The organism is Amycolatopsis sp. NPDC049688, from assembly GCF_040674975.1.
Taxonomy (GTDB): Bacteria; Actinomycetota; Actinomycetes; order Mycobacteriales; family Pseudonocardiaceae; genus Amycolatopsis.
In genome coordinates this window covers 57,672-115,342 of the sequence record NZ_JBFANY010000022.1, presented here as the reverse complement: position 1 = coordinate 115,342, position 57,671 = coordinate 57,672, and the positions used below count along the sequence as shown (strand labels likewise).

Below are 57,671 nucleotides of genomic sequence, written 5' to 3'. Positions count from 1 at the left end.
CCACGGACGTCCAGGACATCGCCGTCGAGGAACTGGACGACCACGAAGGCAAGGCCAGCTTCCTCGCCGCCATCGCCACGACCGTCACCCAGGGCGACAAGAGCAGCGCGAAGCCGCTGCGCCTCGAGGTGTCGATGACCCGGGTGGGCGATGATTGGAAGCTGTCCGGTATCGACAGCGTCCCGCTCGTCGCGGCCGGCCAGTAGTACAGAAGGAGCCTGAAGTGCCCCCCTCCCGCCGCCAGCCGCCGCGCAGCACCCCGACGCCGTCGCGGCGTCCCCGCGTGGCCGGGCTGCGCAAGCCCTCGACGGACGAGACCGCCGCCGAGCGGACCGGCCAGCTGCCCGCCGTCCCGGCCAAGCCGCGGCCGCGCCCGCGGCCGGTGCCGCGCCCGGAGCCCCGGCCGGTCGACGAGCCCGCGTCGGGGGAGCTCGACACCGCGGGGGCCGAGGACACGCAGGTGTTCGCGGCGGTCGAGACCGAGGAGCCGCAGGTCGACGCGCTCACCGGGGAGCCTGCGGCGGACGAGGAGGCGGCTCCCGCGCGGCCGGCGCCGCGGCGGAAGCAGCGGGACACCGGGATCGCGAAGCCGACGGAGGAATCCGAGGTCCCGGTCACCGAGGCGAGTTCTTCGGAGGAGCCCGCGAAGCCGAAGGCGGACCGGACGTACGTGGTCGCGGGCGCGCTGGTGCTCGTGGCCCTGATCCTGGGCGGCCTGGCGTTCTGGTTCCACAGCGAGGAATCCGAGATCTCGTCGGCGACGAGCAACACGGCCCTGCTGGACGTGGCGAAGACCGCGCAGGTCAAGGACGCGGTGTCGAAGGCGGCCGAAGCGCTGTTCTCCTACGACTTCAACAACATCAAGAAGACCGAGGACGCGGCGAACGACCTGCTCGCCAACGACGACGTCAAGAACAAGTACAACTCGCTGATGGGCGAGGTGAAGCGGCTGGCCCCGCAGCAGAAGATGATCGTGACGTGCAAGGTGACGCGCGCGGCGGTGATCATGCTGAACGGCGACCTGGCGAAGGTGATGGTCTTCGTCGACCAGACGTCCACCCGCACGGACACGAAGAAGACGACCGCGGGCACCGCCCAGCTCCACCTGAACGCCCAGCTGCAGGGCGACAAGTGGAAGATCACGGACATGGACACGTACAACGCGCCGAAGGTTCCCGCGGCTTCGCAGGCACCCTCGTCGGCGCCGGCTTCCCCGTCGCCGTCCAAGTAGGTTTGCCGAACTACCCACGTTGGTAATGGCTCCTGCCCGCGGTGTGGGCGAGTCTCGGTACGTGAAGACGTTGCGGCAGCTCGAGGTGGCTCTGATCGGTGCGGGACTCATCGCCCGGCTGCACTTGGAAGCGTGGCTCGGCGCCGGGGCCGCCGTGCGGGTCTACGCCGACGACGGCCGCAGTGCCGAGCTCGCGGAGGAGTTCGGGGCCACCGCCGCGGGGTCGCTGGCCGAGGCGCTCGACGGCGCCGATGCCGTCGACATCTGCACTCCGACCGGCACGCACCACGAGATCGCCATGACCGCCATCGCCGCCGGCGTCGGCGTCGTGTGCGAGAAACCGCTGACCGCGGACGCCGACGAGGCCGCCGAGATCGTCGCCGCGGCCGAGCAGGCCGGCGTCCGGCTCTACCCCGCGCACGACGTGCGGTTCGCCGCGCCCTACGCGCGGCTGCACGAGCTCGTCGCGAGCGGGCGGCTCGGGGACGTCGCCATCGGGCGGTTCTCCTTCTCCGCCTACCACCCGCGGCCCTGGACCGGGACGGCCTCCGCGCGGTCGGGCGGCATCCTGACCGACCAGCTGCTGCACGGCGCCGACCTCGCCCACTGGGTCTTCGGGGACGTCGTCCGGGTGCACGCCTGCTACCAGGGCGACATCGCCACGCCCGCGCCGGAAGGCGCCGTCGCCGCCGGGACCGTCGTGCTCACCCACACGAGCGGGGCCATCAGCCAGGTCGTCAGCCGGTGGACCGCGACGCCGAAGCCGCCCGTGCGGGTCACCTACCACGTCACCGGAACCGCCGGGACCGTCGGCTACGACTCCGAGTGGCCCCAGGAGGTCCGGGTCGTCGACGGCGAAACCACGGACTTCGGCTACTACGGGCCGTCGGTGTTCGCCACGGAGATGCGGGAGTTCGCCACCGCCTTCGCGGGCGGGCCGGAGCCGCGGATCGGGGCCAAAGACGCGCTGGCCGCCGTCCGGATCACCCAGGCCGCCGCCGAGTCCGCGTGGACCGGGCGGGCCGTCGAACTTCCGGTGGAGGGAGCAGCGTGAAGGTCGCCATCCTGTCGTCCGCGCCGGAGGTCTACGCCGAGGGCCTGCGGAACGTCGAAGTCGTGGCCACGGCGGGCTGGGACGAGTTCGAGCCGGTTCTGCGGGCGGCCGAGGCGGGCGCCCGGGTGCTGTGCGAATACCCGTCGGCGGCCAAGGAAGCCGACCTGAAAGCCGTGGTCGACGCGAGCGGCGACCGGCTCACCTTCGCGTCCCCGGCCTGTCACGGCGAGGCGTTCGCCCTGGTGCGCAAGGGAATCGCGGACGGCGGCATCGGTGCGCTGACGACGGTTACCGGCTCGCTCGCCACGAGTGCGGACGGCGGCGTGCTGGGTGCGGCCGCACCGTACCTGCTCGACCTGGCGGACGCCGTCCTCGGTGGCGAGCCCGCGCAGCAGGTGTACGCCCAGACCAACACCGTCCTCAATGGACATGGCGCGGAAAGCGCGGCGGTGCTCACCGTCCGGTACCGGAGCGGGCAGGTGGCCTCGTTCGACCTCCGCCGGGACCCGGCTGGGACAGGTCGGCCGGCCGTCACCTTCATCGGGGACAAGGCAAGCGTGCAGTACGACGCCGGCCCGAAGCTGCTCGACGGCGTCGGCGCCCTCGGTGGGGAGGATCTGGTTTTCCTGCTGCTGAAGGACTTCCTGAACGAAGGGGACACCCCGGGGCCGGACGGCGAGGCTGCGCTGCGGACGTTCCGGATCGTCCAGGCGGCCTACGAATCGGCGCAGACCGGGCAGCCCGTCACCCTGGCCTGACGACGGCTCCACGGGGGCTTCTTTCCTTTGCGGGGAAGGAAGTCCCCGTTTTCGTGCGCCCGCGAAGTGGTCCGGACCGCTCTACCAGAGTGAGGGATGCCGCCTGGTGGTGGCTCGCCTAGCCTGAATCGAGAATGCAGAGACCGGTCTGTGCTGGGAGAACCGGCGAAACAAAGTGGAGGCCGCGATGAGTGTCACGCAGGTGAAAATCGCGTTGAGCGGTGGACCGGCCGAACTGGCGGCGACGGAACGCAGTGTCCTGGCGTCCGCGCTGGACCGCACGCTCAAGATCCGCCACGGTGCCGGCTACGAACACTTCGTGCACGGCGGGGAATTCCAGGCCGGCGACATCGCGGTCTTCCGGTGGTCGCACCGCACGAAGATCGCCGAATAAAAGGCCCGATCTCTCCCTTCGAAAGGTTTCCATGACCGAGGCAATTTCCTTCGAGGAGCCGTGGGCGCGAATCGACAAGTTCGACCCACCCGCGATATTCGACACCCTCCGCGAAGAACGGCCGCTGGCGAAGATGGTTTATCCGGACGGGCACGTCGGGTGGATCGTTTCCAGTTACGAACTGGTGCGCGAGGTGCTCAGCGACCCGCGGTTCAGCCACAGCTGCGAGGTCGGCCACTTCCCGGTGACGCACCAGGGTCAGGTGATCCCGACCCACCCGCTGATCCCCGGGATGTTCATCCACATGGACCCGCCGGAGCACACCCGCTACCGCAAGCTGCTGACCGGTGAGTTCACCGTCCGCCGCACGAGCCGGCTCATCCCGCGCGTGGAGGCCGTGGCCGCCGAGCAGATCGAGGTCATGCGCGCGAAGGGCGCGCCGGCGGACCTGGTGCACGACTTCGCCAAGCCGCTCGTCCTGCGGATGCTGGGCGAGCTCGTCGGCCTGCCCTACGAGGAACGCGACCGGTACGTGCCCGCGGTGACCCTGCTGCACGACGCGGAAGCCGACCCGGCAGAGGCGGCGGAAGCCTACGGGCAGGCGCAGGCGTTCTTCGACGAGGTCATCGAGCGGCGGCGCAAGGAACCCCAGGACGACCTCATCAGCTCGCTGGTGAACGAGGACCTGACCCTGGAGGAACTGCGCAACATCGTCACCCTGCTGCTGTTCGCGGGGTACGAGACCACCGAGGGCGCGTTGTGCGTCGGTACCTTCGCGCTGCTGCACCACGCCGACCAGCTGGCGAAGCTGCGCGCGGAGCCCGCGAAGCTCGACGCCGCGATCGAGGAACTCCTGCGCTACATCACCGTCAACCAGTACCACACCTACCGCACCGCGCTGGAGGACCTGAAACTCGACGGCGAGCTGATCAAGAAGGGTGACACGGTGACCGTGTCGCTGCCCGCCGCCAACCGCGACCCGGCCAAGTTCGGCTGCCCAGCGGAGCTGGACATCGAGCGTGACACCTCCGGGCACGTCGCCTTCGGGTTCGGCATCCACCAGTGCCTCGGCCAGAACCTCGCGCGCATCGAGCTGCGAGCGGGCTTCACCGCGCTGCTGCAGGCGTTCCCCGGCCTGCGGCTGGCCGTCCCGGCCGACGAGGTTCCGCTGCGGCTGAAGGGTTCCGTCTTCTCGGTGGAGAAGCTCCCGCTCGCCTGGTGAGCGTTCCTCCCCTCCGAACATGTCCGAAAGGATCTGCGGCACGGTGCGCACCGATCTCATCAAGCCACTTCACGTCGCACTCCTGGAGAACGCGACCCGTTTCGCCGACAAGGTCGCCTTCGCCGACGACCACCGGGCGGTCACCTACGGCGAGCTCGAGGCGCGCACGCGCCGGCTCGCCGGGCACCTGGCCGCCCTCGGTGTCCGGGACGGCGACCGGGTCGCGTTCTGCCTCGGCAACCGCGTGTCCACTGTGGAGAGTTACTACGCGGTGCTGCGCGCGGGGGCGATCGGCGTCCCGCTCAACCCCGGCGCGGCCACGGCCGAGCTGCAGCACCCCCTGGAAGACAGCGGTGCGGTGGCCGTCATCACCGACGCCACCCAGGCGGCGCGGCTGGAGTTCGCGCCGGAGGTCGAGCTGCTGGTGACGGGCGACGACGTCCCGGCCGGCGCGCACGCCTACGACGAACTCGCGACCAGCGAACCGGACCAGCCGGCACCGGACGACCTCGAGCTCGACGAACCGGCGTGGATGTTCTACACGTCGGGGACGACCGGGCGGCCCAAGGGCGTCCTGTCGACGCAGCGCAACTGCCTCTGGTCCGTCGCCTCCTGCTACGTGCCGTTCCCCGGACTGTCCGATCAGGACCGCGTGCTCTGGCCGCTGCCGTTGTTCCACAGCCTTTCGCACATCGCCTGCGTGCTGTCGGCCACCGTCGTCGGGGCGACCGTCCGGATCACCGACGGCAGTTCCGCCGACGACGTCATCCGGCTGCTCCGCGCGGAGGACACGACGTTCCTGGCCGGCGTGCCCACCACCTACCACCACCTGGTGCGGGCCGCGCGGCAGCGCGGGTTCACCGCGCCGAGCCTGCGGATCGGCCTCGCCGGGGGCGCGGTCCTCGGCGCCGGGCTGCGGAGCGAGTTCGAGGAGACCTTCGGCGTTCCGCTGATCGACGCCTACGGCAGCACCGAGACCTGCGGTGCCATCACGATGAACCCGCCGGACGGCGCCCGCGTCGCGGGGTCCTGCGGCCGGCCCGTGCCGGGCGTCGGGGTGCGGGTCGTCGACCCCGACACCGGGCTGGACGTCCCCGCCGGCCAGGAGGGCGAGGTCTGGGTCAAGGGACCGAACGTCATGGTCGGCTACCACAACAGCCCGGAGACGACCGCCGCCGCGATGCGCGACGGCTGGTTCCGCACCGGCGACCTGGCCCGCCGCGACGACGCCGGCTACTTCACCATCTGCGGCCGGATCAAGGAGCTCGTCATCCGGGGCGGGGCGAACATCCACCCCGGCGAGATCGAGGCGGTCCTGCGGACGGCCGACGGCGTCGCCGACGTGGCGGTCGCCGGTGCGCCGCACGACACGCTCGGGGAAGTCCCGGTCGCGTACGTGATCCCCGGCCCGTCCGGGTTCGACGCCGGCGCGCTGATCGAGAAGTGCCGCGAGGAGCTGTCCGCGTACAAGGTGCCGGAGCGGATCCTCGAAGTCGCCCACATCCCGCGGACAGCGTCGGGCAAGATCCGGCGGGGTCTGCTGGCCGACGAGCCGGGGGAGCTGCGGTACGCCGCCGCCGAACACGAGGAAGACGCCCGGCAGGCCGACGATGGCGTGGCCGAGGCGCTGCGGGCGCGACTGTCCGGTTTGGACGAACGGGCGCAGCGGGAACTCCTGGAAGAACTGGTCCGCGGCGAGGCCGCCGGCGTGCTGGGGGCGGAAGTCCCGGCCGGCCGCGCGTTCCGCGACCTCGGCTTCACCTCGCTGGCCATCGTCGAACTGCGGAACCGGCTGACCGGCCGCACCGGGTTGTGGCTGCCCGCGAGTGCCGTCTTCGACCACCCGACGCCGTCGGCGCTGGCCGGCCGCGTCCGGGCCGAGCTGCTCGGGCTCACCCGGGACGTCGCCGAGCCGGTGGTGGCGGCCGACCCGGACGAGCCGATCGCGATCGTCGGGATGGCGTGCCGCCTGCCCGGCGGGGTGACGTCCCCCGAGGACCTGTGGCGGCTGGTCGCCGACCGCGTCGACGCCGTCTCGGACTTCCCCGGCGACCGCGGGTGGGACCTGGAGGACCTCGTCGACCCGGGCCGGGAACGCCCTGGGACGTCGTACGTCGGCCACGGCGGGTTCCTCCACGACGCCGGGCTCTTCGACGCGGGCTTCTTCGGCATCTCGCCGCGGGAGGCCCTGGCCATGGACCCGCAGCAGCGGCTGCTGCTGGAGACGTCGTGGGAAGCCCTCGAGCACGCCGGCGTCGACCCGATCGCGCTGAAGGGCACCGACACCGGGGTGTTCTCCGGCCTGATGAACCAGGGCTACGGCTCCGGCGCGGTCGCCCCAGAGCTCGAGGGGTTCGTCACGACCGGGGTCGCGTCGAGCGTGGCGTCCGGCCGCGTCTCCTACGTGCTCGGGCTGGAAGGCCCGGCCGTCACCGTCGACACGGCGTGTTCGTCGTCGCTGGTCGCCATGCACCTGGCCGCGCAGGCCCTGCGGCAGGGTGAGTGCTCGATGGCGCTGGCCGGCGGCGTCACGGTGATGGCGACGCCGGGTTCGTTCGTCGAGTTCTCCCGCCAGCGGGCCCTGGCGCCCGACGGCCGGTGCAAGGCGTTCGCGGCCGCGGCCGACGGGACCGGCTGGTCCGAAGGCGTCGGCGTGGTCGTGCTGGAACGGCTGTCGGTGGCGCGGGAGCGGGGTCACCGGGTGCTGGCCGTGCTGCGGGGCAGCGCGGTCAACCAGGACGGGGCGTCCAACGGGCTCACCGCGCCGAACGGCCTCTCGCAGCAGCGGGTGATCCGCCGCGCGCTGGCCGCGGCCGGGCTGGCCCCGTCCGATGTGGACGCCGTCGAGGCGCACGGGACCGGGACGACCCTCGGCGACCCGATCGAGGCGCAGGCGCTGCTGGCGACCTACGGCCAGGAGCGGGAGACGCCGCTGTGGCTCGGGTCGCTGAAGTCGAACATCGGCCACGCGCAGGCGGCCGCCGGGGTCGCCGGGGTCATCAAGATGGTGCAGGCGCTGCGGCACGAGGTGCTGCCGGCGACGCTGCATGTCGACAAACCGACTTCCGAGGTGGACTGGTCCGCCGGTGCGGTCTCGCTGCTGACGGAGGCCCGGGAGTGGCCGCGTGCCGACCGTCCGCGCCGAGCCGGGATCTCCTCCTTCGGAGTCAGCGGCACGAACGCCCACCTGATCCTGGAGGAAGCCCCGCCCCAGGACCTCGTGAGTGAGAAACAGTGTTCTAACCCTGTTTCTCACTCACGACCGGCCGTGGTGCCGCTCGTGGTGTCGGCGCGCAGCAAGGAGGCGCTGGCCGGGCAGGCCGAGCGGCTGGCGTCGTTCCTGGAAGGTGACGTCTCGCTGACCGAGGTGGCTGCCGCGCTGGTGTCGCGTCGGGCGGTGCTGGACGAACGCGCGGTCGTCGTTGCCGGTTCGCGTGCGGAAGCCGTGACCGGCCTGCGCGCGCTGAACGCGGCCGGTTCGGCGACGCCGGGCAAGGTCGTGTGGGTGTTCCCCGGGCAGGGCACGCAGTGGCCGGGGATGGGCCGGGAGCTCCTGGATGCGTCGCCGGTGTTCGCTGCGCGGATCGCCGAGTGCGCGGCGGCGTTGGAGCCGTGGATCGATTGGTCGCTGGTCGGCGTCCTCCGTGGTGAGGGTGATCTGGATCGGGTCGACGTGCTGCAGCCCGCCTGTTTCGCCGTGATGGTGGGGCTGGCGGCGGTGTGGGAGTCCGTCGGCGTGCGGCCGGACGCTGTCGTCGGCCACTCGCAAGGTGAGATCGCCGCCGCCTGTGTGTCGGGAGCGCTGTCGCTGGAAGACGCGGCGAAGGTGGTCGCGCTGCGCAGCCAGGCCATCGCGGCGCAGCTGTCCGGACGCGGCGGGATGGCGTCGGTCGCCCTCGGCGAGGACGACGTGCTCCCGTGGCTGGCGGACGGGGTCGAGGTGGCCGCCGTCAACGGGCCGGCCTCGGTCGTGATCGCCGGCGACGCCCGAGCTCTCGACGAGACCCTGGAAACCCTGGCCGGGCAGGAAATCCGCGTGCGGCGGGTGGCGGTGGACTACGCGTCCCACACCCGGCACGTCGAAGACATCGAGGACACCCTCGCCGAGGCCCTGTCCGGGATCACTGCGCAGGCCCCGGTCGTGCCGTTCCACTCCACCGTCACGAGCGGGTGGATCCGCGACGCGGGCGTCCTGGACGGCAGCTACTGGTACCGCAACCTGCGCAACCAGGTCCGGTTCGGGGCGGCCGCGGCGGCCCTGGTCGAGCAGGGCCACACGGTGTTCGTGGAGGTCAGCGCCCACCCGGTGACGGTCCAGCCGCTGAGCGAGCTCACCGGCGCGGTCGTCACCGGGACGCTGCGGCGCGACGACGGCGGCCTGCGCCGCCTGCTGACCTCGATGGGCGAGGTGTTCACCGGCGGCGTCGACGTGGACTGGAGCGCGGTCGTGCCGGCGGCCGGCTGGGCCGACCTGCCGACCTACGCCTTCGACCACCGGCACTACTGGCTCGAGCCGGCCGGACCGGCGCCGGACGGCGACCCGCTCCTGGGCACGGTCGTCAGCACGCCCGGTTCCGGCCGCCTGACCGCCGTGGCCCGGTGGAACCGCCGGGCCCATCCCTGGGCGGTGGACGGCCTGGTGCCGAACGCGGCGCTGGTCGAGGCGGCCATCCGGCTCGGCGACCTGGCCGCCACGCCTTTCCTCGCCGAACTGACCGTCGACACGCCCGTGGTGCTGCCGCAGCGCGGCGGCCGGGACGTCCAGCTGATCGTCGGCGAACCCGGCGAGCACGGGCGCCCGATCGAGGTCTTTTCGCGCGAGGCCGACGAACCGTGGACGCGGCACGCCCACGGCACGCTTGCTCCCGCCGCCGCTGCGGTGCCTGACCGGGGGACCCCAGCGGGAGACGCCATCGACGTCACCGTCGACGGCCTGCGCGACGCGGACCGGTACGGGATCCACCCCGCGCTGCTGGACGCCGCCGTCCGCACGGTCGTCGGCGACGACCTGCTCCCGTCCGTCTGGACCGGCGTGTCCCTCCACGCCGCCGGGGCCACCACCGTGACCGCGACGCCGACGGCGACCGGCCTGCGGCTGACCGACCCGGCCGGGCAGCCCGTCCTGACCGTCGAAGCGGTACGCGGCACGCCGTTCGCCGCCGGACGACCGGCCACCGACTCGCTCTTCCGCGTCGAATGGACGGAGATCCCGCTGCCCGACGCGGCCGAAGCCGACTTCGTGACTTACGAAGCCACCTCGGTCGAGGACACCCTGGCTGCGCTCCAGACGTGGCTGGCGGAGCCCGCCGGCACCCGGCTGGCCGTCCTCACTGGCGACTGCACCGAGCCCGAAGCGGCCGCGGTGTGGGGCTTGGTGCGCTCGGCGCAGTCCGAGCACCCGGGCCGGATCGTCCTGGCCGACCTCGACGACAACTCCGTGCTGCCCGTCGTGGTGGCGACCGGCGAACCCCAGGTCAGGGTGCGGGACGGCGTCGCGTCGGTGCCCCGGCTGACCCGGCTGGCGCCGCAGCGGGATGCGCGGCCGCTCGACCCCGAGGGCACTGTCCTGATCACCGGCGGCACCGGCACGCTCGGCGCGCTGACCGCCCGGCACCTCGTCACCGCGCACGGCGTCCGGCACCTGGTGCTGGTCAGCCGCCGTGGCGAGGCCCCTGAGCTGCAGGACGAGCTGACCGCGCTGGGCGCGTCCGTCACCGTCGCCGCCTGCGATGTGGCGGACCGGGCGCAGCTCGAAGCCGTCCTGCGAGCCATCCCGGCCGAGCACCCGCTCACCGCCGTGATCCACACCGCCGGTGTCCTCGCCGACGGCGTCCTCACCGAGCTGACCCCGGACCGGATCGCCACCGTGCGGCGGCCGAAGACCGAAGCCGCTCTGCTGCTGGACGAGCTCACCCGGGACGCCGACCTCGCCGCGTTCGTGCTGTTCTCCTCGGCGGCGGGCGTGCTGGGCAACCCCGGCCAGGGCGGGTACGCGGCCGCCAACGCCGAGCTGGATGCCCTGGCGGCAAAGCGAAACCGCCTCGGCCGGCCCGCGGTGTCCATCGCCTGGGGCTACTGGTCGGCGGTCAGCGGGATGACCGAACACCTGGGTGCCGCCGACCTGCGGCGCAACCAGCGGATCGGCATGTCCGGCCTCGACGCCGGCGAAGGCATGGTGCTGCTGGACGCCGCCATCGGCACCGGCGGCGCCCTGGTCGCGGCCAAGTTCGACGTCGCCGCGCTGCGGGCGACGGCGAAATCCGGCGGCCCTGTTCCGCCGCTGCTGCGCGGCCTGGCCCCGCTGCCGCGGCGGACCGCGGCCAAGACGGCGTCGCTCACCGAGCGTCTCGCCGGGCTGGGTGAGCCCGAGCAGACCGAGGCTTTGCTGGACTTGGTGCGTCGGCACGCGGCCGAAGTGCTCGGCCACAGCGGCGTCGAGTCCGTCCACACGGGACGGACGTTCAAGGACGCCGGCTTCGACTCCCTGACTGCGGTCGAGCTCCGGAACCGCCTCGCGGCCGCGACCGGGCTGACTCTGTCCCCGGCGATGATCTTCGACTACCCGAAGCCGCCGGCGCTCGCGGAACACCTGCGCACCAAGCTGTTCGGCAGTGCTTCGAAGCCGGCCGAGATCGGGACCGCCGCGGCGGCCGACGAGCCGATCGCGATCGTGGCGATGGCGTGCCGCTTCCCCGGCGGCGTGCACAGCCCGGAAGACCTGTGGCGGCTGGTCGCCGACGGCGTCGACGCCGTCACCGAGTTCCCGGATGACCGCGGCTGGGACACCGACCGCGTCTACCACGAAGACCCCGACCACGAAGGCACCACGTACGTCCGGCACGGCGCCTTCCTCGACGACGCCGCCGGGTTCGACGCCGCCTTCTTCGGCATCTCGCCCAACGAGGCCCTCGCCATGGACCCGCAGCAGCGGCTGCTGCTGGAGACGTCCTGGGAGCTGTTCGAACGGGCCGCGATCGACCCCGCCACCCTGGCCGGGCAGGACGTCGGCGTCTTCGCCGGCGTCAACAGCCACGACTACAGCGTGCGGCTGCACCGGGCCGCCGGCGTCGAGGGCTTCCGGCTCACCGGCAGTTCCGCGAGCGTCCTCTCCGGCCGCGTCGCCTACCACTACGGCCTCGAGGGGCCCGCCGTCACCGTCGACACGGCGTGCTCGTCTTCGCTGGTCGCGCTGCACCTGGCGGTGCAGGCCCTGCAGCGCGGCGAGTGCTCGATGGCCCTCGCGGGCGGCGTGATGGTGATGGGCACGGTCGAGACGTTCGTCGAGTTCTCACGGCAGCGCGGGCTGGCCCCCGACGGCCGCTGCAAGGCGTTCGCCGACGCCGCGGACGGCACCGGCTGGTCCGAGGGCGCCGGGCTGCTCCTGGTGGAGCGGCTGTCCGAGGCGCGGCGGCGCGGGCACCAGGTCTTGGCCGTGGTCCGCGGGTCCGCGGTCAACTCCGACGGTGCGTCCAACGGCCTGACCGCCCCGAACGGGCCGTCCCAGCAGCGCGTGATCCGCAAGGCGCTGGCCGCCGCCGGACTGTCCACATCGGACGTAGACGCGGTCGAGGCGCACGGGACCGGCACCACCCTCGGCGACCCGATCGAGGCGGAGGCACTGCTCGCCACCTACGGCCAGGACCGCGAGCAGCCGCTGTGGCTCGGGTCGGTGAAGTCGAACCTCGGGCACACACAGGCCGCGGCGGGGGTCGCGGGCGTGATCAAGATGGTCATGGCCATGCGCCACGGCGTCCTGCCCAAGACGCTGCACGTCGACCGGCCGTCGTCCCATGTGGACTGGTCGGCGGGCGCGGTGGAGCTGCTGACCGAGGCCCGCGAGTGGCCGGTGCACGGCCACCCGCGGCGGGCGGGCGTGTCGTCGTTCGGCATCGGCGGCACCAACGCGCACGTCGTCCTCGAAGAGGTTCCCCAGCCGGTGGTGACGCCGGAGCCGGAGCCCGCCGAGTTCCTGGTGCCGGTGCTCCTGTCGGCCAAGACGGCAGCCGGACTGCGGAGGCAGGCCGCGCGGCTCGCCGGCTTCCTCGACACTGATGTGCGCGTCCCCGATGTCGCCCACGCCCTGGCCACGACCCGGGCCCAGCTCGACCACCGGGCCGTCGTCCTGGCTTCCGACCGGGAACAGCTCCGCAGCGACCTGGACACCTTCGGCCCCGGTGTCGTGACCGGGACGCCGTTCGACGGCAAGCTGGCCGTCCTCTTCACCGGCCAGGGCAGCCAGTGGGCCGGCATGGGCCGCGAGCTCGCCGGGACGTTCCCGGTGTTCCGCGACGCCTTCACCGCAGCCTGCGACGCCGTGGACGCGCACTCGGGCGCCCGTCCGTTGCGCGAGGTCGTCTTCGACGACAGCACGCTGCTCGACCAGACCAGGTACACCCAGGGCGCGCTGTTCGCCGTGGAGACCGCGTTGTTCCGGCTCTTCGAGTCCTGGGGCGTGCGGCCGGATCTGCTCGCCGGCCACTCGATCGGCGAACTCGCCGCCGCGCACGTGTCCGGGGTCCTGGACCTGGCCGACGCGGGCCGGCTGGCCGCCGCGCGCGGCCGGCTGATGCAGGCCCTGCCCGCGGGCGGCGCGATGGTCGCCGTCCAGGCGACCGAAGACGAGGTCGCGCCCCTGCTCGACGGCGTCGTGTGCGTCGCCGCGATCAACGGCCCGGACTCCGTGGTGCTCTCCGGCGCCGAGGACGCCGTGCTCGCCGTCGCGGCCGAGCTGGCGGACCGCGGCCGCAAGACGAAGCGGCTGGCGGTCAGCCACGCCTTCCACTCGCCGCTGATGGAACCGATGCTCGACGAGTTCCGCGCGGTCGCGGAAAGCCTGACGTACCGGGCCGGTTCGCTGCCCGTGGTCTCGACGCTGACCGGGAAGATCGCGGCCCTCGACACCGCCGGTTACTGGGTGGACCAGGTGCGCAGCGCCGTGCGGTTCAGCGACGCCGTCACCGAGCTGAACGCCCAGGGCGCGACGACGTTCGCCGAGTTCGGCCCGGGCGGCGCCCTCGCGGCGATGGCGCTCGGCACGCTCGGCGGCCCGGAGCGCAGCTGCGTCGCCACCCTGCGCAAGAACGGCGCCGAGGTCCCCGACGTCCTGACCGCGCTGGCGGAACTGCACGTCCGGGGTGTGGCCGTGGACTGGACGGCGGTGCTCGGCGAGCCGGGTGCGGCGGTCGGGACCCTCCTGCCCACCTACGCGTTCCAGCACGAGCGGTTCTGGGTCGGCACCGACGACCTGCCGGAAGCCGCCCCGCCGGCCGAGCCGATCGCCGCCCGGCCGGTCGAGGACGTCCTGGAGCTGGTCCGGGAGAGCGCCGCGGTGGTGCTCGGGCACCGGGACGCGAACGCGTTCGACCTCGACCGGTCCTTCAAGGACCACGGGTTCGACTCCCTCAGCGCGATCAAGCTGCGCAACCGCCTGCGCGACTTCACCGGCGTCGAGCTGCCCAGCACGCTGATCTTCGACTACCCGAACCCGGCCGTCCTCGCCGGCCACCTGCGGGCCGAACTCTCCGGCGAGCGCCCGGCGGCGCCGGTGACGGTGCCGCGGGAGGCCTCCGACGAGCCGATCGCGATCGTCGGCATGAGCACCCGGCTGCCGGGCGGCGCCGACAGCCCCGAAGAGCTGTGGAACCTCGTCGCGGAAGGCCGGGACGCCATCACCGGCTTCCCCGTCGACCGCGGCTGGGACCTGGACGGCCTGTACCACCCGGACCCCGCCCACGCCGGGACGAGCTACACGCGCTCGGGCGGCTTCCTGCACGACGCGGCCCAGTTCGACGCCGGGCTCTTCGGCATCTCGCCCCGCGAAGCCCTGGCCATGGATCCGCAGCAGCGGCTGCTGCTGGAGACTTCGTGGGAGGCTCTCGAACGCGCGGGCGTCGACCCGCTGTCGGCCCGCGGGAGCGACGTCGGCGTCTTCACCGGGATCGTGCACCACGACTACGTGACGCGGCTGCGCGAAGTGCCCGAAGACGTCCAGGGCTACACGATGACCGGCACGGCTTCGAGCGTCGCGTCCGGCCGGGTGGCCTACGTGTTCGGCTTCGAGGGGCCCGCGGTCACCGTGGACACGGCGTGTTCGTCGTCGCTGGTCGCGATCCACCTCGCGGCGCAGGCGCTGCGCCAGGGCGAGTGCTCGATGGCGCTGGCCGGCGGGGCCACCGTGATGGCCAGCCCGGACGCCTTCCTGGAGTTCTCCCGCCAGCGCGGGCTCTCCGCCGACGGCCGGTGCAAGGCCTACGCGGAAGGCGCGGACGGCACGGGCTGGGCCGAAGGCGTCGGCGTGGTCGTCCTCGAACGGCTTTCCGTGGCCCGCGAGCGCGGCCACCGGGTGCTGGCGGTGTTGCGCGGCAGCGCGGTGAACCAGGACGGTGCGTCGAACGGCCTGACCGCGCCGAACGGGCCGTCGCAGCAGCGGGTGATCCGCGGTGCGCTGGCTTCGGCCGGGCTGGCACCGTCCGATGTGGACGTCGTGGAAGGGCACGGCACCGGGACCGCGCTGGGCGACCCGATCGAGGTCCAGGCGCTGCTCGCCACCTACGGGCAGGAGCGGGACCAGCCGCTGTGGCTCGGCTCGCTGAAGTCGAACATCGGGCACACGCAGGCCGCCGCGGGTGTGGTCGGCGTGATCAAGATGGTCATGGCCATGCGCCACGGCGTCATGCCGGCCACGCTGCACGCCGAAGAGCGCACGAGCCAGGTCGACTGGTCCGCGGGCGCGATCGAGGTGCTCACCGAGGCCCGCGAGTGGCCGCGCACCGGCCGTCCGCGCCGGGCGGGCGTGTCCTCCTTCGGCGCCAGCGGCACCAACGCCCACCTGATCATCGAGGAAGCCCCGCCCCAGGATGTCGTGAGTGGGAAACAGGGTTCTAACACTGTTTCCCACTCACGACCGGCTGTGGTGCCGCTCGTGGTGTCCGCGCGCAGCACCGGTTCGCTGGCCGGGCAGGCTGGGCGGCTGGCCGCGGTCCTCGAGCACGAGCCGCTGGCGGGGGTGGCCCGGTCGCTGGTGACGGGGCGCGCCACGCTGAACGAGCGGGCGGTCGTCATCGCGGGCTCGGCCGGTGAGGCTCAGGCCGGGTTGCAGGCGCTGGCCCGCGGCGAGAACGCGCCCGGCGTCGTGACCGGGACCGCCGGCCGGCCGGGCAAGGTCGTCTGGGTCTTCCCGGGTCAGGGCTCGCAGTGGGCCGGGATGGGCCGGGAACTCCTGGATTCGTCGCCGGTGTTCGCCGAGCGGATCAAGGAGTGCGCCTCCGCGCTGGAGCCGTGGACCGACTGGTCGCTGCTCGACGTGCTGCGCGGCGACGCCGACCTGCTCGACCGGGTCGACGTGGTGCAGCCCGCCAGCTTCGCGATGATGGTCGGCCTCGCCGCGGTGTGGACCTCCCTGGGCGTGGTGCCGGACGCGGTTCTCGGGCACTCCCAGGGCGAGATCGCCGCCGCCTGTGTCTCGGGTGCGTTGTCGCTGGACGATGCGGCGAAGGTGGTGGCCCTGCGCAGCCAGGCGATCGCCGCCGAACTGGCCGGACGCGGCGGCATGGCGTCGGTCGCGCTGAGCGAAGCGGACGCGGCCGCGCGGCTGGCGCCGTGGGCCGACCGGGTCGAGGTGGCCGCGGTCAACAGCCCGTCCTCGGTCGTCGTCGCGGGCGACGCGCAGGCCCTCGACGAGGCCCTGGCCGCGCTGGAAGCCGACGGCGCGCGGGTGCGGCGGGTCGCGGTGGACTACGCCTCGCACACCCGGCACGTCGAGGCCATCGCCGAAGCCTTGGCCAAGGTCCTGGCCGGGATCACCGCGCAGGCGCCGGAGATCCCGTTCTACTCCACCGTCCTCGGCACGTGGATCGAGGACGCCGTCGTCGACGGCGGCTACTGGTACCGGAACCTGCGGCAGCAGGTGCGGTTCGGCCCGTCGGTGGCGGAGCTGGCCGGGCTGGGGCACACGGTGTTCGTCGAGATCAGCGCCCACCCGGTGCTGGCCCAGCCGCTGAGCGAGCTCAGCGACGACGCCGTGGTGACCGGCTCCCTGCGGCGGGACGACGGCGGTCTGCGGCGGCTGCTGGCGTCGGCGGCCGAGCTGTCCGTCCGGGGCGTGGCCGTGGACTGGGCCGCGACCGTGCCCGCGGCCGGCTGGGTCGACCTGCCGACGTACGCCTTCGACCGGCGGCACTTCTGGCTGCACGAAGCCGAAACCACGGAAACCGCCGAAGGTGCGGACGGCGAGTTCTGGACCGCGGTCGAACAGTCCGATGTGGACAGTCTCGCCGAGCTCCTCGAACTCGTGCCCGAACAGCGGGGGGCGCTCAGCACCGTCGTGCCCGTGCTGGCCGGGTGGCGGGACCGGCGCCGCGAGCGCTCGACCGCGGAGAAGCTGCGCTACCAGGTCACCTGGCAGCCCCTGGAGCGCGAAGCCACCGGCGTGCCGGGCGGCCGCTGGCTGGCCGTCGTCCCGGCCGGCACCCCCGACGCGCTCCTGAACGAACTGACCGGTCAGGGGCTCGACCTCGTCCGGCTGGACATCGAGGAACCGTCGAGGGACCGGCTCGCCGAACGGTTGCGGGGTGTCCTGGCGGCGGACGACCTCACCGGCGTGCTGTCGCTGCTCGCGCTGGACGGCGGGCCCGCGGACGCGACCGAGATCACCGCCTCGACCCTCGCGCTGGTCCAGGCGCTCGGCGACACCAACGTCGCCGCGCCGCTGTGGTGCCTCACCTCCGGCGCGGTGAACATCGGCATCCAGGACGCCGTCACCGCACCGGCCCAGGCCGCCGTGTGGGGCCTCGGCCGCGCCGTCGCCCTGGAACGGCTCGACCGGTGGGGCGGCCTCGTCGACCTCCCCGCCGCGATCGACGCGCGCACGGCACAGGCCCTGCTCGGCGTCTTGAACGGCGCCGGCGGGGAAGACCAGCTCGCGGTCCGGCGGTCGGGCGTCTACAGCCGGCGGCTGGTCCGCAAGCCCGTGCCGGAATCCGCGTCGGGCAAGTGGGAACCGCGCGGCACGGTCCTGGTCACCGGCGGCGCCGAAGGGCTCGGCCGGCACGCCTCGGTCTGGCTCGCGCAGTCCGGCGCCGACCGGCTCATCGTCACCGGCACCGACGGTGTCGAAGAACTGCGGGCCGAGCTGGCCGAGTTCGGCACCGAGATCGACTTCTGCGCCGGTACCGACCGGGACGCGATCGCGCGGCTGGTGGCGGACGCGGAGGTCACCGCGGTGGTGCACGCCGCCGACATCGCGCAGACCAGCTCCGTCGACGACACCGGGCGGGCCGACCTCGACGAGGTGTTCGCCGCCAAGGTGACCACCGCGGTGTGGCTGGACCAGCTGTTCGAGGACACCCCGCTCGACGCCTTCGTCGTGTTCTCCTCCATCGCGGGCATCTGGGGCGGTGGCGGCCAGGGCCCGGCGGGTGCGGCGAACGCCGTCCTCGACGCCCTGGTCGAGTGGCGCCGCGCCCGCGGCCTCAAGGCGACGTCGATCGCCTGGGGCGCCCTGGACGAGATCGGCATCGGCATGGACGAGGCCGCGCTCGCCCAGCTGCGCCGCCGCGGTGTCCTCCCGATGGCGCCGCCGCTGGCGGTCACGGCGATGGTGCAGGCCGTCGCCGGAAACGAGAAGGCCGTGGCGGTGGCCGACATGGACTGGGCCGCCTTCATCCCCGCGTTCACCTCGGTCCGGCCCAGCCCGCTGTTCGCCGACCTCCCCGAGGCCAAGGCGATCCTGCAGCCCACCCAGGACGACGGCGAGGACGGCGACACGGCGGCGTCGCTCGCGGATTCGCTGCGGGCGGTGCCGGATGCCGAGCAGAACCGCATTCTGCTGAAGCTGGTCCGCGGGCACGCCTCGACGGTCCTCGGCCACAGCGGCGCCGAAGGCATCGGCCCGCGGCAGGCGTTCCAGGAGGTCGGCTTCGACTCCCTGGCCGCGGTCAACCTCCGCAACAGCCTGCACGCGGCCACCGGGCTCAAGCTGCCCGCGACGCTGATCTTCGACTACCCCACCCCGGAGGCGCTGGTCGGCTACCTGCGCGTCGAGCTCCTCCGGGAGGCCGACGACGGCCTGGACGGGCGGGAAGACGACCTCCGGCGGGTCCTCGCGGCCGTGCCGTTCGCCCGGTTCAAGGAAGCGGGCGTCCTGGAGGCCCTGCTCGGCCTGGCCGAAGCGGAAGCCGGCCCGGAGCCGGAGATCCCCGGCCCGGCCACCGACGACGCAGAACTGATCGACGCACTGGACATCTCCGGTCTCGTGCAACGGGCCCTCGGGCAGACGAGCTGACCGCCGATGGCGAACGAATCGTGGAGGAAGAACATGTCCGCGCCGAACGAGCAGATCGTTGACGCACTGCGCGCCTCGCTGAAGGAGAACGTCCGCCTCCAGCAGGAGAACGCCGCGCTCACCGCGGCCGCCGCGGAGCCCATCGCGATCGTCTCCATGGCCTGCCGCTACGCCGGCGGGATCCGCGGCCCGGAGGACTTCTGGCGGGTCGTGTCCGAAGGCGCCGACGTCTACACCGGCTTTCCCACCGACCGCGGCTGGGACATCGAGGGCCTCTACCACCCGGACCCCGACCACCCCGGCACGACGTACGTGCGGGAGGGTGCCTTCCTGCACGACGCCGCCCAGTTCGACGCGGCCTTTTTCGGCATCTCGCCGCGCGAGGCCCTCGCCATGGACCCGCAGCAGCGGCAGCTCCTGGAGGTGTCCTGGGAGACCCTGGAGCGCGCGGGCATCGACCCGCATTCGGTGCGCGGCAGCGACATCGGCGTCTACGCCGGCGTCGTGCACCAGGACTACGCCCCCGACCTCAGCGGCTTCGAAGGCTTCATGAGCCTGGAACGCGCGCTGGGCACCGCGGGCGGCGTCGCGTCCGGCCGGGTCGCCTACACGCTCGGCCTCGAAGGCCCCGCCGTCACCGTCGACACGATGTGCTCGTCCTCGCTCGTGGCGATTCACCTGGCGTCGCAGGCACTCCGGCGCGGTGAGTGCTCGATGGCGCTGGCCGGCGGCTCGACCGTGATGGCCACGCCGGGCGGGTTCGTCGGCTTCGCGCGGCAGCGGGCGCTGGCCTTCGACGGGCGCTGCAAGTCCTACGCCGCGGCCGCCGACGGCTCCGGCTGGGCCGAGGGCGTCGGCGTGCTGCTGCTGGAGCGGCTGTCGGTGGCCCGCGAGCGCGGGCACCAGGTCCTCGCCGTGATCCGCGGCAGCGCCGTCAACCAGGACGGCGCCTCCAACGGCCTCACCGCCCCGAACGGCCCGGCGCAGCAGCGGGTCATCCGCAAGGCCCTCGCCGGCGCCGGACTGGCACCGTCCGATGTGGACACGGTGGAGGGGCACGGCACCGGCACGGTCCTCGGCGACCCGATCGAGGTGCAGGCCCTGCTGGCCACCTACGGCCAGGGCCGCGACCCGCGGCAGCCGCTGCTGCTCGGCTCGGTGAAGTCCGTCGTCGGGCACACGCAGGGCGCGTCCGGCGTGGCCGGCGTGATCAAGATGGTGCAGTCGATGCGGCACGGGAAGCTCCCGGCCACCCTGCACGTCGACGCACCCACCCCGCAGGTCGACTGGTCGGCCGGGGCCATCGAGCTGCTGACCGAGAGCCGGGAGTGGCCGCGGGGCGACCACCCGCGCCGCGGCGGCATCTCCTCGTTCGGCGCCAGCGGCACCAACGCCCACCTGATCCTGGAGGAAGCCCCCGACGACCTCGTGAGTGAGAAACAGGGTTCTAACCCTGTTTCTCACTCACGACAGCCCGTGGTGCCGCTCGTGGTGACGGCCGCTACTGCCGGTTCGCTGGCGGCTCAGGCCGGGCGGCTGGCCGAGGTCGGGGACGTTTCCCTGGCGGATATGGCCGGGACGCTGGTGTCCGGACGCGCGGTGCTCAGCGAGCGCGCGGTCGTCGTGGCCGGGTCGAGTGACGAAGCCGTGGCCGGGCTGCAGGCGGTGGCCCGCGGTGAGAGTGCGCCTGGCGTGCTCACCGGTCGCGGGTCGGGTGCGCCGGGCAAGGTCGTGTGGGTGTTCCCCGGGCAGGGGACGCAGTGGGCCGGCATGGGCCGGGAGCTGCTCGAAGCCTCGGAGGTGTTCGCCGCGCGGATCGCCGAGTGCGAGACCGCGCTCGGGCGGTGGGTCGACTGGTCGCTGACCGACGTCCTGCGCGGCGAAGCCGACCTCCTCGACCGCGTCGACGTCGTGCAGCCGGCGAGCTTCGCCGTGATGGTCGGGCTCGCGGCGGTGTGGGCTTCGCTCGGCGTCGAGCCGGAGGCCGTCGTGGGCCACTCGCAGGGCGAGATCGCCGCCGCGTGCGTGTCGGGCGCGCTGTCCCTGGACGACGCCGCGAAGGTGGTGGCCCTGCGCAGCCAGGCGATCGCCGCCCAGCTGGCCGGGCGTGGCGGCATGGCCTCCGTGGCGTTGAGCGAAGAAGACGCGGCCGCGCGGATCGAACCGTGGGCGGGCCGCGTCGAGGTCGCGGCCGTCAACGGGCCCCGGTCGGTGGTCATCGCCGGGGACGCCGAAGCACTGGACGAGGCCCTCGACGCGCTCGACGACCAGGGCGTCCGGATCCGGCGGGTCGCGGTGGACTACGCGTCCCACACCCGGCACGTCGAAGCCGCCCGCGACGCACTGGCCGAGATGCTCGGCGGGATCCGCGCGCAGGCCCCGGAAGTGCCGTTCTACTCGACCGTCACCGGCGGCTGGGTCGAAGACACCGGTGTGCTGGACGGCGGCTACTGGTACCGCAACCTGCGTCGCCAGGTCCGGTTCGGCCCGGCGGTGGCCGAGCTGATCGAGCAGGGCCACCGGGTGTTCGTCGAGGTCAGCGCCCATCCCGTGCTGGTCCAGCCGATCAGCGAGCTCGTCGACGGCGCCGAAGCCGTCGTCACCGGGACCCTGCGGCGGGAGGACGGCGGCCTCCGGCGCCTGCTGGCCTCGGCGGCCGAACTGTTCGTGCGCGGCGTGACCGTGGACTGGACCGGCGTCCTGCCGCCGTTCCGGCGGGCCGACCTGCCGACCTACGCCTTCGACCACCAGCACTACTGGCTGCAGCTCGGCGAGTCGGCGAAGGACGCCGTGTCGCTCGGCCTCGCCGGCGCCGACCATCCGCTGCTGGGCGCGGTCGTCCCGCTGCCGCAGTCCGACGGGCTGGTCTTCACCTCCCGGCTGTCGCTGCAGTCGCACCCGTGGCTCGCCGGGCACGCGATCGGCGGGGTCGTCCTCATCCCCGGCACGGTCTACGTCGACCTCGCGCTGCGCGCCGGCGACGAACTCGGCTTCGGCGTCCTGGAAGAGCTCGTCATCGAGGCGCCGCTGGTGCTGGCCGAGCGCGGCGGCGTCCGCGTGCAGGTCGCGGTGAGCGGCCCGAACGAAACCGGCTCGCGCGCGGTCGACGTCTTCTCCATGCGGGAAGACGGCGACGACTGGACCCGGCACGCCACCGGCCTCCTCGGGGCGTCGGCGTCCCGGGAACCGGACCGCTTCGACTTCGCCGCCTGGCCGCCCGCCGGGGCCGAGCCGATCGACGTCGAGAACTTCTACTCCGACCTCGTCGAGCGCGGGTACGCCTACAGCGGCGCGTTCCAGGGCATGCGGGCGGTGTGGCGGCGTGGTGAAGAGGTCTTCGCCGAGGTCGCGCTGCCCGGCGACCACCGCCAGGACGCCGGCAAGTTCGGCCTCCACCCGGCGCTGCTGGACGCGGCCCTGCACACGAACGCCTTCGCCAACCCCGGCGACGAGCGCAGTGTGCTGCCGTTCGCGTGGAACGGCCTGGTCCTGCACGCCGTCGGCGCGTCCGCGCTGCGGGTGCGGGTCGCGCCGGGCGGGCCGGACGCGCTGACGTTCCAGGCCGCCGACGAGACCGGCGGCCTGGTCGTCACCATGGATTCGCTGGTGTCCCGCGAGGTCTCCGCCGAGCAGCTGGAGACGGCGGCGGGCGACGAGCGGGACTCGCTGTTCCAGGTGGACTGGACCGAGATTCCCGCGCCCGAAAGCGTGCCCACGGACCACGTCGAGGTGCTCGAAGCCGTCGGCGGGGAACCCCTGGAACTGACCAGCCGGGTGCTGGAAAGCGTGCAGACCTGGCTTTCCGACGCGGCTGACGAAGCCCGGCTCGTCGTGGTGACCCGCGGCGCCGTCCGCGAGGTGACCGACCCGGCCGGCGCCGCTGTGTGGGGCCTGGTGCGCGCTGCGCAGGCGGAGAACCCGGGCCGGATCATCCTGGCCGACACCGACGGCGAGCTCCCGCTGGGTGTGGTGCTGGCTACCGGTGAGCCGCAACTCGCCTTGCGCGGCAACGCTTTCTCCGTGCCGCGGCTGGCTCGCGCGACCGGCGAAGCGCCGGAGGCGGTGTTCAGTCCGGAAGGGACGGTGCTGCTCACCGGCGGCACCGGCTCGCTGGGGGGTCTGGTGGCCCAGCACCTGGTCGCCCGGCACGGCGTCCGGCGCCTGGTGCTCGCGAGCCGTCGAGGGGTGGCTGCTGAAGACCTCCTGGCGGAGCTGACCGGGCAGGGTGCGGACGTGGCCGTGGTGGCCTGCGACGTCTCCGACCGCGAGCAGGTGGCCGCGCTGCTGGCCGAGCACCGGCCGACCGGCATCGTGCACCTGGCCGGTCTGCTGGACGACGGCGTCATCGGAGCCCTGAACCGCGAGCGGCTGGCGGGTGTGTTCGCGCCCAAGGTCGACGCGGTCCGGCACCTGGACGAGCTGACCCGGGACAGCGACCTGGACGCCTTCGTCGTGTTCTCGTCCGCGGCCGCGCTGATGGGCTCGGCCGGGCAGGGCAACTACGCGGCCGCCAACGCCTTCCTCGACGGCCTCATGACCGAGCGCCGCGCGGCGGGCCTGCCGGGCGTGTCGCTGGCGTGGGGCCTCTGGGAGCAGGCCGACGGCCTGACCGCCCACCTCAGCGCGACCGACCAGGCCCGGATGAGCCGCGGCGGCGTGCTCGCCATGTCGCCCGCCGAGGCCCTGGCCAGCTTCGACATCGGGCTGGCCGTCGAGCAGCCGCTGCTCGTCCCGATCAAGCTCGACCTGAAGACCCTGCGCAGCGGTGGGGAGGTCCCGCACCTGCTGCGCGGCCTGGTCCGCGCGAGCCGCCGGGTCGCGCGGACGGCCGCCGCGAGCGGCGGCGGCCTGGTCCACAAGCTCGCCGGCAAGCCCGTCGAGGAGCAGGAAGCCGTCCTGCTCGGCATCGTCCAGGCCGAGGCGGCCGCGGTGCTCGGCTTCACCGCCCCCGAGCTGGCCCAGGGCACCAAGGGGTTCAGCGACCTCGGCTTCGACTCCCTGACCGCGGTCGAGCTGCGCAACCGGCTCAGCGCGGCGACGAGTGTCAAGCTGCCCGCCACGCTGGTCTTCGACTACCCGACGCCGGTCGCGCTCGCCCGGCACCTGCGCGAGGAGCTGGGCGAAACGGTGTCCGGCACGCCGGCCGCGCCGGTCGTGACCGCCGCGGACGCGGGCGAGCCGATCGCCATCGTCGGCATGGCCTGCCGCCTGCCGGGCGGGGTCATGAGCCCGGAAGACCTGTGGCGGATGGTCGCCGAAGGCCGCGACGGGATGTCGGCCTTCCCCGAAGACCGCGGCTGGGACCTCGAGGGCCTGTTCGACTCCGACCCGGAACGCCCCGGCACGGCGTACATCCGCCAGGGCGGCTTCCTGCACGAGGCCGCGCTGTTCGACCCCGGCTTCTTCGGGATCTCGCCGCGTGAAGCCCTGGCCATGGACCCACAGCAGCGGCTCCTGCTGGAAGCGTCCTGGGAAGCCCTGGAGCGCGCGGGCATCGACCCGGCGAAGGCCCGCGGCGACGCCGTCGGCGTCTTCTCCGGTGTCTCCATCCACGACTACCTCGAGTCCCTGAGCAACATGCCCGCGGAACTCGAAGGGTTCGTCACCACGGCCACCGCGGGCAGCGTCGCCTCGGGCCGCGTGTCCTACACCTTCGGCTTCGAGGGCCCGGCGGTCACCGTCGACACGGCGTGTTCGTCGTCGCTGGTCGCGATCCACCTCGCGGCACAGGCCCTTCGCCAGGGGGAGTGCACGATGGCGCTCGCCGGCGGCGTCGCCGTGATGGGCTCGCCGATCGGGGTCATCGGCATGTCCCGACAGCGCGGCATGGCCGAAGACGGCCGGGTCAAGGCGTTCGCGGAAGGCGCGGACGGCACGGTCCTGTCCGAGGGCGTCGGCATCGTCGTCCTCGAACGGCTTTCCGTGGCCCGCGAGCGCGGGCACCGGGTGCTCGCCGTGCTCCGCGGCAGCGCGGTGAACCAGGACGGCGCGTCGAACGGCCTGACCGCGCCGAACGGGCCGTCGCAGCAGCGGGTGATCCGCAGCGCGCTCGCCGCGGCCGGCCTGCAACCGTCCGATGTGGACGCCGTGGAGGCGCACGGCACCGGCACTGCGCTGGGTGACCCGATCGAGGCCCAGGCCCTGCTGGCCACCTACGGCAAGAACCGCGAGACGCCGTTGTGGCTCGGGTCGCTGAAGTCGAACATCGGGCACACCCAGGCCGCCGCGGGCGTCGCCGCCGTCATCAAGATGGTCCAGGCGCTGCGCCACGACGCCCTGCCGCCAACCCTCCACGTGCAGGAACCCACCAAGCAGGTGGACTGGTCCGCGGGCGCGGTCGAGCTGCTGACCGAGGGCCGCGAGTGGGCGCGCAACGGCCACCCGCGCCGGGCCGGCGTCTCGTCGTTCGGCATCAGCGGCACCAACGCGCACCTCATCCTCGAAGAGGCCCCCGCCGGCGACGCGCCCGAGGCGGACGTGCCCGACGGCGTGGTGCCCGTGGTGGTGTCCGCGCGCAGCGCCGGATCCCTGGCGGGCCAGGCCACGCGGCTGGCGGAGTTCCTCGACGGCGACGTCCCGCTGACCCGCGTGGCGGGCGCCCTGCTGTCGACCCGGGCGACCCTGACCGACCGGGCCGTCGTCGTGGCCGGCTCGGCCGAGGAAGCCCGGGCCGGGCTGACCGCACTGGCCCACGGCGAGAGCGCGCCCGGCCTGGTGACCGGCACGGCCGGGATGCCGGGCAAGACCGTCTGGGTGTTCCCCGGCCAGGGGACGCAGTGGGCGGGCATGGGCCGGGAGCTGCTGGACGCCTCCCCGGTGTTCGCCGAGCGGATCGAGGAGTGCGCGGCCGCGCTGCAGCCGTGGATCGACTGGTCCCTGCTGGACGTCCTGCGCGGCGAAGGCGACCTGGATCGGGTCGACGTGCTGCAGCCGGCGTGTTTCGCGGTGATGGTGGGGCTGGCCGCGGTCTGGGCCTCGGCCGGCGTCGTGCCGGACGCGGTGCTGGGGCACTCCCAGGGCGAGATCGCCGCGGCCTGCGTGTCGGGGGCACTGTCCCTCGAGGACGCGGCCAAGGTGGTCGCACTGCGGAGCCAGGCCATCGCGGCGCAGCTGTCCGGACGCGGTGGCATGGCGTCGGTCCAGCTGAGCCACGACGAGGTCGCCGCCCGGCTGGCGCCGTGGGCGGGCCGTGTCGAGATCGCCGCGGTCAACGGCCCGTCGTCGGTGGTGATCGCGGGCGACGCCGAAGCGCTGACGGAGGCCGTCGAGGCGCTGTCCGCACGGCGGGTGGCCGTGGACTACGCGTCCCACACCCGGCACGTCGAGGACATCCGCGACACGCTCGCCGAGACTCTGTCCGGGATCACCGCGCAGGCCCCGGTGGTGCCGTTCTACTCGACGGTCACCGGCGAGTGGATCACCGAAGCCGGGGTGCTGGACGGCGGGTACTGGTACCGGAACCTGCGCAACCAGGTCGGGTTCGGCCCGGCCGTCGCCGCGCTGACCGAGCAGGGCCACGGCGTGTTCGTCGAGGTCAGCGCCCACCCTGTCCTGGTCCAGCCGCTCAGCGAGCTCGCCGACGCGGTCGTCACCGGGACCCTGCGGCGCGACGACGGCGGGCTGCGGCGGCTCCTGACCTCGATGGCCGAACTGTTCGTCCGGGGCGTTCCGGTCGACTGGACCACCATGGCGCCGCCCGCGCGCGTCGAGCTGCCGACGTACGCCTTCGACCACCAGCACTTCTGGCTCAGCCCGCCCGCCGCGGCCGACGCGCCCGCGCTCGGCCTGGCCGGCGCGGACCACCCGCTGCTGGGCGCGGTCGTGCCGCTGCCGCAGTCCGACGGCCTGATCTTCACCTCTCGGCTGTCGGTGCGGACGCACCCGTGGCTCGCCGACGGCGTCCCGGCCGCCGCCCTGGTGGAGCTGGCCGTGCGGGCCGGTGACGAAGCCGGGTGCCCGGTCCTCGCCGACCTGACCGTCGAAAAGCTGCTGGTGCTGCCGGAGAGCGGTGGCCTGCGTGTCCAGGTGGTCGTGGGTGGCGAGCGCACGGTCGAGGTGTATTCGCAGCTCGAAGGCGCCGAAGACTGGATCCGGAACGCCACCGGGCACCTTTCCGCCACGGCTCCGGCGCCCGAGCCGTTCGACTTCACCACCTGGCCGCCCGCCGGGGCGCAGGAGGCCGACGGCTGCTGGCGGCGCGGCGAGGAAATCTTCGCCGAGGTCGCGCTGCCCGGGGAGCTCGACGCCGGCGCGTTCGGCCTCCACCCCGTGCTGCTGGACGCGGCTTTGCGCCCGGCCCTCGCGGACGACGAGCAGCCGGCGGAGTGGCACAACCTGGTCCTGCACGCCTCGGGTGCCTCGGCGCTGCGGGTGCGCCTGGTGCCCGGCGGTGCCCTCCAGGCGGCGGACGAAACCGGCGGCCTGGTGCTGACCGCGGATTCGGTGGCGGGCCGGGAACTCTCGGCCGGGAAAACCGGCGCCGGATCGCTGTACCGGGTCGACTGGACCGAAGTGTCCATTCCGGACGGTCCGGTGCCGGATCACGTCGAGGTCATCGAGGCGTTCGGCGAAGAGCCTCTGGACCTGACCGCGCGGGTGCTGGAAGCCGTGCAGACCTGGCTCGCCGACGCAGCTGAAGAGGCCCGGCTGGTCGTGGTGACCCGCGGGGCCGTCCGCGACGTGACCGACCCCGCCGGCGCCGCCGTGTGGGGCCTGGTGCGGGCCGCCCAGGCGGAGAACCCCGACCGGATCGTGCTGCTCGACACCGACGGCGAGGTGCCGCTCGGCGCGGTCCTCGCCGCCGGCGAGCCCCAGCTCGCCCTGCGCGGCGGGAAGTTCTCCGTGCCCCGCATCGCCCGGGCGGAGCAGACCGGGGACGCCGTGTTCCGCCCGGACGGGACGGTCCTGATCTCGGGCGCCGGTGCCCTCGGTGGCCTGGTGGCCCGGCGCCTGGTCGAACGCCACGGCGTGCGGAAGCTGGTGCTGGCGTCCCGGCGCGGCCCGGACGCCGACGGCGTGGCCGACCTGGTCGCCGAGCTGGACGCGGAAGTGTCGGTGGTGGCGTGCGACGTCTCCGACCGCGCTCAGGTGGCCGCTCTGCTCGACGAGCACCGGCCGACCGCCGTGGTGCACACCGCCGGTGTCCTCGACGCGGGCGTCATCGGGACGCTCGACCGCGAGCGGCTGGCCAGGGTGTTCGCGCCGAAGGTCGATGCGGTCCGGCACCTGGACGAGCTCACTCGCGACCGGGAACTCGACGCCTTCGTCGTCTACTCCTCGGTGTCCGCGGTGTTCATGGGCGCGGGCAGCGGCAGCTACGCCGCCGCGAACGCCTTCCTGGACGGCCTGATGGCGAACCGCCGGGCGGCGGGCCTGCCGGGCCTGTCGCTGGCGTGGGGCCTGTGGGAGCAGAGCACCGGCATGGCGGCCAACACCGACGAGGCCACCCGCGCCCGGATGAGCCGCCGCGGCGGCCTGCAGATCATGACGCAGGACGAGGGCATGGACCTGTTCGACGCCGCCCTCGGCTCGAGCGAGCCGCTGCTGGTGCCCGCGAAGCTGGACCTGCGCGCCGGCGGGACCGTGCCGCACATGCTGCGCGGCCTGGTCCGGGCGGGCCGGGCCCAGGCGCGCACGGCGTCCACTGTGGACGGCGGACTCGCCGGACGGCTGGCCGGGCTGACCCCGGCGGACCAGCTCACCCTGCTCCTGGACCTGGTCCGGGCCCAGGTGGCGGCCGTGCTCGGGCACGCCGACGCGAGCGCCGTCCGCGTCGACACGGCGTTCAAGGACGCCGGGTTCGACTCGCTGACCGCGGTCGAGCTGCGCAACCGGATGCGGACCGCCACCGGGCTGAAGCTGCCCGCGACGCTGGTCTTCGACTACCCGAACCCCCAGGCACTGGCCCGGTTCCTGCGCGAAGAACTCGGCGGTGCGGCGGAAACACCGGTGACCACGACGGCCGCGCAGGCCGACCTCGGCGAGCCGATCGCCATCGTCGGCATGGCCTGCCGCCTGCCCGGCGGGGTCACCGGCCCCGACGACCTGTGGCGGCTGGTGTCCGAACGGCGGGACGCCGTCTCGGGCTTCCCCACCGACCGCGGCTGGGACCTCGAAAGCATCTACGACCCCGACCCGGCCCGCCCGGGCAAGACGTACACGCGGCACGGCGGCTTCCTGCACGAGGCCGGCCTCTTCGACGCGGGCTTCTTCGGCATCTCGCCGCGCGAGGCCGTCGCCATGGACCCGCAGCAGCGGCTGCTGCTGGAGGCGTCCTGGGAAGCCATGGAAGACGCCGGCGTCGACCCGCTCGGCCTGAAGGGCACCGACGTCGGGGTGTTCACCGGCATGTTCGGCCAGGGCTATGTCGCCCCGGGCGACAGCGTCGTCACGCCGGAGCTGGAGGGCTTCGCCGGCACCGGCGGGTCGTCGAGCGTGGCGTCCGGCCGCGTGTCGTACGTGTTCGGGTTCGAAGGCCCGGCGGTGACGATCGACTCGGCGTGCTCGTCTTCGCTGGTCGCGATGCACCTCGCCGCCCAGTCGCTGCGCCAGGGCGAGTGCTCGATGGCGCTGGCCGGCGGCGCGACCGTGATGGCGAACCCCGGCGCGTTCGTGGAGTTCTCCCGGCAGCGCGGCCTCGCCGTCGACGGCCGCTGCAAGGCGTTCGCCGCCGCGGCCGACGGCACCGGCTGGGCCGAAGGTGTCGGCGTGGTCGTGCTGGAGCGGCTGTCGGTGGCGCGCGAGCGCGGGCACCGGATCCTGGCCGTGCTGAGCGGCAGCGCGGTCAACCAGGACGGCGCGTCCAACGGACTGACCGCCCCGAACGGCCCCTCGCAGCAGCGGGTCATCCGGCGGGCCTTGGCCAGCGCCGGGCTGGCACCGTCCGATGTGGACGTCGTCGAGGGCCACGGCACCGGGACCACCCTGGGTGACCCGATCGAGGCCCAGGCCCTGATCGCCACCTACGGCAAGAACCGCGAGACGCCGTTGTGGCTCGGGTCGCTGAAGTCGAACATCGGTCACGCGCAGGCCGCGGCGGGGGTCGCGGGGGTGATCAAGATGGTCCAGGCGCTGCGGCACGAGGTCCTGCCGCCGACGCTGCACGTCGACCAGCCGACTCCCGAGGTGGACTGGTCCGCCGGTGCCGTCGAACTGCTGACGGAGGCCCGCGCGTGGCCGCGCAACGGCCGCCCGCGCCGGGCCGGGGTGTCCGCGTTCGGCGTCAGCGGCACGAACGCGCACCTCATCCTGGAGGAGGCACCCGCCGAAGAGCCGGTGCCGACGCCCGAGGTTCCCGTGGTGCCGGTCGTGGTTTCCGCGCGGAGCACGGCTTCGCTGGCCGGTCAGGCCGGCCGCCTCGCCGACGTCGTCGCGGGTGACGCGCCGCTGGCCGGGGTGGCCCGCGCGCTGGTGGCGAACCGCGCCGCGCTGACCGAGCGGGCGGTGGTCGTCGCGGGCTCCCGTGAAGAAGCCGTGACCGGCCTGGAAGTGTTGGCCCGCGGGGAAGACACCGCCGCGGTGGTCACCGGCCGGGCCGGCTCGCCGGGCAAGCTCGTCTGGGTGTTCCCGGGCCAGGGCTCGCAGTGGGCCGGGATGGGCCGGGAGCTGCTGGAGTCCTCGCCGGTGTTCGCCGAGCGGGTCGCCGAATGCGCGGCCGCGCTGGAACCGTGGGTCGACTGGTCGCTGCTCGACGTGCTGCGTGGCGAAGGTGACTTGGACCGGGTCGACGTCGTGCAACCCGCGAGTTTCGCGGTGATGGTCGGTCTCGCCGCGGTATGGCAGTCGGTGGGCGTCCGGCCGGACGCCGTGGTGGGGCACTCGCAGGGCGAGATCGCCGCCGCCTGCGTGTCGGGGGCGTTGTCGCTGCAGGACGCGGCGAAGGTGGTGGCCCTGCGCAGCCAGGCGATCGGCACCCGGCTGGCCGGCCGCGGCGGCATGGCCTCGGTCGCGCTGAGCGAAGAAGACGCGACCGCACGGCTGGTGCCGTGGGCCGACCGGGTCCAGGTGGCCGCGGTCAACAGCCCGACGTCCGTGGTGATCGCCGGGGAGGCCCGGGCCCTCGACGAGGTGGTCGGCGCGTGGACGGCCGACGGCGTCCGCGTCCGGCGGGTGGCCGTGGACTACGGCTCCCACACCAACCAGGTCGAAGCCATCGAAGAACTGCTGGCCGAAACCCTCGCCGGGATCGAGGCGCAGGCACCGGCGGTGCCGTTCTACTCCACAGTGGACGGTGAGTGGGTCACCGGCGCCGGGGTCGTCGACGGCGGTTACTGGTACCGGAACCTGCGCAACCAGGTCGGGTTCGGCCCGGCGGTGGCGGACCTCGTCCGCCAGGGCCACGGCGTGTTCGTCGAGGTCAGCGCGCACCCGGTGCTGGTCCAGCCGCTGAGCGAGATCAGCGACGACGCCGTCGTGGCCGGTTCGCTGCGGCGGGACGACGGTGGCGTCCGCCGCCTGCTGACCTCGATGGCCGAGCTGTTCGTGCGGGGTGTCCCGCTCGACTGGACCGCCCTCCTGCCGCAGGCGGGCCGGGTGGACCTGCCGAAGTACGCCTTCGACCACCGGCACTACTGGCTGCAGCCCGCCGAGTCCGCGACCGACGCGGCCTCGCTGGGCCAGGCCGCGGCCGACCACCCGCTGCTGGGCGCGGTCGTCGAGCTGCCACAGTCCGACGGCCTGGTCTTCACCTCGCGGCTGTCGGTGCGGACGCACCCGTGGCTCGCCGATCACGCGGTCGGCGGCGTGGTCATCCTGCCCGGCTCCGGACTGGCCGAACTGGCCGTGCGGGCCGGCGACGAAGCCGGCTGCACCACGCTCGACGAGCTGGTCATCGAAGCCCCGCTGGTCGTGCCCGCCCAGGGCGGCGTCCGGGTGCAGGTCGCGCTCGGCGGCCCGGACGACACCGGCGCGCGCACGGTGAACGTCTACTCCCAACGTGACGGCGGCACGGGGTCGTGGACACGGCACGCCACCGGCCTGCTGTCGCCGGCCCCCGCCCCGGACACCGGCTTCGACTTCCACGCCTGGCCGCCCGCGGGCGCCGAGCGCGTCGGCGTCGAGACGTTCTACCGCGACCTGGAGGAACGCGGGTACGGCTACGGGCCGGCGTTCCAGGGCCTGCGTGCGGTGTGGCGGCGGGACGGCGAGATCTTCGCCGAGGCCGCCCTCCCCGAGGACCTGACCAAGGACGCGGGCCGGTTCGGCGTCCACCCGGCGCTGCTCGACGCGGCTTTGCAGGCCGCGACCGTCGGCGGTGAGCCCGGCGAGCCGGTACTGGCCTTCGCGTGGAACGGCCTGGTCCTGCACGCCGCGGGCGCGTCGGCCCTGCGGGTCCGGCTGGCGCCGAGCGGCCCGGACGCGCTGTCCGTCGAGGCCGCCGACGAGACCGGCGGGCTGGTCCTGACCATGGAATCGCTGGTGTCCCGGCCGGTGTCGATCGGGCAGCTGGGCGCCGCGGCCGACGCGGGCCACGACGCGATGTTCCGCGTCGACTGGACCGAACTTCCCCTCGGCCAGGTGACGGCCACCGCGGAGGGCGCCGAGGTCCTGGAGGTTCCCGGGGGCGAGTCCCCGCTGGCGGCGACGGCGCGGGTCCTGGAAAAGCTGCAGGCGTGGCTGGCCGAACCCGAAGGGGAACGCTTGGTCATCGTCACGCGCGGAGCGGTGCCCGCCGGCGGCGACCACACGCTGACCGACCCGGCCGCGGCCGCGGTGTGGGGCCTGGTCCGGTCCGCGCAGGCGGAACACCCCGACCGGATCGTCCTGCTGGACACCGACGGCGAGATCCCGCTGGACGCCGTCCTGGCCTCCGGCGAGCCGCAGCTCGCGGTCCGCGGGACGGCGCTCCTCGTGCCCCGGCTGGCCCGCGCCACGCAGATCTCGGCTGCTCCAGCCGCGTTCGACCGGGATGGAACGGTGCTGATCTCGGGCGCCGGCTCACTGGGCACGCTGGTTGCCCGGCACCTGGTCGCCCGGCACGGCGTGCGCCGCCTGGTGCTGGCCAGCAGGCAGGGCCCGGCCGCCGAAGGCGCCCAGGACCTGATCGGCGAGCTGGCCGACGCGGAAGTGTCCTTCGTGGCCTGTGACGTCTCGGATCGCGACCAGGTGGCCAAGCTCCTCGCGGACCTGCCGGAGCTGAGCGCGGTGGTGCACACCGCCGGCGTCTTCGAGGACGGCGTGATCGACGCGCTGACCCCGAAGCAGCTGGCGCACGTGTACGCGGCGAAGGTCGACGCGGTCCGCCACCTCGACGAGCTGACCCGCGACCGTGAACTCGGCGCGTTCGTCGTGTTCTCGTCCGTCGCCGGGGTCATGGGCGGCGGCGGCCAGGGCCCGTACGCGGCGGCGAACGCCTACCTGGACGCGGCGATGGCGAACCGCCGCGCCGCGGGCCTGCCGGGCCTGTCCCTGGCCTGGGGTCTCTGGGAACGCAGCAGCGGCATGGCCGCCCACCTCAGCGAGATCGACCACGCCCGGGCGAGCCGCAACGGCGTGCTCGAACTGACCCGGGCCGAAGGCCTGGAGCTGTTCGACCTCGCGCTGCGGACCGACGAGTCCCTGCTCGTGCCGATCAAGCTCGACCTGGCGGCCCTGCGGTCAGGTCCGGTCGGCGTCCTGTTCCGCGGGCTGGTCCGGCCGAGCCGGGCGCAGGCGCGCTCGGTGTCCACTGTGGACATCGGACTGGCCGCCCGGCTGGCCGGGCTCGACCCGGCCGACCGCGAGGAACGGCTGGCCGACCTGGTCCGCGGCCAGGTGGCGGTGGTGCTCGGCTACGACGGGCCGGACGCGGTGCGCCCGGACACGGCGTTCAAGGACACCGGGTTCGACTCGCTGACGTCGGTGGAACTGCGCAACCGGCTGCGCGAGGCGACCGGGCTGAAACTGCCCGCCACGCTCGTCTTCGACTATCCGAACCCCGTCGCGGTGGCCCGTTATCTGGGCGCGCGGCTGGTCCCGGAAAGCAACGGGCACAACGGGAACGGCCGGCGGCACGAACTGGTGTCCGTCGTGGCCGAGGACGCGGGCGAGGAGCGGTCGATCGCCGACCTCGGTGTCGACGACCTCGTGCAACTGGCTTTCGGCGACGAGTGATTGGGGCAAGTGGTGAGTGCGTCGTATGAAAAGGTCGTCGAGGCGCTGCGGAAGTCCCTCGAAGAGGTCGGCACGCTGAAGAAGGCGAACCGCCGCCTGGAAGGCGCGTCCCGCGAGCCGATCGCCATCGTCGGCATGGCCTGCCGGCTGCCCGGCGGCATCAGCGGTCCCGAGGACCTGTGGCGGCTGGTGTCCGAAGGCGGCGACGCGGTCTCGGGCTTCCCCGCCGACCGCGGCTGGGACCTGGACACCCTGTTCGACCCCGACCCGGACCACCCGGGCACCTCCTACGTCAGCCAGGGCGGCTTCGTGCACGACGCCGGGCTGTTCGACGCGGGATTCTTCGGGATCTCGCCGCGCGAAGCCCTGGCGATGGACCCGCAGCAGCGGCTGCTGCTGGAAACCTCGTGGGAGGCGTTCGAAAACGCCGCCGTCGACCCGACGACGCTGAAGGGCGCCGACGTCGGCGTGTTCGTCGGCGCGGCCCCGCAGGGGTACGGGTCCGGGCCGATCGGGCCGGAGATGCAGAGCTTCGCGGGCACCGGGGTGGCGTCGAGCGTCGCGTCGGGCCGGCTGTCCTACGTCTTCGGCTTCGAGGGACCGGCGGTCACGATCGACACGGCGTGCTCGTCGTCGCTGGTGACGATGCACCTGGCCGCGCAGGCGCTGCGGCAGGGCGACTGCTCGATGGCTCTCGCGGGCGGCGCGATGGTCATGTCGAGCACCAACTCCTTCGTCGTGTTCTCGCGGCAGCGCGGCCTGGCGGCGGATGGCCGGTGCAAGGCGTTCGCGGACAGCGCGGACGGGATGGGCATGGCCGAGGGCGTCGGCCTGGTGGTCCTCGAACGGCTTTCGGTGGCGCGCGAACGCGGGCACCGCGTGCTGGCGGTCCTGCGGGGTTCCGCCGTCAACCAGGACGGTGCCTCGAATGGCCTGACCGCGCCGAACGGTCCCTCGCAGCAGCGGGTCATCCACAGCGCGCTGGCCAACGCCGGGCTGGCACCGTCCGATGTGGACGTCGTCGAAGGGCACGGCACGGGTACCGCGCTGGGTGATCCGATCGAGGCGCAGGCCCTGCTCGCCACCTACGGCCAGGAGCGGGAGACGCCGTTGTGGCTCGGGTCGCTGAAGTCCAACATCGGCCACGCGCAGGCGGCGGCGGGGGTCGCGAGCGTGATCAAGATGGTGCAGGCGCTGCGGCACGGCGTCCTCCCGGCCACGCTGCACGTCGACGCGCCCAGCTCGGCGGTGGACTGGTCCGAGGGCGCGGTCGAGCTGTTGACGAGCGCGCGGGACTGGCCGCGGACGGGGCGGCCGCGCCGGGCCGGCGTGTCCTCGTTCGGCGTCAGCGGCACGAACGCCCACCTGATCATCGAGGAGGCCCCGGAAGACCTCGTGAGTGAGAAACAGGGTTCTAACACTGTTTATCACTCACGAGGGTCTGCGGTGCCGCTGGTGGTTTCGGCGCGCAGTGCGGGGTCGCTGGCGGGGCAGGCGGCTCGGCTGGCCGGGTTCCTCGAGGAGTCGGGGGAGCCGCTCGCGGCGGTGGCCGGGGCGGCGGTGGCGGGCCGGGCGGTCCTGGACGAGCGGGCCGTCGTGGTGGCGGAGTCGCGGGAAGAAGCCGTGACCGGCTTGAAGGCACTGGCCCGCGGGGAAGACACGGCCGGGGTGGTCACCGGCCGGGCGGGTGCGCCGCGCAAGGTCGTGTGGGTGTTCCCGGGGCAGGGGACGCAGTGGGCCGGGATGGGCCGTGACCTGCTGGAAGAGTCGCCGGTGTTCGCCGCGCGGATCGCCGAATGCGCGGCCGCGCTGGACCCGTGGACCGGCTGGTCGCTGCTCGACGTCCTCCGTGGTGAGGGTGACCTGGACCGGGTCGACGTGCTGCAGCCCGCGTGCTTCGCGGTGATGGTCGGGCTGGCCGCGGTGTGGCAGTCGGTGGGCCTCCGCCCGAGCGCCGTCGTCGGGCACTCCCAGGGCGAGATCGCCGCGGCCTGCGTGTCGGGTGCACTGTCCCTTGAGGACGCGGCGAAGGTGGTGGCCCTGCGCAGCCAGGCCATCGCGGCTCGGCTGTCCGGCCGGGGCGGGATGGCGTCGGTCGCGTTGAGCGAAGAAGAAGCCGCCGCCCGGGTGGCGCTGTGGGACGGCCGGATCGAGGTGGCCGCGGTCAACGGACCTGCCTCGGTCGTGATCGCCGGGGACGCCCAGGCCCTCAACGAATGCCTGGAAGTGCTGGCCGGCGACGGCGTCCGGGTCCGCCAGGTCGCGGTGGACTACGCCTCGCACACGCGGCACGTCGAAGACATCGAGGACACCCTCGCCGAGACGCTGGCCGGAATCGACGCGCAGGCGCCGGCCATCCCCTTCCATTCGACCGTCACTGGCGAGCGGATCACCGAAGCCGGGGTCCTGGACGGCGGGTACTGGTACCGCAACCTGCGCAACCAGGTCCGGTTCGGCCCGGCTGTCGCCGCTCTGATCGAGCAGGGGCACGGCGTGTTCGTCGAGGTCAGCGCGCACCCCGTGCTGGTGCAGCCGATCAGCGAGGTCACCGAAGCCGTCGTCACCGGCACTCTCCGGCGTGACGACGGCGGCCTGCGGCGGCTGCTCACTTCGATGGCCGAGCTGTTCGTCCGCGGGGTTCCCGTCGGCTGGGCCACGATGGCGCCGCCCGCCCGGGTCGACCTGCCGACCTACGCCTTCGACCACCAGCACTACTGGCTGCCTGCCACCGAGTCCGTGTCCGACGCGACGGCGCTGGGCCAGGCGAAGGCGGACCACCCCCTGCTGAGCGCCGCGGTCCGGCTGCCGCAGTCGGACGGCGTCGTCTTCACGTCGCTGCTGTCGCTGCGGACGCATCCGTGGCTGGCCGACCACGCGATCGGCGGCGTGGTGCTCTTCCCGGGCACCGGCCTGGTGGAACTGGCCGTCCGCGCGGGCGACGAGGTCGGCTGCCCGGTGCTGGAGGAACTCGCGACGCAGACGCCGATCGTCGTCCCCGGACACGGCGGCGTGCGGATCCAGGTCGCGGTCGGCGGTCCCGGCGAGAACGGCTCCCGCACGGTCGAGATCTACTCCCAGCCCGAAGACGGCGGCGAAGAGTGGACGCGGCACGCGACCGGTGTCCTGGCCGCGAACCCCGTGAAGGCCGCGGGCTTCGATTTCACCGCGTGGCCGCCGCCGGAGGCGAAGCCGGTCGAGATCGGGGATTTCTACGACGGCCTGATCGAGCGCGGATATGCCTACGGGCCCGCGTTCCAGGGCGTCCGGTCGGTGTGGCAGCGCGGCGAGGAAGTCTTCGCCGAAGTCGCCCTCCCGGAGGACATGCGCGAGGACGCCGCCGCGTACGGCCTCCACCCCGCGCTGCTCGACGCCGCGCTGCAGACCGGAACCATCGCGGCCGGCGAATCCGCGCGGTCGGTGATGCCGTTCGCGTGGACCGGGTTCGCCCTGCACGCCGTGGGTGCGGCGGCGCTGCGGGTCCGGCTCGTGGCCGGTCCGGAGTCGATGACCGTCGAGGCCGCCGACGAGACCGGCGGCCCGGTGCTGTCGATGGATTCCCTGGTGCTGCGGGAAGTGTCCGCCGAGCAGCCGGCGCAGGCCGGTTCGCTGTACGAGGTGGCCTGGACCGAGCTCCCGCCGGTCGCCGCCGGCCCGGCGCCGTCGTGGGTGGCGGTGGCCACCGCCGACGACGTGACGGCCCTGGCCGACGTGCCCGCGGCCGTGGTGCTGGCGGCGTCCGGCGAGGGCGACGCACTGACCCTGACCTCGCGGGTCCTGGCGGTCGTGCAGGCGTGGCTGACGGCCGAGGCGGACGAGTCGCGGCTGGTCGTCGTCACGCGGGGCGCGATGCCCGCCGGCGACGGCGTGGTCACCGACCCGGCCGCCTCGGCGGTGTGGGGCCTGGTGCGCGCCGCGCAGACCGAGAACCCGGACCGGATCGTGCTGCTCGACCTCGATCCCGCGCATGGCGAAGGCCCGGAATCCGTGCTGGGCGCGGTCCTGGCGACCGGCGAGCCGCAGCTCGCGGTCCGCGGGACGACGTTCTCCGTCCCGCGCCTCGCCCGCGTGGCCGTCCCGGCGGGGGACCCGCCCGCCGGGTTCGGCCCCGGCTCGACCGTGCTGATCTCGGGCGCCGGGACGCTCGGCGCGCTCGCGGCCCGGCACCTGGTCACCCGGCACGGCGTGCGCCGCCTGGTGCTCGCCAGCCGCCGGGGCCGGGACGCCGGCGGGGTCGCGGAGCTGGTCGCCGAGCTCACCGGGCTGGGCGCCGAGGTGGCCGTGGCCGCCTGCGACGTCTCCGACCGCGAACAGACGGCGTCCCTGCTCAAGGAGCACCGGCCGACCGCGGTCGTGCACACGGCGGGCGTGTTCGACGCCGGTGTCGTCGGGGCGCTCACCCCGGAGAAGCTGGCCAAGGTGTTCGCCCCGAAGGTCGGCGCGGCCACCAACCTGGACGAGCTGACCCGGGACCTCGACCTCGACGCCTTCGTCGTCTACTCGTCCGCCTCCTCGATCTTCATGGGCGCGGGCAGCGGCGGCTACGCGGCGGCGAACGCGTTCCTCGACGGGCTGATGGCCCGGCGGCGCGCGGCGGGACGGCCGGGGCAGTCGCTGGCCTGGGGACCGTGGCAGGAACTCACCGGCATGGCCGACACCATCGACGACCTCACCCTGAGCCGGATGAGCCGGCGCGAGGGCCGCGGCGGGGTCGGCGGGCTCGGCGCCGAGGACGGCATGGAGCTGTTCGACGCCGCCCTCGTCTCGGGCCGGGCGCTGCTGGTCCCGGTGGAACTGGACCTGCGCGAGGTCCGGGCCGACGCGGCGACGGGCACCTCGGTGCCGCCGCTGCTGCGCGGGCTGGTCCGCGTGGGCAGGCAGCAGGCCAAGGCGGCGGCCGGCGGCGACGACGGGCTCGTCCGGCGGCTGGCCAAGCTCGCCCCGGCCCAGCAGGAGGCGCTGCTGCTGGACGTGGTGCGCACCCAGGTCGCAGTCGTGCTCGGGCACTCCGGCGCGGGTGCCGTCCGCGCGGACACGGCGTTCAAGGACTCCGGCTTCGACTCGCTGACGTCGGTGGAACTGCGCAACCGGCTGCGGGACGCGACCGGCCTCAAGCTGCCCGCGACGCTCGTGTTCGACCACCCGACCCCGCAGGCCCTCGCCCGGCACCTGCGTGACGAGCTCGCCGTCGGCGAGGCGTCCGCCACCGACTCGGTGCTGGCCGGGCTTTCCGGCCTGGACGCGGTCATCGAGGTGGCCGACACGGCGGCGCGGGACCGGATCACCGCGCGCCTGAAGGAGCTGCTGACCGCGGCGGAGACGGCCGGGCGCGAACCGGGCTCCCCCGAAGACGACCTCGACACCGCCAGCGACGAGGAGCTGTTCGCCCTCGTCGACGGGCTCAACTGACAGAAAGCTTCCAGGGAGGAAGAGTCCAGTGGCCGATGAGACGCAACTGCGCGATTACCTCAAGCGGGCGATCGCGGACGCCCGCGACGCCCGCAAGCGGCTGCGCGAAGCCGAGGACGACGCCCGGGAGCCGATCGCCATCGTCTCCATGGCGTGCCGGTACCCCGGCGGCGTGTCGACGCCCGAACAGCTGTGGCAGCTGGTGGCCGACGGCGTCGACGCCGTCGCCGACTTCCCCGCCGACCGCGGCTGGGACCTGGACAGCCTGTTCGACTCCGACCCCGACCGCGCCGGGACGTCGTACACCAGCCAGGGCGGGTTCCTGCAGGGCGCGGGCCTGTTCGACGCGGGCCTGTTCGGCATCTCGCCGCGCGAGGCCGTCACCATGGACCCGCAGCAGCGGCTGCTGCTGGAGACGTCCTGGGAGGCGCTCGAACGGGCCGGCGCCGATCCGTTTTCCCTGAAGGGCAGCGACGTCGGGGTGTTCTCCGGGCTGTCCACCCAGGGCTACGGCGCCGGCGGCGGCGTGGTCCCGCCGGAGGCGGAGGGCTTCGCGGGCACGGGCGCGGCGACCTGCATCGCGTCCGGCCGCGTGTCCTACACGTTCGGGTTCGAGGGCCCGGCCGTCACGATCGACACCGGGTGCTCGTCGTCCCTGGTGGCGATGCACCTTGCGGTGCAAGCACTGCGGCAGGGTGACTGCTCGATGGCGCTGGCCGGCGGCGCGATGGTGATGGCGACACCCGGCTCGTTCCGGTCGTTTTCGCGGCAGCGGGCGCTGGCCGCGGACGGCCGCTGCAAGGCGTACGCCGAGGGCGCGGACGGCACTGGGCTGGCCGAAGGCGTCGGCGTGGTCGTGCTGGAGCGGCTTTCGGTGGCGCGCGAGCGTGGCCACCGGGTGCTGGCCGTGATCCGCGGCAGCGCGGTGAACCAGGACGGCGCGTCCAACGGCCTCACCGCCCCGAGCGGCCCGGCGCAGCGGCGGGTGATCCGCAGCGCGCTGGCCAACGCCGGGCTGGCACCGTCCGATGTGGACGTCGTCGAGGGCCACGGGACGGGTACCGCGCTGGGTGACCCGATCGAGGCGAACGCGCTGCTGGCCACGTACGGGAAGGACCGCGACCCGGCGAAACCGTTGTGGCTGGGGTCGTTGAAGTCGAACATCGGCCACACGCAGGCCGCGGCCGGCGTCGGCGGCGTGATCAAGATGGTGCAGGCGCTGCGGCACGGCGTGCTGCCCCCGACGCTGCACGCGGACGAACCCACCAAGGAAGTGGACTGGTCGGCGGGCGCGGTCGAGCTGCTGACCGAGGCCCGGGAGTGGCCGGCCGACGGCCGCCCGCGCCGGGCCGCGATCTCCTCGTTCGGCATCAGCGGCACGAACGCCCACCTGATCCTGGAAGAAGTCCCGCCCCAAGACCTCGTGAGTGAGAAACAGGGTTCTAGCACTGTTTCTCACTCACGACCGGGTGTGGTGCCGCTGGTGGTTTCGGGGCGCACCACGGCGTCTCTGGCCGGCCAGGCGGACCGGCTGGCCGGGTTCCTGGAGCAGGCCGACGTGCCGCTCGAGGAGGTGGCCGGGGCGCTGGCCGCGGGCCGGGCGGTGCTGGACAAGCGTGGCGTCGTCGTCGCGGCCGACCGCGAAGAGGCGATCGCGGGGCTGCGGGAAATCGCGGCGGGCCAAGGCGTCGTGGGCGACGGCGCCCGTGACGGCGGGGTCGTCTTCGTGTTCCCCGGCCAGGGCACGCAGTGGGTCGGGATGGGCCGGGAGCTCCTCGCGGAGTCGCCCGTGTTCGCGGCCCGGATGGCCGAGTGCGACCGGGAGATCGCGGCGCTGACCGGCTGGTCGGTGCTCGACGTCCTGCGGGCCGACGAGGGCCTGGACCGCATCGAGGTGCTGCAGCCGGTGCTGTTCGCGGTGATGGTGTCGCTGGCCGCGGTGTGGGAAGCGGCCGGGATCCGGCCCGACGCCGTGGTCGGTCACTCGCAGGGCGAGGTCGCGGCCGCGCACATCGCGGGCGTGCTGAGCCTGGCCGACGCCGTGCGCGTGGTCGTGCTGCGCAGCGACCTGTTCGCGCGGCGGCTGGTCGGCCACGGCGCGATCGCGTCCGTGGCGTTGTCCGCCGACGACGTCCGGGACCGCCTCGCCGGGCACCCCGGGCTGAGCGTGGCCGGGCGCAACGGCCCGGGCGCGTGCACCGTCGCGGGTGACGACGAGTCCCTGCAGCGGTTCCTGGCCGAGTGCGCGGCCGCCGACGTGCGAGCGCGGATCGTGCCCAGCACCGTCGGCTCGCACACCGCCCAGGTGGAGCCGCTGCGGGACGAGCTGCTGGACCTGCTGAAGGACGTGCGGCCCGAGCCGGGCACGGTGCCGTTCTACTCGACCGTCAAACCCGGCGTGCTCGACGGCGAACGCCTGGAAGCGACGTACTGGTACGAAAACTGCCGGCACATGGTGGACCTGCACGGCGCGGTCGACGCACTGCTGGACGACGGGCACCGGTTCTTCGTCGAGGTCAGCCCGCACCCGGTGATGGTGCAGCCGATCACCGGCATCGTGGACGAGGCCGGCGTGGACGCCGTGGTCGGCGGCTCGGTGCGGCGCAACGACGGCGGCCTGCGGCGGCTGCTGACGTCGACGGCCGAGCTGTTCGTCCGCGGGGTCGCGGTGGACTGGCGCGGGATGCTGCCCGCCGTCCCGCCCGGCCGCGTGACCCTGCCGACGTACGCGTTCGACCAGGAGCACTACTGGCTGCAGCCCGCCGACGCGGACACCGACGCGGCGTCGCTCGGCCAGGCGGCGGCCGAGCACCCGCTGCTGGGCGCGGTCGTGTCGCTGCCGCGGTCCGGGGAGATCGTCTTCACCTCGCGCCTGTCGGTGCGGACGCACCCGTGGCTGGCCGGCCACACCATCGGCGGTGCCGTGGTCCTGCCCGGCAGCGGCCTGGGCGAGCTGGCCGTGCGGGCCGGTGACGAGGCCGGCTGCTCGGTCCTCGACGAGCTGACGATCGAGACGTCGCTGGGCGTACCCGAGACCGGCGGTGTCCGGGTCCAGGTCGTGCTGGGTGCGCCGGACGAGCGTGGCGCCCGCACGGTGGAGGTGTATTCCGTCGGCGACGAAGCCGACGAGTGGACCCGGCACGCCACCGGCACCCTCTCCGCGGCGCCGGTCGGGGCCGCGGACTTCGACTTCACCGCGTGGCCGCCGCAGGGCGCCCAGCCGGTGGAAGTGGACGCCGGGCTGTTCTACGACGACCTCGCCGAGCGCGGATTCGGCTACGGGGCCGCCTTCCAGGGCCTGCAAGCGGTGTGGCGGCGCGGAGACGAGGTCTTCGCCGAGATCGCGCTGCCCGAAGACCTGCGGGACGACGCCGCCGCGTTCGGCGTCCACCCGGCGCTGCTGGACGCGGCCCTGCACCCGGCCATGCTGACCGCCGACGGTGACCTGGACGACGAGGGCCTGCGGCAGCCGGCCGGGTGGCGCGGGCTCGTGCTGCACGCGGCGGGCGCCTCGGCACTGCGCGTACGGCTGGCGCCCGGATCGGACGGCGTCTCGCTCCAGGCGGCGGACGGGACCGGTGCCCCGGTGCTGTCGGCCGACGAGCTGGAGCTGCGGCCGGTGTCCGGCGAGCGCCTCCCGGCGGCCCCGGCCCGCGCGGGCTCGCTGTTCGAGGTGGCCTGGACCCCGCTGCCCGCGCCCGCCGGACTGCCCGCCCCGCTGTGGGTGGAGGTGGCCGGCGCGGACCAGGTGACGGCGTTCGCCGAGGACGTGCCACCGGGTGCGGTGGCGGTCCTCGAAGCGGCCGGTGACGCCGGTTCCGTGCTGGAGCTGACCACCCGGGTGCTGGCCGTCGTGCAGGCGTGGCTGGCCGCCCCCGACACGGACTCGCGGCTGGTCGTCGTGACCCGCGGCGCGGTCGCGGCCGGCGGGACCGCGGTGACCGACCCGGTCGCGTCGGCGGTCTGGGGTCTCGTCCGGGCGGCCCAGTCCGAGAACCCGGACCGGATCGTGCTGCTGGACCTCGACCCCGCGGCCGGCGACGGACTGGAGGCGGTACTGGGTGGCGTGCTGATGACCGGGGAGCCGCAGATCGCGGTGCGCGGGGGAACCCTGTCCGTGCCGCGGCTGGCGCGCGCCGCCGAACAGCCGGAGTCGTCCGCGGTCTTCGGTCCGGAAGGGACGGTCCTCGTCTCCGGCGCCGGCGCGCTGGGCGGGCTGGTGGCCCGGCACCTGGTCGAGCGGCACGGCGTGCGGCACCTGGTGCTCGCCAGCCGCCGGGGTCTCGACGCCGAAGGCGCGAAGGACCTCGTCGCCGACCTCACCACCCTCGGCGCCGACGTCTCGATGGCGGCCTGCGACCTGGCCGACCGCGACCAGGTGGCGGCGCTGCTGGCCGCCGTGCCGGCCGAACACCCCCTGACCGGGGTGGTGCACACGGCGGGCGTCCTCGACGACGGCGTCATCGGGACCCTGACCGAGGACAAGCTGGCCCGGGTGTTCGCCCCCAAGGTCGACGCGGTGCGGCACCTGGACGAGCTCACCCGGGACATGGACCTCGGCGCGTTCGTCGTCTACTCGTCCGCCTCGGGTGTGCTGGGTGCCGCCGGCCAGGGCAACTACGCGGCGGCGAACGCCTTCCTGGACGGCCTGATGGCGAGCCGCCAGGCGGCGGGCCTGCCCGGGCTTTCGCTGGCCTGGGGCCTGTGGGAGCTGGCGACCGAGATGATCGCCCACCTCGGCGGGGTCGACAAGGCGCGGATGAGCCGCGGCGGCGCCGTGCCGATCACCGCGGCCGAAGGCATGGACCTGTTCGACGCCGCCCTCCGGTCGGGGCAGCCGCAGCTGGTGCCGGTCAAGCTGGACCTGCGCGAGGTCCGGGCCGGCGCGAAGCACGGTGGCGCGATCCCGCCGCTGCTGCGCGGGCTGGTCCGGGTGGGCAGGCAGCAGGCGAAAACGGCGTCGGACGGCGACGGCGAGCTGGTCCGGCGGCTGGCCGGGCTGGCCGCCGCCGAGCAGGAGGCCCTGCTCGTGGAGCTGGTCCGCGAACGGGCGGCGGCCGTGCTCGGGCACGGCGGCGCCGAGGGCGTGCCGGCCGAAATGGCGTTCAAGGACGCCGGTTTCGACTCGCTGACGTCGGTGGAGCTGCGCAACCGGCTGCGCGAAGGAACCGGCCTGAAGCTGCCCGCCACGCTCGTCTTCGACTACCCGACCCCGCTGGTCCTCGCCCGGCACCTGCGGGCCGAGCTCGGGGTCAGCGAGGACGCGCTGTCCCTCGTGCAGGCGAAGATCGAGGACGTCGAGTCCCTGCTCAGCGGCCTCGACCTCGACGACTCCGCGAAATCGGGCCTCACGCTCCGCCTGCAGGGCCTGGTCGCGATGTGCAACGGCGTGCTCGGCCAGGACGGCACCGCCACCGCGGCGGACCACCTGGAAGCCGCCTCCGCCGACGAGGTCCTCGAATTCATCCACGACGAGCTCGGGCTCGTCTGACGCACCCTCGGTGAGGAATCGAAGAATGGCTACGGACGAGAAACTCCTCAAATACCTCAAGCGCGTCACGGCCGAACTGCACGACCTGCGCAAGCAGGGCTCGCGGCACGCTGACGAGCCGCTCGCCATCGTGGGCATGGCGTGCCGGCTGCCGGGTGGGGTGTCCTCGCCCGAGGAATTCTGGCGGCTGGTGGTCAACGGGGTCGACGCCCTGTCCGACTTCCCCGACGACCGCGGCTGGAACCTGGAGGGCTTCTTCGACCCGGACCCCGACCACCCGGGCACGTCCTACGCCAGCCAGGGCGGCTTCCTCGACGGGGCCGGGCAGTTCGACGCCGGCTTCTTCGGCATCTCGCCGCGCGAAGCGCTGATGATGGACCCGCAGCAGCGGATGCTGCTGGAAGCGTCGTGGGAGGCGTTCGAGGACGCGGGCGTCGACCCGGCCACCTTGAAGGGCACCGACGTCGGGGTGTTCTCCGGCCTGTTCACCCAGGGCTACGGGACGGGCGCCGGGACGATCCCGCCGGAACTGGAGGGCTACGCGGGCACGGGCAGCGCGTCGAGCGTCGCCTCCGGGCGCGTCTCCTACACCTTCGGCTTCGAGGGGCCCGCGGTCACGATCGACACGGCGTGTTCGTCGTCGCTGGTCGCGATTCACCTTGCGGCGCAGGCGTTGCGGCTCGGCGAGTGTTCGATGGCGCTGGCCGGTGGGGCGACGGTGATGCCGACGCCCGGCACCTTCGTGGCGTACTCCCGGCAGCGGGTCATGGCCGTCGACGGGCGCAGCAAGGCGTTCTCGTCCACGGCGGACGGCACCGGCTGGGCCGAGGGCGTCGGCGTGGTGCTGCTGGAGCGGCTGTCGGTGGCGCGGGAACGCGGGCACCGGGTGCTGGCCGTGCTGCGTGGTTCGGCGGTGAACCAGGACGGCGCCTCGAACGGCCTGACCGCGCCGAACGGGCCGTCGCAGCAGCGGGTGATCCGCAAGGCGCTGTCCGGAGCCGGGCTGTCACCGTCCGATGTGGACATCGTGGAGGCGCACGGCACGGGCACCGCCCTCGGTGACCCGATCGAGGCGCAGGCGCTGCTGGCCACCTACGGCAAGAACCGGGATCCGGAGAAGCCCTTGTGGCTGGGCTCGGTGAAGTCGAACGTCGGGCACACGCAGGCCGCCGCCGGCGTGGTCGGGCTGATCAAGATGGTCAAGGCCCTGGAGCACGGCGTCATGCCGCCCACCCTGCACGTCGAAGAGCCGACGCCGCAGGTGGACTGGTCGGCCGGCGCGGTCGAGCTGCTGACCGCGGCACGGGAGTGGCCGTCGGACGGCCGTCCGCGCCGGGCCGGGGTGTCCGCCTTCGGGATCAGCGGGACGAACGCGCACGTGATCATCGAGGAGGCGCCACCGCAGCAGGCGGACGCCGTCGAACCGGAACCGGCGGGCGCGGTGCCGCTGGTCGTGTCGGCGAAGAACCCAGGTTCCCTGGCGGCGCAGGCAGGTCGGCTGGCGTCTTTGCTCTCCGACGGTGACGTGTCGTTGGCGCGGGTGGCCCGGGCGCTGGTTTCGAAGCGGGCGACCTTCGGTGAACGTGCGGTGGTGGTGGCCGGTTCGGCCGAGCAGGCGATCGCGGGATTGACCGCGTTGGCCGGAGGGGCGAGCGCACCCGGTGTGGTGACCGGCAGTGCGGGCGCCCCGGGCAAGGTCGTGTGGGTCTTCCCGGGCCAGGGTTCGCACCGGTCCGGGATGGGCCGGCAGCTGTACGAGCGGTACCCGGTGTTCGCGGCGGCGTTCGACGAGGCGTGCGCGCAGCTGGACGAGCACCTGGCCGGCTGGGTCGACCACCCGGTCCGGGAAGTGGTGCTGGGCACCGCGGCCGGCAGCGCGGAGCTGCTCGACCTGACGGTGTTCACGCAGGCGGGGCTGTTCGCGATCGAGACGGCCCTGTTCCGGCTCGTCGAGTCCTGGGGCGTGCGACCCGACGTGGTGGCCGGGCACTCGATCGGCGAGATCGCCGCCGCCCACGCGGCGGGGGTGCTGTCGCTGCCGGACGCCGCTCGCCTGGTCGCGGCCCGGGGCCGGCTGATGCAGGCGCTGCCGCCCGGCGGGGTGATGGTCGCGGTGGCCGCGAGCGAGGCGGAGGTCGCCGGGCTGCTCGGCGACGGCGTGGAACTCGCGGCGGTCAACGGCCCGGCCGCCGTGGTGCTCTCGGGCGAGCACGACGCCGTCCTCGCCGCGGCCGACCGGATGCGGGAGCGGGGGCACAAGACCAAGCAGCTGACGGTGTCCCACGCCTTCCACTCGTCGCTGATGGAGCCGATGCTGGCCGCGTTCACCGCCGAGCTCGCCGGTGTCACCTGGCAGGAGCCGGAGATCCCGGTGATCTCCAACGTGACCGGCCGCCTGGCCGGGCCCGGCGAACTCACGGACCCGCGGTACTGGGCCGAGCACGTGCGGCGGCCGGTCCGGTTCGCCGACGGCATCGCGGCCGCGGCGGAGCTCGGCGGCACGCTGTTCGTGGAACTCGGCCCGGGCGCGGCCCTGAGCGCCCTCGTCGGGGAAACCGCCGGTGCTCCCTGCGTCCCGGCCCTGCGCGACGACCGCCCGGAAGAGCAGACGCTGCTGGCCTCGGTCGCCGGGCTGTTCGTGCGCGGGGTGGCCGTCGGCTGGGACGCCGTGCTGCCGCCCGCGGCCGGCTGGGTGAACCTGCCGACCTACGCCTTCGACCGCCGGAACTACTGGCTTTCCGGCACCGGCACGGCGACCGACGCGGCGTCGCTCGGGCAGGCCACGGCCGGGCACCCGATGCTCGGCGCGGTGGTGCGGCTGCCGCGGTTCGACGGCCTGGTGTTCACCTCGCGGCTTTCCCTGCGGACGCATCCCTGGCTCGCCGACCACGCCATCGGCGGGGCCGTGCTGGTCGCGGGCACCGGCCTGGTCGAACTGGCCGTGCGGGCCGGTGACGAGGCCGGCTGCCCGGTGCTCGAGGAACTGGTGATCGAGGCACCGCTGGTGGTCCCGGAGCAGGGCGGCGTGCGGGTGCAGGTCGCGGTGGGCGCGCCGGGGGAGACCGGCGTCCGCACGGTCGACGTCTACTCGCTGCGCGAGGACCAGGAAGGCGACGAGACCTGGACGCGGCACGCCACCGGCACCCTGACCCCGGCCGCCCCGGCCCCGCGCCCCGGCTACGACTTCACCGCGTGGCCGCCGCCCGGAGCGCAGCGGATCGAGGTCGGCGACTTCTACGCCGACCTGGCCGATCGCGGATACGCGTACGGGCCGGTGTTCCAGGGCCTGCACACGGTCTGGCAACGCGGCGACGAAGTCTTCGCCGAAGTCGCGCTGCCCGAGGACCGGCACGAGGAAGCCGGCCGGTTCGGCATCCACCCCGGTCTGCTGGACTCGGGGCTGCACGCCGGCATGCTCAAGGTCGCGGCCACCCCGGAGGACGAACTCGGCCCGCCCGCGCTGCCGTTCGCGTGGAACGGCCTGGTGCTGCACGCCGCCGGTGCGGCGGCGCTGCGGGTGCGGCTGGTGTTCGGCGGCCCGAACACCGTCTCACTGGAGGCGGCGGACACGACCGGCGGCCTCGTGGTGACGGCGGACTCGCTGGTGTCCCGCCCGGTGGCCGCCGAGCAGCTCGACGCCACGCCGTCGGTGACGCGCGACAGTTTGTTCCGGGTGGTGTGGACCGAACTGCCCCCGGCCGCCGCCGAAGGTCCGGTCACCGAGGTCTTCGAGGTGCCCAGCGGTGCGGACGCCTTCGACGTGACGTCCCGGGTGCTGGAAGTCGTGCAGGCGTGGCTCGCCTCGGCGCCCGCCGGGGACCCGCGGCTCGTGATCGTGACCCGGGGCGCGGTGCCCGCGGACGATCGCACGGTGCTCGACCCGGCCGCGGCCGCGGTCTGGGGTCTGGTCCGGTCCGCGCAGGCCGAGAACCCGGACCGGTTCGTGCTGCTGGACCTCGATCACGACGCTGACGTGACGGCGGTGCTCGGCCCGGTGCTGGCCACCGGCGAGCCGCAGGTCGCCGTCCGCGGCACCACGTTCACGGCCCCTCGCCTGGCCCGGGCCGAGGCCACCGCGGCCCCGGCGCGGTTCGACCGGGACTCGACGGTCCTGGTGTCCGGCGCGGGCTCCCTCGGAGCCCTCGTCGCCCGGCACCTGGTGACCCGGCACGACGTCCGCCGCCTGGTGCTCGCCAGCCGCCGGGGCCCGGACGCCGAGGGCGTGACCGAGCTGGTCGCCGAGCTCACCGGCGCGGGCGCGTCGGTCGCCGTCGTCGCGTGCGACCTCGCCGACCGGGACCAGGTCGCGGCGCTGCTCGAAACCCACCGGCCCACCGGGATCGTGCACACCGCAGGCGTGCTGGACGACGGCGTGATCGAGGCCCTGACCCCCGAGCGGCTGGCGAAGGTGTTCGCGCCCAAGGTGGCCGCGGTCCGGCACCTGGACGAGCTGACCCGCGACGGCGAGGTCACGACCTTCGCCGTCTTCTCCTCCGCCTCGGGCGTCTTCGGCTCCGCCGGCCAGGGCAACTACGCCGCCGCGAACGCGTACCTGGACGCCGTGGTGGCGAACCGGCAGGCCGCCGGACGGCCGGGGACGTCGCTCGCCTGGGGCATGTGGCAGCAGGACGACGGCATGACCGCGCACCTCGGCCAGTCCGACCAGGCCCGCGCCAGCCGCAGCGGCGTCCTGGCCATCACGGCGACCGAAGGCATGGACCTGTTCGACGCCGCCGTCGGCTCCGGGCAGGCCCTGCTGGTACCGCTCAAGCTGGACCTCAAGAGCACCCGGGCCGCCCGCGCGGAGGTGCCGCCCCTGCTGCGCGGCCTGGTCCGCGCGGGACGGCAGCAGGCGCGCGCGGCCGCCACGAGCACCGGCGGGCTGCTGCAGGACCTGGCCGGGCGCACCCCGGCCGAGCAGGAGGCGCTGCTGCTCGACCTGGTCCGCGGGCAGGTCGCGCTCGTGCTCGGGCACACCGGGCCGGAGAGCGTCCTCGAAAACACCGTCTTCTCCGACGCCGGGTTCGACTCCCTGACGGCGGTGGAACTGCGCAACCGGCTGCGGGAGACGACCGGGCTGAAGCTGCCCGCGACGCTGGTGTTCGACTACCCGACCCCGGTGGCGCTCGCCCGCCACCTGCGTGACGAACTCGGGGACACCCTCACCGGGACCGAGGTGGACCGCACCGCCCCGGTGGTCGCCGCGGCGGCGAACGAGCCGATCGCGATCGTCGGCATGGCGTGCCGCCTGCCCGGCGGGGTCGCCGGCCCCGAAGACCTGTGGCAGCTGCTGCTCGACGGCCGCGAAGGGCTGTCCCCCTTCCCCGACGACCGGGGCTGGGACCTGGAAAACCTGTTCGACGCGGACCCGGACAGCTCCGGCACGACGTACACCACCCAGGGCGGTTTCCTCGAAGGCGCGGGGCTGTTCGACGCGGCCTTCTTTGGGATCTCGCCGCGCGAGGCCGTCGCCATGGACCCGCAGCAGCGGCTGCTGCTGGAGACGTCGTGGGAGGCACTGGAAAGCGCGGGACTCGACCCGCACGTGCTGAAGGGCACCGATGTCGGCGTGTTCGCCGGCGTGTCCAACCAGGGCTACGGAATGGGCGCGGACGCGTCCGAAATGGAGGGCTACGCGAGCACAGCGGGCGCTTCGAGCGTCGTGTCCGGCCGGGTTTCGTACGTGTTCGGCTTCGAAGGCCCGGCGGTCACGATCGACACGGCGTGCTCCTCGTCCCTGGTCGCGATGCACCTGGCCGGGCAGTCGCTGCGGCAGGGCGAGTGCTCGATGGCGCTGGCCGGCGGCGTGACGGTGATGGGCACGCCCGGCACCTTCGTCGAGTTCTCGCGGCAGCGCGGGCTCGCCGGGGACGGGCGCTGCAAGGCGTACGCCGACGGCGCGGACGGCACCGGCTGGGCCGAGGGCGTCGGCGTCGTCGTGCTGGAACGGCTGTCGGTGGCCCGCGAACGCGGGCACCGCGTCCTGGCCGTGCTGCGGGGTTCCGCGGTCAACCAGGACGGCGCTTCGAACGGCCTGACCGCCCCGAACGGGCCGTCTCAGCAGCGGGTGATCCGCCGGGCCCTGTCCGGGGCCGGGCTGGCACCGTCCGATGTGGACGTCGTCGAGGGTCACGGCACCGGGACCGCCCTCGGTGATCCCATCGAGGCGCAGGCCCTGATCGCCACCTACGGCAAAAACCGCGAGACGCCGTTGTGGCTGGGGTCGTTGAAGTCGAACTTCGGGCACACGCAGTCGGCGGCCGGTGTGGCCGGCGTGATCAAGATGGTGCAGGCGCTGCGGCACGGGCTGATGCCGCGCACGCTGCACGTCGACCGGCCCACGACGCAGGTGGACTGGTCGGCCGGTGCGGTCGAGCTGCTCACCGAGGCACGGGAGTGGCCGTCGAACGGCCGTCCGCGCCGGGCCGGGGTGTCCTCGTTCGGGATCAGCGGGACCAACGCGCACCTGATCATCGAAGAAGCACCGCTGGAGCTGCGGCCGCCTGCCGAGGAGCCGCCGTCCGACGGGGTCGTGCCGGTGGTGCTGTCCGCCCGCAGCGCCGGTTCCCTGGCCGGGCAGGCGGCCCGGCTGGCGGAGTTCGTCGACGAGCCGCTGGCCACGGTGGCCGGAGCTCTGGCCAACGGGCGGGCCGTGTTCGGGGAACGCGCAGTCGTGGTGGCGGAGACCGCCGAGGAGGCGCGGGACAGCCTGGCAGCGCTGGCCCGCGGCGAGGAAGCGCCGGGCCTGGTGACCGGCCGGGTCCCCGCCTCCGGGCGGCCGGGCAAGGTCGTGTGGGTGTTCCCCGGCCAGGGGACGCAGTGGGCCGGGATGGGCCGTGAGCTGCTCGAAGAGTCCCCGGTGTTCGCCGAGCGGATCGCCGAGTGCGCGGCTGCGCTCGAACCGTGGATCGACTGGTCCCTGCACGACGTCCTTCGCGGCGAGGGCGACCTGGACCGCGTCGACGTCCTCCAGCCCGCGAGCTTCGCGATGATGATCGGCCTGGCCGCGGTGTGGTCGGCGGCCGGTGTGGTGCCGGACGCGGTGCTCGGGCACTCGCAAGGCGAGATCGCCGCGGCCTGCGTGTCGGGCGCACTGTCCCTTGAGGACGCCGCCAAGGTCGTTGCCCTGCGCAGCCAGGCGATCGCCGCGAAGCTCTCCGGGCGCGGCGGCATGGCGTCGGTCGCCCTGAGCGAGGACGAAGCCGTCATGCGGCTGGTGCCCTGGGCGGGCTGGGTCGAGGTGGCGGCCGTCAACGGCCCCTCGTCGGTGGTGATCGCCGGGGACGCCGAAGCCCTCGACGAAGCACTGGACTGCCTGGCGCGCCAAGGGATCCGCGTTCGGCGGGTGGCCGTCGACTACGCCTCGCACACCTGGCACGTGGAAGACATCCGCGACACCCTCGCCGAGGCACTGGCCGGGATCGAGGCGCAGGCCCCGCTGGTGCCGTTCCGCTCGACGGTGACCGGCGAGTGGATCACCGACGCCGGCGTCCTGGACGGCGGCTACTGGTACCGGAACCTGCGGCACCAGGTCGGCTTCGGCCCGGCCGTGACCGAGCTGCTCGGGTCGGGCCACGGCGTGTTCGTCGAGGTCAGCGCTCACCCGGTGCTGGTCCAGCCGCTCGGCGAACTCAGCGACGACGCGGTGGTCGCCGGGTCGCTGCGGCGGGCCGACGGCGGCCTCCGCCGCCTGCTGACCTCGATGGCCGAGCTGTTCGTCCGCGGGGCTGCGGTGGACTGGAGCGGGTTCGTGCCCGCCCCGGCCGGACCGGTGGACCTCCCGGCCTACGCCTTCGACCACCAGCACTACTGGCTCAGCCCGGCCGGGCCCGCGTCCGACGCCGTTTCGCTCGGCCTCGCCGGCGCCGACCACCCGCTGCTCGGCGCGGTCGTGCCGCTCCCGCAGTCCGACGGGCTCGTCTGCACCTCGCGGCTGTCCCTGCGGACGCACCCCTGGCTGGCCGACCACCTGGTCCGGGACGTGGTGATCGTCCCCGGCACCGGGCTGGTCGAGCTGGCCGTGCGGGCCGGTGACGAAGCCGGCTGCCCGGTGCTCGACGAGCTGGTCATCGAGGCCCCGCTCGTGGTGCCCCGCCGCGGTGGGGTGCGCGTCCAGGTCGCGCTGAGCGGGCCGGGCGAGGACGGCTCGCGCACGGTCGACGTCTACTCCCTGCGCGAAGACGCGGACACGTGGACGCGGCACGCCACCGGGGTGCTGGTTCCGGCCGGCCGCCGGACCGCGGCGTTCGACTTCACGGCCTGGCCGCCGCCCGGCGCGCAGCCGGTGGACATCACCGGGGCCTACGACGTGCTCGCGGACGTCGGCTACGGCTACGGCCCGGTGTTCCGCGCCGTCCGGGCGGTGTGGCGCCGCGGAGACGAGACCTTCGCCGAGATCGCCCTGCCCGCCGAACACCGCGAAGAAGCCGCCGAGTTCGGCATCCACCCCGCACTGCTCGACGCGGCCCTGCACTCGACGATGGTGGCCGCCGCTTCCGGCGACGCCGGGTCGTACGGGGACGAGGTGCGGCTGCCGTTCGCGTGGAACGGGTTGCGGCTGCACGCGGCGGGCGCCTCGGCGCTGCGGGTGCGGGTCGCCAAGGCGGCGGGGGAGGACCTGTCCCTCGAGGCCGTGGACGAGACCGGCGGCCTGGTCGTCACCCTGGACGCGCTGATCGGCCGCCCGGTGACCGACGACCAGCTGGCCACGGCGGAGGGCAGCGGCTCGCTGTTCCGCGTCGGCTGGACGCCACTGTCCCGGGTGGACAGTGCGCGGCCGGTGCCGTCGTGGGTGCCGGTGATCACCGCGGAAGACGTGGCGACGCTGGCCGACGACGTGCTCTCCGGCGTCACCGCCGCCCCGGAGGTGGCCGTCATGGAAGCCGGCGGCGGCCCGGCGCTGGACCTCACCGTCCGGGTGCTGGACGTGGTGCAGTGCTGGCTGGCCGGCGGCGGCCTGGAGGGTTCGAAGCTGGCGATCGTGACCCGCGGCGCGGTGCCCGCCGGCGACGGCGTCGTGACCGACCCGGCCGCGTCCGCGGTGTGGGGCCTGGTCCGGGCTGCCCAGGCGGAGAACCCGGACCGGATCGTCCTCGTGGACACCGACGCCGAGGTGGCGCCGGCCCTGGGCGCGGTGCTGGACAGCGGGGAACCGCAGGTCGCGGTGCGCGGCACGACCCTGTCGATCCCGCGCCTGGCCCGCGTCACCCCGCCGGGTGCGCCCGCGGTGTTCCCGGCCGGCGGGACCGTGCTGGTCACCGGCGGCACCGGGTCGCTCGGCGGCCTGGCCGCCCGGCACCTCGTCGAGCGGCACGGCGTGCGGCAGCTGCTGCTGGTGAGCCGTCGCGGGCTGGACGCCGAGGGGGCGAAGGACCTGGTCACCGACCTCACCGCGCTGGGCGCGGACGTCTCGGTGGTGGCCTGCGACGTCGCCGACCGCGACCAGGTCGCGGCGCTGCTGGCCGAGCACCGGCCGACGGCCGTGGTGCACACGGCCGGCGTGCCGTCCGCCGGGGTGATCGGGACGGTGACCCCGGACCAGCTGGCCGAGGTGTTCGCGGCCAAGGTCACCGCCGCCGACCACCTGGACGAGTTCACCCGCGGCACGGACCTGCGCGCGTTCGTCGTCTACTCCTCGGTCTCGGCGGTGTTCATGGGCGCCGGCAGCGGGGGTTACGCGGCGGCGAACGCGTACCTGGACGGCCTGATGGCCGCCCGGCGGGCGGCCGGCCTGCCGGGCCAGTCGCTGGCGTGGGGCCTGTGGGACCAGACCTCCGGCGGCATGGCGGCCGGTTCCGACGAGGCCGCCCGGGCCCGGATGAACCGCCGGGGCGGCCTGGTGGCCATGCAACCCGGAGAGGGCATGGAGCTCTTCGACGCCGCCCTCGCGTCCGGCGAGGCGCAGCTCGTGCCCGCACGGCTCGACCTGCGCGGACTGCGGTCCGCCGGGACGCCGGCGCCGCACCTGCTGCGCGGCCTGGTCCCGGCCGTCCGGCAGCAGGCGCGCGCAGCGTCCACAGTGGACAAGGGACTGGCGGACCGGCTGGCCGGCCTGACCCCGGAGCGGCGGATCGCGGTGCTGCTCGACGCGGTGCGCGCCCAGGTGGCCGGGGTGCTGGGCTTCGGCTCGGCGCACCAGATCGACGAGGACCAGGGGCTGTTCGAGATCGGCTTCGACTCCCTGACCGCCATCGAGCTCCGCAACCGCCTGCGGGCCATGACCGAACGGAAGCTCGCGCCCAGCGTCGTCTTCGACCACCCGACGCCGAAACTGCTCGCCGCGCACCTGCACGAACTCGTCTGAAGAGAAGGTGGTGAACCGTGTTCGACGTGAGTACCTACCTCCGGCGGATCGGCTGCGCCGGAGCCACCGGCGCCGACCTCGAAACGCTGCGGAGGCTGCAGAAGAGCCACCTCATGACGATCCCCTACAGCAGCGTCGCCTACGGCCTCCGTGACGCGACCGACGTGGTCGACCTCGACGAGGACGCCGTCTTCGAAACCAGCATCGCGCAGGGGAAGGGGGGCGCCTGCTACCACCTGAACCGGCTGTTCCACCGGCTCCTGACCGAGCTGGGCTACGACGTCTCGCCGCTCGCGGGCAGCACCACCGAAGGCCGCGAGACCTTCGGGACCGACGTCGAGCACATGTTCAACCTGGTCACCCTCGACGGCCGCGAATGGCTCGTCGACGTCGGGTACCCCGGCCCGACCTACCTCGAGCCGCTGCCGGTCGGCCCCGGCGTGCAGACCCAGCACGGGAGCCAGTTCCGGCTGGTGGAACGGGAAGCCGGGTACGCACTGCAACGCCGGGGCGCGGTCACCCGCTGGAGCGTCGTCTACACGTTCACGACGCAGCCCCGCCAGTGGAGCGACTGGAAGGAACTGGAGGACAACTTCCGGGCCCTCGTCGGGGACACCGATCGCACCGACCTGCAGGAGGTCCTGTGCGGCCGGGCGTTCGAAACCGGCCAGGTGTTCCTGCGGCAGCGCCGGTACCTGACGGTCCGGGACGGCCGCGAGCAGGTCCGCACGATCACCGACGACGACGAGCACCGCGCGCTGATCGGCCACGTGCTGTCCGGCGAGCTCGGCTGAACCGGGAAGGGAAGACGATGACGGAAAGGGACGGCCTGCTGGCGCGGTTCGCCGGCCTGTGCAGGTCCGCGTACGCCCACCACTACATCCCGTACCTCAATTTCTTCTACGGCGGCGAATACCTCCACCACGGCAGCGAGCCGGTGGCCCGGATCGCCGACCTGCCGTACCGGACGCTGCCGGAGCCGCGGGAGAAGGCGCCATGAGCCCCACCACGATCCCGGTCCGCCTCGCCGAGCGGTCCTACGACGTGCTCGTCGGTCCCGGGGTGCGGAACTCGCTGCCCGGGGTCGTCCGGCGGCTCGGGGCCCGGCGCGCGGCGGTCGTGTCGGCGCGTCCGGCGGACTGGGTGCCCGGCACCGGCGTCGAGACGCTGCTGCTGCCCGCCCGCGACGGCGAGCCGGGCAAACGGCTGTCCACAGTGGAGGAACTGTGCGGCGAGTTCGCGCGGTTCGGGCTCACGCGGTCCGACGTCGTCGTCTCCTGCGGCGGCGGCACGACCACGGACGTCGTGGGGCTCGCGGCCGCGCTGTACCACCGCGGGGTCGCCGTGGTCCACCTGCCGACGACGCTGCTGGCCCAGGTGGACGCCAGCGTCGGCGGGAAGACCGCGGTGAACCTGCCGGCGGGCAAGAACCTGGTCGGCGCCTACTGGCAGCCCAGCGCGGTCCTGTGCGACACCGACTACCTGACGACCCTGCCGCGGCGCGAGGTGCTCAACGGCCTCGGCGAGATCGCCCGCTGCCACTTCATCGGCGCGCCGGACCTGCGCGGGCGGACGCTGCCGGAGCAGATCGCCGCCAGCGTCACGCTCAAGGCCGGCATCGTGGCGCAGGACGAGCGGGACACCGGGCTGCGGCACCTGCTCAACTACGGGCACACGCTGGGGCACGCCCTCGAGCTCGCGACGGACTTCGCCCTGCGGCATGGCGAGGCGGTGGCCATCGGCACGGTCTTCGCGGGCCGGCTGGCGGGCGCGCTGGGCCGCATCGACCAGTCCCGGGTGGACGAACACCTCGCCGTCGTCCGCCACTACGGCCTGCCTGCGGCGTTGCCCGGCGGCGTCGATCCGGACGTCCTGATCCGGCAGATGCACCGGGACAAGAAGGCGATCACCGGGCTCGCCTTCGTCCTGGACGGGCCCCGCGGCGCGGAACTGGTCAGCGACGTGCCGCCGGAACTCGTGTCGCGCGTCCTCGCCGAGATGCCCCGCGAACGCCTGGCGGACCTGGTCGCGGCCACCGATGCGGCACCGGCATGAGACGGCTCCTGCACGGACCCGCCGAGCCGGGCGGCCCGAACCGTCACTCGCGCGCGGTGGACCGGGCGCTGGGCCGCAGGCTGGACGAGGCTTTGAACCGGCCCGCCGCGCAACAGCCGGAGTGGCCGGACCCCGCGCGGGCGGCCCGGGTGGCCGGGCAGCTGCACGACGCCGAACCCGTCGTCGCCCCGGCGGAGACGGCCCGGCTGGCGGCGCGGCTCGCGTCCGTCGCCCGCGGCGAGGCGTTCCTGCTGCAGGGCGGCGACTGCGCGGAGACGTTCGACGGCAACACCGAAAGCCACCTGCTGGGCAACCTGCGGCTGCTGGAGGAGATGGCGGACGTCCTCTCGGCAGCGGCCGGCCTGCCGGTGGTCAAGCTGGCCCGG

The 57,671-nt window shown here is 74.0% G+C and carries 15 protein-coding genes (2 of these 15 cut by a window edge); all 15 read left to right on the top strand.

All coding sequences use genetic code 11. From position 1 onward, the window contains the following. A protein-coding gene (locus AB0J55_RS41795; protein ID WP_364262310.1) for a hypothetical protein crosses the window boundary here: on the top strand, positions 1 to 206 show its 3' portion. 364 nt of this gene lie to the left of the window's left edge; only the last 206 of its 570 coding nucleotides appear in the window; its start codon lies beyond the left edge, outside the window; it ends in the stop codon at positions 204 to 206. 77 nt (positions 207 to 283) lie between these two features. Further along, on the top strand, positions 284 to 1,231 hold the full coding sequence (locus AB0J55_RS41790) for a hypothetical protein (RefSeq protein ID WP_364262367.1): 948 nt from the start codon (positions 284 to 286) through the stop codon (positions 1,229 to 1,231). Between the two features lie 61 nt (positions 1,232 to 1,292). Beyond that, entirely contained in the window at positions 1,293 to 2,285 is a 993-nt protein-coding gene (locus AB0J55_RS41785) for a Gfo/Idh/MocA family oxidoreductase (protein WP_364262307.1), read from the top strand. Further along, positions 2,282 to 3,043, top strand: a complete 762-nt coding sequence (locus AB0J55_RS41780; RefSeq protein WP_364262304.1) for a Gfo/Idh/MocA family oxidoreductase — start codon at positions 2,282 to 2,284, stop codon at positions 3,041 to 3,043. The genes AB0J55_RS41785 and AB0J55_RS41780 overlap by 4 nt, the downstream gene beginning before the upstream one ends. Positions 3,044 to 3,230: 187 nt before the next feature. Further along, on the top strand, positions 3,231 to 3,437 hold the full coding sequence (locus AB0J55_RS41775) for a DUF5988 family protein (protein ID WP_364262301.1): 207 nt from the start codon (positions 3,231 to 3,233) through the stop codon (positions 3,435 to 3,437). Positions 3,438 to 3,468: 31 nt separating this feature from the next. Next, positions 3,469 to 4,659: a cytochrome P450 gene (locus AB0J55_RS41770; protein ID WP_364262298.1), complete on the top strand. Its 1,191-nt coding sequence runs from the start codon at positions 3,469 to 3,471 to the stop codon at positions 4,657 to 4,659. Between the two features lie 43 nt (positions 4,660 to 4,702). Beyond that, positions 4,703 to 18,940, top strand: coding sequence for a type I polyketide synthase (locus tag AB0J55_RS41765; protein WP_364262364.1), 14,238 nt, complete (start codon positions 4,703 to 4,705; stop codon positions 18,938 to 18,940). Positions 18,941 to 18,973: 33 nt separating this feature from the next. Further along, the gene (locus tag AB0J55_RS41760; RefSeq protein WP_364262295.1) at positions 18,974 to 34,030 is read left to right on the top strand and encodes a type I polyketide synthase; all 15,057 of its coding nucleotides are present in this window, start codon (positions 18,974 to 18,976) and stop codon (positions 34,028 to 34,030) included. A 9-nt stretch (positions 34,031 to 34,039) separates the two neighbouring features. After that, a complete protein-coding gene (locus tag AB0J55_RS41755; RefSeq protein ID WP_364262292.1) occupies positions 34,040 to 39,436 on the top strand; it encodes a type I polyketide synthase in 5,397 nt (1,798 codons plus the stop codon). A 28-nt stretch (positions 39,437 to 39,464) separates the two neighbouring features. After that, positions 39,465 to 44,927 carry a type I polyketide synthase gene (locus AB0J55_RS41750; RefSeq protein WP_364262289.1) on the top strand — a complete coding sequence of 1,821 codons (5,463 nt, stop codon included), beginning with the start codon at positions 39,465 to 39,467 and terminating at the stop codon, positions 44,925 to 44,927. 25 nt (positions 44,928 to 44,952) lie between these two features. Then, entirely contained in the window at positions 44,953 to 55,230 is a 10,278-nt protein-coding gene (locus tag AB0J55_RS41745) for a type I polyketide synthase (protein WP_364262286.1), read from the top strand. Positions 55,231 to 55,247: 17 nt separating this feature from the next. Next, positions 55,248 to 56,024 (top strand): arylamine N-acetyltransferase, encoded by a 777-nt coding sequence (locus tag AB0J55_RS41740; RefSeq protein ID WP_364262283.1) that lies wholly within the window; start codon positions 55,248 to 55,250, stop codon positions 56,022 to 56,024. 17 nt (positions 56,025 to 56,041) lie between these two features. Continuing rightward, positions 56,042 to 56,230 (top strand): hypothetical protein, encoded by a 189-nt coding sequence (locus AB0J55_RS41735; RefSeq protein WP_364262280.1) that lies wholly within the window; start codon positions 56,042 to 56,044, stop codon positions 56,228 to 56,230. Further along, a complete protein-coding gene (locus AB0J55_RS41730; protein ID WP_364262277.1) occupies positions 56,227 to 57,285 on the top strand; it encodes a 3-dehydroquinate synthase family protein in 1,059 nt (352 codons plus the stop codon). The genes AB0J55_RS41735 and AB0J55_RS41730 overlap by 4 nt, the downstream gene beginning before the upstream one ends. Then, positions 57,282 to 57,671: the 5' end (the start) of a 3-deoxy-7-phosphoheptulonate synthase gene (locus AB0J55_RS41725; RefSeq protein ID WP_364262274.1), read on the top strand. Its footprint extends 870 nt past the window's final position; 390 of the gene's 1,260 nt are visible here — the first part of the coding sequence; its start codon is at positions 57,282 to 57,284; its stop codon lies off the right edge, out of view. The genes AB0J55_RS41730 and AB0J55_RS41725 overlap by 4 nt, the downstream gene beginning before the upstream one ends.

Bases quoted from the DNA above. Each gene is read 5' to 3' on its own strand.
- AB0J55_RS41730 (WP_364262277.1), top strand. From the start codon at position 56,227: ATGAGCCCCACCACGATCCCGGTCCGCCTCGCCGAGCGGTCCTACGAC.
- AB0J55_RS41770 (WP_364262298.1), top strand. From the start codon at position 3,469: ATGACCGAGGCAATTTCCTTCGAGGAGCCGTGGGCGCGAATCGACAAG.
- AB0J55_RS41760 (WP_364262295.1), top strand. From the start codon at position 18,974: ATGTCCGCGCCGAACGAGCAGATCGTTGACGCACTGCGCGCCTCGCTG.
- AB0J55_RS41775 (WP_364262301.1), top strand. From the start codon at position 3,231: ATGAGTGTCACGCAGGTGAAAATCGCGTTGAGCGGTGGACCGGCCGAA.
- AB0J55_RS41745 (WP_364262286.1), top strand. From the start codon at position 44,953: ATGGCTACGGACGAGAAACTCCTCAAATACCTCAAGCGCGTCACGGCC.
- AB0J55_RS41735 (WP_364262280.1), top strand. From the start codon at position 56,042: ATGACGGAAAGGGACGGCCTGCTGGCGCGGTTCGCCGGCCTGTGCAGG.